Consider the following 49,144-nt stretch of genomic DNA (forward strand, 5'->3'; position numbering starts at 1 on the left):
CGCAAAAATCAAGGCTTTCAGGGCTACTTCAAGAGGCGTTAGAGATACTACCTTTTTCCTCTTCAGACTTGCTAAAATCTATGCTTAATCTTTTCTTCCCCCCAACTTTTCTCCTTGATCCTGCCTTTATTAAGCTCCAGAATGTAAACGTAATACCACATAGGCACCAAAATAAGAAAAGCCCAATGAAAACTAAATTTCATCGGGCTTTTAAATTATAATTCGCCTAACAAGCGAGCCATCCTACGCGATCTACTAGCGGACTTTGTCCGCCGTAGCCCGCTTCGGCGGGCGAAGGCGGAGAGCTAGGGATTCGAACCCCAGGACCTGTTACAGTCAACAGTTTTCAAGACTGCCGCAATCGACCACTCTGCCAGCTCTCCGGGGACAAAAGTACAAATCCGGGCCGAATTGCCAAACCCGATGTTAACTTTTTTTAAATTACTTGTAAACTCCTGTACGCCATTGATTTATTTGCGCGGCGCATTGGTTTTTGCGGGCAAAGGTGCCGTTTTAGGGGCCCGGAAGCTATTGTAACGCGGCTTAACAATGCGGATATTGCGCTTAGAAAGGTCAACACTGGCATTAAGTTCGAAACCGATGAGCAGTATGAGCGAGTTTAGGTACAGATATATCATCACCACGATAAGCGTGCCTATAGAGCCATAAACCTTATTGTACGACGAGAAATTGTTGGTATAATACGTAAACCCTATAGAGGTTAAAACAGCCAGCGAGGTGGCCAGTATTGAGCCTGGGTTCACAAATTTCCAGCGTTGCTTGTTTGAAGGGCCGTAGCGGTACAATATACAGATGCTCACGAAGAATATAGCCAGGATGATTATCCAGCGCGATAGCGCAATAAGGTAAAACCAAAAATGCGACTCGCTGTGCAGTTGATGCTGTAGAAAGGCTATTACGGCCTGTCCTGCTATCATAATAACGATAGCGATCAATAACGCTATACTCATGGTAACTGTCAGCAGAAGCGCTACAGCGCGCCTCTTTAGCCAGGTACGCGTCTCTAATATCAAAGATGATTTATTGAATGCTTGCATCAGGTTGCTTACGCCATTGGTAGCAAAGTAAAGTGCAGTGGCAAAACCAAAAGAAAGCAACTTGCCATTTTGGATGCTTACGATATCTACAATGGTAGACTGGAACGCCAGGTAGGCATTGGTAGGCATAATAACGGCAAACAAACTAAGCAGATACTCCTGGAAATTACTTACAGGTATATAGGCTATCAGCGTAAACAAAAATATGATTGCCGGGAACAGCGCCAGCATAAAATTATAAGCAAGGGCGGCAGCGCGGTTGGTGAGCGACGTTTGCTGTATCTCTTCTATAAAAAAAACAACCACCGTGTAAAGCGGCAAAGGCCTGAAACCCGGTATGTAAACAGATTTCGCCCAATCGGTTATATGGTGGTAAAACTTAAAATGGCTTAAAAAGCGGTGTATCCATTTCATTATGGATAAAATTACTCAAAAAAAGGCTTCAATTTATCAATAAATTCCTGCGATGGCAGGCAGGGCCGGTTTGTTTTCATGTTAATGAAGGCCAGCAAGGTTTCTCCAATGTGTATCAGTTCTTCCTTTTCGTTATACAATTCGTATTTGAAATGGATTTTTACTCCGGGCATTTTGGCCATGGTAACCAAGATAGTGATCTCCTCATCGTACCGGGCGGGTTTAAGATATTTGCAATTGAGCTCCAGCACAGGCATCATAATGCCCGATGCTTCCATGCCTGCATACGTAAGCCCGAGGCTACGCAGCATCTCCACACGGCCCACCTCGAAGAACTCAGCGTAGTTGCCGTAGTACATATAGCCCATCTGGTCGGTCTCGCCGTAGCGTACCCTTAATTTGGTCGTATGGTGAAACATTAGCGAAGGATGTTTCTGTCGTTCAAAGCCTGCTGAAATTTGCGGGCATTAATCCTGTGCTGGGTTTCGTTATCGGCAAAATTGTGGTAGCCCGAAAAGTCCTCTTTTGCGCACATAAACAGGTAGTTATTTTTTTGATAATTAAGCACCGCATCAATGGCATTTATAGACGGCATCATAATGGGCCCCGGCGGCAGCCCTTTATACATGTAAGTATTATAGGGTGAATCTTTCATCAAATCCCTCCTGAGCACGCGCTTAATGGTAAAATCATTTACCGCAAAAATCACCGTCGGGTCCGACTCCAGCTTTATGCTCCCCTTCAACCTGTTCAGGTAAAGGCCGGCAATGGTAGGCATCTCGTCATCGTGCGAGGCTTCAGCGTCTACTATTGATGCCAATACGGTTACCTGCACGGGTGTAAGATTAAGCGCATCGGCTTTTGCCTTACGTTCAGCAGTCCAGAATTTCTGGTAGTTAGCGTACATTTTCGTAAAGAATTTATCCGGCGTAGTGTTCCAGTACGACTGGTACGAATTGGGAATAAACATGGTGAACACGTTATCGGTAGTAAATCCATATTTATCCACAAATGCCGCAGAATCCAATAGGCGCAGGAAACTCACCGAATCCGGCTCCAGCTTTTTGGCCAGGAAACCCGCGAATTGTGCTTTCAGCCTGATATTATGGATGGCCAGCTTTACCGGTTCCTGATTACCGGCCTTCAGCATGTTGATGAAATTGCGGTTGCTCATTCCCGCCGTAAGCTTGTATTTACCCGGCTTTACACGCGTGGTGTAGTTCATGTCGTGGGCTGCCTTAATAAAGGTAGCCGTGTCGTTTACAATGCCTTGCTCGCGTATGGTTTTATATACCTCATCAAAGCCCGCGCCGGTATGTATATACAGGTACTCCTGCTTATCACTTACATTGGGGCCAAAGTAGCGCAGGTAGTAAAATACGCCTGTGCCGGCCAGCGAAACGATGATGATGACCACCAGCGCGATGATGAATTTTTTGAACGTGCCGCCCGAAGATTTTTGTTGATTCGACATGGGATATATGGGGAGATGTGTATCTTTTATTAGTTGTTTATTTTTTGCAAAGCTATCAATCCGCCTTTTAAGTTTACAACATTTTGATAACCCAGCTCGGTTAAAATGCGCTGTGCGTTGTCGCTGCGGATACCCGCGCTACAGATAACGATAATCTCATCGGTTTTGTTGTAAACAAGCGTATCGATTTGGGCTGCAAGCTTTGCTACAGGTATATTTTGCCCGCCCAGGTTGTAGGTTGCGTATTCTATTTTCTCCCGCACATCAAGCAGGTTCAATTTTTCGTTGTTATTTAAACGCTGCTGCAGGGTAGCCGCATCAATTTGGGTCATTGGTTTTTTGCCCTTGTTTAACAGTAAGGTTTATGGGGGTATGCTTGCTCATCTGTGCCGTAGAATCGGTCTTCATGGGCGACTGGGATACCACTATCACGTTGGTAGAATCAGTAATAGAGCCTTCATACGTGATGACGCCAACTCTTATACCGGCACCGCTTAAAGCAAACCGCGCTGCATCAAGGTCAAGATTAATCAATTCTGGGATATCTACCTCGTCCGCACCTCCGCCATTGCCCAGCACCAAATCCAGCCTGGAGCCCTTGGGCAGCTTGGTACCTGGTTTTATTACCTGCCCGTTGAAACGTACCTCTAGTACGCGGTCGCGGGCAATATCATCACGATAGGTGGTATCGCCAACCTTCAGGCCGTAGTTAGAGAGTATAGCTACTGCTTCGCGGTAGATGCTCTCATCGCTAATAATATCGGGCAATGCAACATCCGGTGCTTGTTGGGTAATCATGGTGAGGTATATGGTTCGGCCCTCTTTTACGTTGGTACCGGCATCCGGGTCCTGCTCTACTATAGTGCCGGGCTCCTGATCCGGAACGTAAACAGAATCTATCTTAAAGTTGAAACCCTGCTCTTTAAGCGTGGCCATCGCTTTATCTACGTTAAGCCCTTTAAGTTGCGGTACGGGGATGCCGCTGCCATGCCGGGTATAATAACTCAGGCTGAAAAAGGCAATCAAAACAATCCCAATGATGCTGGATATCACCAGTAATACGGTATTTCTAAATTGCCTTGTTTTTAAATAAGCCCAGAATTTGCTCATGCCTGTTTTAAGATATTATGCTCAAACATAGGGAATAATTTCGGATTTTGAAGTCACATTAGTGTTTTGGCAGTCGGCGGGGCAACTAATTCGCTGCCCATAACCTGTGCTTGGTTCAACTATAATGTCTTCAAATTGTTTTTCCTGTTTATATCCGGCAGTGCGTTATCGGGGTCTACCGTAACGCTTTCTACATCCTGCCCTGTTGGTAGGGTAAACCTGGCTACCTTTTGCTGCAGCCAGGTTTCTACCGGGAAATAGGTGCGCTGCTTGCTGCCGTCCTTAAACTTAACTTCCACCGTAAATGGCATTACCATCAGTTCCTTGTTGGCAACGGTCACTTTGATACCTTTGCTATGGTCCTTGTCGGCATATCTGGCATCTATCAGGGCAATATCAAGCTTGTAATTATTGTAGAACCAGCCTTTCCAAAACCAACCCAAGTCCTCTCCTGCCCCGTTCTCCATCGAACGGAAGAAGTCATCGGGCTGCGGGTGCTTATAGGCCCATTTGTGGATATAGTTGCGGAAGGCGTAGTCGAACCTATCCTTGCCCAATATCTGCTCGCGCAGCAAAATCAAACCAAAAGCAGGCTTGAAGTAGGTAAAAGGGTGGCGGTACTTCTCGGCAATAGCATCCGGCTGCGCCATCAAGGTAGGTGCTTCCGGGTCGCTGATGAAGGGGATGATCTCATCAGCGGGGTTGCCACCGTTCTCGGCATATTCGCTATCGCGTTTAGGCCCGTACTCGCCTTTGTTGAATATATCCGATGCATAAACGTCTATAAAGGTGTTGAACCCTTCGTCCATCCAGGCAAAACGGCGTTCGTCGCTGCCAACGATCATCGGGAACCAGTTATGGCCAATCTCATGAGCGGTAACCCAAAACAGGTCCTTCCCTTTATCGCTAATACCATCAAACACAATGCCGGGGTACTCCATCCCTCCTGCTATGCCTGCTTCGTTTACGGCGACAGGGTAAGGGTACACGAACCATTTTTCGGAGAAGTATTCTATCGAACCCTTCAGGTATTCTGTTGCGCGGCCCCAGGCATCGTTGCCAGTACTCTCCACTGGGTAAACCGACATGGCCAATGATTTTTTTCCGCCCGGCAAATTCACCCGAGCGGCATCCCATATATAAGCTTTGGATGCACCGAAAGCCACATCGCGTGTATTCAGCATTTTGAAATGCCAGGTAAGGTTGCCTTTAACAGCTGGCCTCGAAGCAGGGTCGGCAACTTCCGCTGCGGTACGTATCATTACGGTTTTGTCGCTGTTTTTTGCGGCGGCCAACCTGCTTATTTGCGTGGAGGTCAACACCTGTGATGGATTAACCAGCTCGCCGCTGCCAGCTACGATCATATCTGCAGGCAGGGTTACTTTATAATCGATGTCGCCGTACTCTAAATAAAACTCGCCGCTGCCCAAAAAAGGTGCGGTATCCCAGCCGCGCATATCATCGTACACGCACATGCGGGGGTAAAACTGAGCTATCTCGTATATTTTGCCGTTTTTGGTATCAACGTAATCAGTCCGCCCGCCAAAATTACCGGGGATGGTATAATGGTATTTCACCACGAAGTTGATCTTGCCGCCCTTTGGCGTAACCGCCGATGGCAGGCGTACCTGCATGCGCGTATCGGTAATTACATAAGCCAGTTTAGTAAGTTTGCCGTTTTGCAACATCGATACGGATTCGATTTGGTAGCCCTCGGTATGACCGGGGGCGGCAAAAGCAGTAACCACAAAGTTAGAGCGGGCATCTTTCTTATAAGTGTTCTGATCCAGGTGCAACCACAGGTATTGCAGTGCATCGGGACTGTTATTGGTATAGCTGATATTGGCCGCCCCACTGATGGTTTTGGCAACGGTATCCAGCTTCACATCCAACTGGTAATCAACCCGGTTTTGCCAGTACTTTGGCCCCGGTTCCCCATTGGGCGAATGTACCTCGTTACCATTTTGGGTATAAGGCAGCGTAGAGAAAATCGCTGCCGGTTGGTAGTTGGTGGTAACGGTATCGTAAGGCGATTTTTTTTGCGCTTGTGCGGAAAGTACGGCTAAAGACAGCAAAGCTGCGGAGATGGTAGTGATTTTCATTTGGGGCTGCGTAAAAAGCACAGCAATATACAAAGCGCGGGGAGTAAAATTAATTTTAGTTTGATATTTGGGTAATTGCTACCTTTAGTAAACGCTAAACGTTATCCAATTTGCACTTCCCTGCCAATATCCCCCTCGGTTCCGCTCACATCCCCGTTCATTTTGTATGCGAAACGCTGGCTTATTTCATCGGCTACCGCTACTATGCTTATCTGCGTAAGCACACAATAGACAGCATTACTTCAAATAACCGGCTCATTATTTTCATAGGCGCGGCTTTTGGCGCGTTTTTGGGTAGCCATATCATAGGCGTGCTGGAAAATCCTGCGCTCCTATCACACTTCAACCTCATCTATTTTATGGGCAATAAAACCATCGTAGGCGGCATGCTGGGCGGGTTGATTGGGGTAGAGCTCACCAAAAAGCAAATCGGCGTTACCGTATCCTCCGGCGATTTGATGGTGTATCCGCTCATACTGGCCATGCTCATCGGTCGCACGGGCTGCTTTTTTGCGGGACTGGAAGATGGCACTTACGGCATTGCCAGCCAGTTGCCCTGGGCCATCAACTTTGGCGATGGCATACGCCGACACCCTACCAACTTGTATGAAATATTATTCTGGCTGATGCTTTGGTTGGTATTGCGACTAATTGAGCGTAAGCACCAATTTGCCAATGGCGCGCGCTTCAAAGTGTTCATGGCAAGCTACCTGGTCTTCAGGTTACTGATAGAATTCATTAAACCCGCCTACTTTTTCAGGTTTGGCCTATCGGTAATTCAATTGGCATGTATCGGCGGGATTTTGTATTATTATAAAATATTTCTGCACCCCGCAAAACTGACTGAAACCTATGCCTGAACGCCCGTATATTTATTATGATTTTACGCTGAGCATCTGCTCAACCTGCCTGCGCCGGGTTGATGCCAAGATCGTTTTTGAGGATGCCAATGTTTATATGCTGAAGAATTGCCGGCATCATGGTTTCGAAAAGGTACTGATAGCAACCGACATCGAATACTACAAAAACTGCCGCAATTACGCCAAGCGCAGCGAAATGCCTTTAAAATTCAATGCCGAAACGCATTATGGTTGTCCATACGATTGCGGCCTGTGCCGCGATCACGAGCAGCACTCCTGCCTTACCGTTATTGAAGTTACCGATCGCTGCAACCTCGCCTGCCCTACCTGCTACGCCATGTCGTCGCCACATTATGGCAGGCACCGCACTTTGCAGGAGATTGAGCAGATGCTGGATGTAGTAGTAGCGAACGAGGGCCAGCCCGATGTGGTACAGATAAGCGGTGGCGAGCCAACCGTACACCCGCAATTCTTCGAGATACTGGATATTGCCAAAACCAAGCCCATCAAACACCTGATGCTGAACACCAACGGCATCCGCATAGCTAAAGACGAGGCATTCGTGAAACGGCTGGCCACTTACCAGCCCGATTTTGAGGTTTACCTTCAATTCGATTCCTTCGAGGCAGAAGCTTTGATCAAACTACGGGGCGAGGACTTGCGCGATGTGCGGACGAAAGCTATCGAAAACCTGAATAAACATAACCTGTCTACCACCCTGGTGGTTACTTTACAAAAAGGATTAAACACGCATGAGATTGGCAAAATCATAGAATATGCTTTGCAGCAGCCCTGCATACGTGGCGTTACCTTCCAGCCTACGCAACAGGCCGGCCGCCTGGAGAACTTTAACCCCGCTACCGACCGTTACACCATGACGGAGGTGCGTAGCGCCATACTGGAACAAACCAAGGTTTTTAACGCAAACGATTTGATACCCGTGCCCTGCAACCCCGATGCACTGGTAATGGGTTACGCATTAAAGTTAGGCGAACAGGTCTTCCCGCTCACGCGGATGATAAACCCGGATGATTTGCTGGATAACTCAAAAAACACCATCGTTTACGAGCAGGACGAGCAACTGAAGGGCCATTTGCTCAATATGTTCAGCACGGGCAATTCGGTTGATAAGGCTAAGGAGCACCTGCACTCTATTATGTGCTGCCTGCCCGAGATAGATGCGCCGCAACTGGGTTACGACAACCTCTTTAGGGTGATTATCATGAACTTTATAGATGCGCAGAACTTTGATGTGCGCGCCATCAAAAAATCCTGCGTGCACATCGTAAACAAGGATATGCAGATTATCCCCTTCGAAACCATGAATATTTTTTACCGGGACGATAAGCGCGAATATCTGGAGCAATTAAGGACAGAAATGGCTGCAACTTTTTAAATATATGGAAGAGAAAGACCTTATACCGAAACGGGAATACAACTATAAAGTGGTTGGCATCAACCTGGTCTTATTGGTGGGCTATACGCTGCTTTCGGCAATACCAAGCGACGGTATAATTATTGACGCGTTTTTTTTGTTCTTACATGTATTGGCTTGCATCATATTAAGCATAACCGGACCAAGCCGGCTGCAATGGTTATTGAGCGGGCTTTTGGTATCGGTAATAGGTTTTTCCACATGCACAGGCATTTTAGGTAGGCACGGAGGGATATAAAATGGAAGAAGCAAACATTAAACCACACCGCGAACCCAAATGGGTTGTAGTAGCGATAAATATAGCCATAATGGTTGCCTATACCCTTTACTTTAGGTTTGGCGACCAAGGACAAGAGAATATTATCGCTATTGCCATGCTGATTGTGGCACAGGTAGTACTATGCCTTATACTGGCGATCTTCGTTTTCAGCAAAGAATTTTTATTGAGCGCCGCTATGGTGCTGGTCATCGGGTTCTCTACTTGCTGGCTGGTGTTTGCTGTATAAGCTGTTTTTTTTTAAAATTATTTTATGGAAAAGTAGCTCCTGCTGCATCCTGCATAAAAACCAGCAGATATGCAGCCCATCAAAAGCATCAGTATCCCTACCCCCTGCCACGAAGACTGGCAACAGATGACACCCGTAGCGCAAGGCAGGCATTGCCAAAGCTGCTGTAAAACCGTTATCGATTTTACGGAGATGACTAGCCAGGAAATCATAAGTTACTTCGCATCGCAAAAAAATGTATGCGGTAAAATAGCTAAAAGCCAACTGGCTGCGGTCAACTACCAACTGGAATTACAAAACCAAGGCCATTTTTCGTGGAAAAGGGTAATTGCGGCTGTCTGGTTCAGTACATTATTGTCTATCGGGGCAAATGCTCAATCTAAAACCCATAAGCCGGGCCCTTTATCAAACACTTCTCCCAAGAGCCATCTGCGCTCCGATAAAAGCAAAGTAACTTTAGAAGCGCGCAGCATCAAGAAATTAGAAACGACACCTGCCTTGATTGGCGATGCGGTACTTACCGACACTATGCCTCAACATCCCACAGAAATGAAGATAACCCTTGGAGGAATGGTAGCAGGAGTTAAGATAGAACCCGTTCCTGTTCCGGAGCGTTGGTGGGATGAGCTATTCCGCATATTTTAAAGTCCATGTCAATCATGCAGCCCATTAAAAGCATCAGTATCCCTACGCCCATCCACCAGCTTTGGCATCCGATGAAGCCATTAAACTATGCGGAAAAACATAAATCATTTCAGCGCCTTGTAACAGCTTTATGTATTTGCATATTGTTTCAAGTCGTAAAAGCAGATGCTCAGGCCATAGGTAGTGACCGAAATAACAAATCGACTAATAGCGCATGGGATTCCTTGAGATTCGAAAGGTTAAAGACCAAACTTGCGGCAAAAATGACAACACAAATAGAAATTGCGCCCCCAATTTCTGGCAGCTCAGTTGTTAGCGCCATAAATAATTTGCAAACTCAAGCCCCGTACAGCTTAATTATAGACCCCATAGCACCCAGGCGCGTTTTCTACAAACACTGGTGGTATGCCATAAAAAGAATGTTTTAAGTTATCCAGAAACGCGACTTCATGCAACCCATCAAACACATCAGCATCCCCCAACCCTGCCACGAAGATTGGCAGCAGATGACACCCGTAGCGCAAGGCAGGCATTGCCAAAGCTGCTGCAAAACCGTTGTGGATTTTACCGCCATGAGCAATGCCGAGGTTATCGGCTACCTCGCTACGCACCAAAATACTTGCGGGAGGATTGAAGACACCCAGCTGTTCGGCATAAACTACCAGTTGCAGATTGAAGATAACAGGAAAATTTCATGGAAAGGCTTAGTGGCGGCAGCGTCGCTAAGTATGTTGTTCCCTGCAATGGAAGCGAGTGCGCAAATTCTTCCAAAAACCGCGCAGTCGCCTTACTCCACGTTCCCAACCATTTCAAAGATGGCGGGGAATAAAGTCGGCTCCGTTACCATTGAAGGTAAGGTAACCGCACAGGGCGACGGTCAGCCACTCCCTGGCGTCAGCGTAACGGCTAAAGGAACTTCAAGAGGCACTAAAACTGCTGCCGATGGCAGCTTCAAATTAAAGTCGCTCAACAGCACGGATACGCTCAGGATAACATCTCTGGGCTACAAACCGGTAGAAATGCCCGTAGATCGGAGTTCGACTGCGTTTGATATTAGCATGGAAATAGCACCCACTGTGCTAGACGACATACATATAACTGGCTATCAAGCAGTAAGGAAACAATCCATTACCGGAGGAGCAATTTTTACCATTAATGGCAAAAACATTAACGTTAAGAAAATACCATTTTATCTGCGCTGGTGGTATTGGCTGGTGCATAAAGCCGCGCATATCGTTGCGGCAATCAATCCATTTTAATAGAATCACCAATTATAAATTAAGCCTTATGCAGCCCCTCAAACACATCAGCATCCCTACTCCCTGCCACGAAGATTGGCAGCAGATGTCGCCAGTAGCGCAAGGCAGGCACTGCCAAAGCTGTTGTAAAACCGTTATAGATTTTACGGCCATGAGCAATGCCGATATCATCGGCTACCTCGCTACGCACAGCAATACCTGCGGGCGGATAAGCGGCACTAAGCTTGCCGCAGTAAACAATCAACTTAATGCGCAAAACCGGAAGCAATTCTCGTGGAAAGGATTACTAGCAGCCGCATCGCTGAGCGTTTTGTTCCCGGTTTTAAAAGCAGACGCACAATCGCAACCGAAAACCGAGCAGCTCGCCGAAAGGCAAGTGCCCACTACCGGACTGGTAACAAAGGATACCGTTTCCTATATCACCATTACCGGCGTAGTAAAGGCTAAAGATGATAATTTACCCGTGCCGGGCGCAAACATTGTAGCAAAAGGCACCGGGATAAGTACACAAAGTTTGCTGGATGGTTCATTTACTTTACGTGTGCCTGCATCCACCAAGCGTATTTTGATCAGCTTTTTGGGTTATCAAACAAAAGAGATCAAACTTAAACATATAGAAAAGCTGCGAACGATTACGCTAAATCCTATTCTAGAAAGCGCGATGATGGGTGGCTTTGATGTTTACTGATCTAGATAGCTGTTCAGGATGTTTTTCAATCGCATATTTTAACGCAACATGCCTGCCATTACACCTTCTTTTAAAGAATAGGTAGACATCCACACATCATCCAGCCCCAGTTTCTGCATTACGTAGATGGTGAGCAGGCTGGCGGTTACGATCATATCCACCCGCACCGGGATAATGCCTTTGATAGTAGCGCGTTTGGCATGCGTGGATTTGATGAGCCGTTCTATCAGCCCCAACAAATCGTCGAAATCGAACTCGTAGCTCCTGGTCTTTTTCAGATCGAAGGGATTGCCTTTCTCCAACTCTATCACCTCGGCAAAACTTTCGAAGGAGCCGGAGGATCCGATGAGCAGCGTAGGCTTATGTTCCATCGCCGCAATAAACAGCGGAGCCAGTTGCAGGTTAAGGTAAGCCGTCATGGCTTTGATGGAGATGACGGGTATCGGGTCTGTCTTGTGGAATTTATCCATCAGCCGGGCCGCCCCTATCTCGAAGCTTTGCTTCCAAAGCACCTGAGTTTTATTACCGATGATGAATTCTACACTGCCGCCGCCAATGTCTACAATCAGCGCGTTCTTATCCGTAAGCACGCCACTGGCCTTTATGCCTTCGTATATAAATGCAGCTTCCTGCTCGCCGTCGATGATTTCTATTTCGATACCTGCCTGAGCCTTTACTTCAGCAATAAAATCGTTGCCGTTGGCCGCGTTACGCAATGCCGATGTGGCTATCGCACGTACAGCTGTTGCGCCGTGCGCATCAATATGCTTTTTGAAACCCTGCATGGCTTTTATGCCACGGGTAAAAGCTGCCTGCTGAATGATGCCTTTATTGATACCACCCTCTCCTATTTTCACAGGTTCGGTTTGGTGATGGATAACGTGGAAGCCATCCGCGCCAGCCTCGGCAATGAGCAGGTGGAAGGTATTGGTACCAAGATCCATCACGGCGATGCGTTTGGCCGGGGCGGTAGTTTGTTCGGGCATGGGCAGAAATTAAAAATCCCTGCAAAAGTAGGGCTTTCGCAAGGGATTTTTCAATTTATGATGTGGTTAAGGGATTACTCTTTGTAAAAGAACCATTTAGCCAGTTCTTTAAAGCTGGCTTTTTTGCCATACATCAGCACGCCGACGCGGTAAATGCGGGCGGCAACATAAGTAGTGAACAGGAAGCCTACCACCATCAGCGACATCGAAATAGCCAATTGCCATGGCGGCACGCCGCCGAAAGGCACTCTCACCATCATGGCTACCGGTGCGGTAAAAGGTATCATAGAAAGCCATACCGCCAGCGGGCTATCCGGCGCCTGGAAAAGCACCGTTACCGACAACAAATAAGTAAACAGCAAGGGCAAGGTAATGGGGAACATAAATTGCTGCGTTTCGGTCTCGCTATCTACCGCCGAACCTACCGCTGCAAACAATGCACTATAAAGCAGGTATCCCGTAAGGAAATAAAAGATAAAACAGCCTAAAATATAGCCGAATGGTATGGTGCTCAACACCGCCACTGCCCCGGCTATCGGGCTGCCCGGCCCCGAAAACGCATGCCCTGCGATTTTAGACGACACCACCGAGAGAATTATCCAGGCGCCAAACTGGGTTAAGCCAACCAGCCCCACGCCGATAATTTTGCCCAGCATCAGTTGGAATGGTTTTACCGAGGAGATGATCACTTCGATAATGCGGCTGGTTTTCTCTTCTATAACGCCGCGCATTACTTGTGCGCCGTAAATAAACAAGGATAGATAAATCAATATAGCACAGGCTACGCCCACGCCCATGGTAGTAGCTAAATTGGCATCTTTGGTGCCAGTGGCGGTAACTTCCATGGCATTAACAGTAATCCTGTTTTTATTAAGTGCATTTAAAAGGGCAGTGTCGATGTGATGATCCACCAGGCTTTTTGCCGATGCGATGGCATTCATTTGCCTTTCTACTTCTCCGGTAACCTGATAAGTTGGTTTCTTTTTAGATAATATTTGCACCGGTTTTTTTGTGTAGTCTTTCGGTATCAGTAATAACGATAGGTTTTCGTCCTGCTGCAGGCTGGTTTTAGCGTCTGCAGCGGGCTGTTTCGCGTCTTCGAATTTGATGTGCTTCGCATTATGCAATTTACCAACGAAGGCGCCGCTTTCATCAATTACCTTCACCAGTTGGTCGTTACTGAGTTCCTGGTTGTTTTTTGCCACGAAGCCAATCAAGGCCGACATCCCCAGGATAAGCGCTGGCACCACAAAAATCATCACAATAAAGGCTTTCTTGCGCACACGGGTTACGTATTCGCGCTGTATAATGAGTAATACTTTATTCATGGCTTATTTGATGAGGTTTACTTTTTCGATGAATATCTCGTTCATGCTGGGGATAACCTCCTGTAGCATGTTGATCTTGGTTTTTGGTAGCAGGTATTGCAGCACATCGTTGGCGGTAGTACCGTTCAGCTTCAGTTTGATGGTGTGGCTGTTGTCTTCTCCTGCTACATCGCTGATGAGGTCGAAGGGTTGTGCGCCGTCGAACGCTAAATGCTCGCCGGTGTACTCCACCAGGTAAGTATCGTTTTTGTAGGAATTACGGATGGTTTTCACCCGGCCATCCAATATCTTGCGCGATTTATGAATAAGCGCGATGGCATCGCAAAGCTCCTCTACCGATTCCATGCGGTGAGTGGAGAACAAGATGGTTGCGCCTTTTTTATTCAGCTCCAGTATCTCGTCTTTGATGAGTTCGGCAGCCACCGGGTCGAAACCGCTGAAGGGTTCATCTAAGATAATCAAATCCGGCTCGTGCAGTACTGTGGCCACGAATTGCGCCTTTTGCGACATCCCCTTGGACAGTTCCTCTATCTTCTTCTTCCACCAGGTTTCCATCCCCAGCTTCTCGAACCAGAATTTCAGCTTAGCGGTAGCATCCGCACGGCTCAGGCCCTTCAGGCGGGCCAGATATATCATTTGCTCGCCTATCTCCATTTTTTTGTACAGTCCGCGTTCTTCTGGAAGGTAGCCTATACGGTTGATGTGCGATTGATCGAGCTTGTGCCCGTTGAAGTAGATCTCGCCCGAATCGGGTGCGGTAATTTGGTTGATAATGCGGATGAGGGAAGTTTTACCGGCGCCATTGGGGCCAAGCAGCCCGAATATCTTGCCGCTTTCTACTTCTAAACTCACATCGTCTAACGCGCGGTGGCCGGCGTATTGCTTAACAATGTTGCGTATGCTTAGCATGTGTGGTGGGTTGGTTTTGATTTTAATTTAGATATTGCTGACGTGTGTTTGTTACACCTATAAATTTATATATTAGTTAATTCAAAACCATGTATAAAACCTTACTATCAATCGCCATTATTTGTTGCCTTGCCATATGTGCAAATGCCCAAAACGTTGCCCGGATACCCGAAGCTATTATCTTCGACAGCGATATGGGGCCGGACTACGACGATGTTGGCGCAATTGCTATGCTGCATGCCTTTGCCGATAAGGGTGAAGCCAAAATACTGGCTACTATGGCCAGCACCAATTACCCCGGCGTTGCCGGTGTAATGAGTGTATTCAACACCTATTTTAAACGGCCCGGCATCCCTATCGGCGTACCTAAAGGCAAAGCCTTGGATTTGCGCGACTGGCAACACTGGACCGATACCGTACTGGCTAAATATCCCCACAAAATCAAAACCAATACCAAAGCCTGGGATGCCGTAAAACTTTACCGCAAAATATTAGCCGCCCAGCCGAACGGCAGCGTTACCATTGTTACCATAGGCTTCCTCACCAATATGAGCGACTTACTGAAATCAAGGCCCGATGAATATTCCCAGCTCGATGGCCGCCAATTGGTAGCTAAAAAGGTAAAGCATCTGGTAAGTATGGCTGGGAAGTTCCCGGAAGGTTGGGAATTCAATGTGATGAAAGATGCCGCCGCCAGTCAGAATGCCTTTGATAACTGGCCAACGCCGGTAATTTTAAGCGGCTTTGAGATTGGTGAAAAGATAAAGGTCGGGTTGCCGCTGATCCATAACCCATCCATCAGGAACTCACCGGTGAAAGATGTGTTCCGCATATGCATCCCCATGGCCAAGGAGGATAGTATAGGCCGCAAAAGCTGGGACGAAACGGCCGTTTTAGTGGCCGTACGCGGTTATGAACTGTATTATAGCCTGATGATGGGCCGTATAAAAGTAGCCGATGCCGGCAACAACACCTGGGACGATAACGGCGATGGCCATGCTTATTTGGTAGAGAAGATGCCGGCTAAAGAAGTGGAGGCGATTATTAACGAATTGATTATGCACCAGCCGAAATAATTCCGGTGGGGACACCGGAATTAGGGGGATAAACATTGAAAATCCACAATCGTCATTCTGAACTTGTTTCAGAACCCCATCATAAAAGTAGCCAGTATGCTTAACCACTTTGCATCGCCACGAACTAATCAGATGGGGTACCGAAATAAATTCGGCATGACGTGTAGGGTATCTGTACATCTAAAATCTGCACATCTGCTACCTTGTTTTATGGCTATAGCCATTGATCAAGGCCATCAGTTTATCATGCGGGATCGCGTACGCGGTATTCCCATTAATACCCTTCATATCTTTGGCAGCTACCATGGCATTGATAATGGCTTCTTCAGTGGCATCTACTGTGGCCTGATACACTTTATCCAATTGCTCTTTTGGTAGCACCACCCAGGTTTGCAAGGTGCCTTTTGCGTTATCCTTTGGCGCAACGGTGCTAAACGCTAAAAATATATCTCCAGATCCATTCCGGCCCAACCCGCCACAGCGGGCAACGCCAAGCGACGCGCGTTTGGCAATCATTTTTAACTGCGCAGGCAATAAGGGCGCATCCGTCCCGATGATGATAATGATAGAGCCATCCTTAGGTTTGGCGTTGATGACCGGCATATCGCCTTTCCAATCGCGACCGACCGGCACGCCCGAAACAATCAAATCCTTACGCGTACCGAAATTACCCTGCACAAATACGCCGATGGTGTAATCAGCCGTATCAATCTTGATCACCCTGGACGAAGTACCACTGCCGCCCTTAAAATTAAACAGCATCATACCCGTACCGCCGCCAACGTTGCCTTCTTCTATCTTACCCCCGTGTGCGCTGTTAAGGGCATCAAAAACGTCTTCCTTTTTCACGTGCAGGCCGTTGATATCGTTCAATACACCGTCGAAAGTTTCCGCTACTACAGGCAGGCCGAAAGAGAAATCAACCACCTCACCCTTAGAAAAATTGCGGATATTCCACTCGCCTATGGCATCGCGCACTACGCCCACGCTATTGGTATTGGTGATGCCGATCGGGCCGTAGCTGAGGCCGTACTCTTCTATAACGGTGGTGCCGGTCATCTCGCCATCGCCATTCAAACAAAACCAACCAGCGGGAACCGGGTCGATAGATTTACCGTTGGGCATAATTACGGTAACGCCCGTGCGCACCGGGCCCTTTCCGGTAACCAAAGCGCCATCGCCTTTGATTAGCGTTTTATAGCCCACCAACACGCCCTTAACATCCGTAATGGCGTTATACCTGCCGGGCTTGCCTTCAAACCGGATACCCAAATCGCGGGCGCGTTGCTGGGCGAAGGAGGTTATTGAAATAATGGCTAATAATGTGGTTATATAGGCTGATTTTAACATGGCGGGATATTTTGGGGATAGTCGTTTAAAGATAAGGGTTTGTTGCGATAAGGGTAAATGATTTATCTCGCAAAGTCGCGAAGACGCAAAGAAAAGGGTTTAGGCCTTGGCGGCTTAGCGCCTTTGCGAGAAATTTAATTTCAGGCGGTTTTAGCTAATTTAGCAGCATCGATACCTATCTTTAAAAAATGAACCTGAAACTCGAAACCGAATTTAGCAAAGCGCCGATACTGCAGGAAGTCGATGCCTTAAAAAAGCAAATCGACGATATGCGGCCTTTGCCGGAGGATTTGGAGGGCAGGGTGATGCAGAAATTACGGCTCGACTGGAACTACCACTCCAATGCCATCGAGGGAAACAAGCTCAATTACGGCGAAACAGTAGCATTCCTGATGGAAGGCATAACCGCCAAAGGCAAGCCGCTGAAGGACCATCTAGACATCCGTGGGCATAACGAAGCCATTAATTTCTTGCTCTCGATTGTAAAGGATGCGCGCCCGATTTCCGAATCGGAAATAAGATCATTGCATAAAATGATATTGGTAGAGCCATATGAAGTGGATGCTCAAACTACCGATGGCTTAGCAACAAAAAAACGTATCAATCTGGGCGAGTACAAAACATCTGCAAACCATGTAAAAACCGCCACCGGCGAAATGCACTACTACGCCACGCCGGAAGAAACCCCTGCCAAAATGCAGGAACTGATGGGATGGTACAGTGAAGCAAACGATAACGAAGATATTCATCCAATTGTAGCCGCCGCTCTATTTCACCATAAATTCGTTTCGATACATCCCTTTGATGACGGCAACGGAAGGTTATCGAGGATTTTAATGAATCTGATTTTGATGCAGAAAGGGTATCCGCCGGTTGTGATTAAAATGGATCATAGGATTAATTATTATTCGCTATTGAGCAGGGCGGATAATGGGGATGGTTGGCCGTTTGTGGTATATATTTCTGAGGAAGTTAAAAATTCTTTAGAGCTGTATGTAAAGGCAGCTAAGGGCGAAGATATAAATGACGAAGACGATATAGATAAAGAAATCGCTTTGTTTAAGATGGAACTGTTGACTAATATTGATGTTAAAGATGTACGCTCTTTAAGTATTATAAATAACATCTTAGCGTTGGATGTCATTCCACTCATCAATAAGTTAGCTAAAAAAATTTATCAGTTTGAAGAACTGTTTTTTAACATAGACCAATATGTTTCATTTAATACTTCATCGAGGGGAACAACTGATTTTGAATCTATTGAAGAATTTTATAATTCAGAAAAATTCGAAGTTTCAAGTCAAATGATTGAAGACTTGGAGTATTTACAAATAGTTTTTGAGTGTGAAAAATTTAAAAACTCTTACAACGATTTTAATATAAAAGTATGGTGTACAGTAGAATTTTCGGAAAACTATTACAAAGTAAAATCTGACAATGATACATTAGTGGCAACAAAATTGTATCATGAAAGATTGCATTCCTCCGAACAAAATTTGATTGTCAAGAGTTTAATTACAGATTTAAAGAATAATATCTACAAAAAATTAAACCAAAAAAGCCCGGAGTCAAACTAACCCCGGGCTTTCTTCTATCTTTTCGGACTTTCCGTCTTTACCGACTTCCCGCCTAAATTACTCAAAATACTCCTTCATCCGCTCAAAGAAGCTCTTCTCGTTCTTGCCCGGATTTGGTTTAAAGTTGGGCGAACCTTGCAGTTTTTCCAGCATCTCGCGCTCTTCGCGGCTGAGGGCTTTCGGAGTCCAGATGTTTACATGGATGAGTTGGTCGCCGCGGTGGTAAGAGTTTACTTCCGGTACGCCCTTGCCTTTCAGGCGCAATATTTTGCCGCCCTGTGTGCCCGGCTCCAGTTTTATCTTGGCCTTACCATCAATGGTAGGTACTTCTATACTGGTACCTATGGCTGCATCCACAAAGTTTACATGCAGATCATATATCACGTTATTGCCATCGCGTTTAAGCGTTTCGTGCGGTATCTCTTCAATCAGTATAATCAGGTCGCCCGGCATGCCGCCACGAGGGGCTGCGTTGCCTTTTCCGCTCATGCTCAATTGCATACCTTCACTTACGCCGGCAGGTACGTTTATGGTGATGGTTTCTTCGCCGCGCACTACGCCTTCGCCATGGCAAACGTTACATTTAGAGGTAATGGTAGAGCCTTCGCCGTTACAGGTTGGACAGGTGCTGGTGGTTTGCATCTGGCCCAGTATGGTATTGGTTACCCGGCGAACCGAACCCTGGCCACCGCAGGTTTTACAGGTATTGAAGGATGATTTATCCTTAGCACCACTGCCATCGCAGGTTTTGCAAAGCACCTGTTTGTTTACTTTTATCTTCTTTTCGGCACCGTTGGCAATTTCTTCTAAAGTAAGGCGCACTTTAATGCGCAGGTTGCTGCCACGGGCCACACGACGGCCACCGCTACCCTGCCTGCCGCCACCGCCACCAAAGAAACCTTCGAACGGACTACCGCCGCCGAATATATCGCCAAACTGGCTGAATATGTCGTCCATATTCATGCTGCCGCCGCCGTAACCACCACCATTAGGCGATGACGCATTGGCTGCGTGGCCAAATTGATCGTACCGCTGGCGTTTCTCGGCATTGCTGAGCACTTCATAAGCCTCGGCAGCTTCCTTGAATTTTTCTTCGGCTGCTTTATCACCCTCGTTTTTATCCGGGTGATATTTAATAGCCATTTTACGATATGCCTTCTTTATCTCTTCGGCAGTTGAACCCTTGGTTACGCCAAGCACATCGTAATAATCTCTCTTAGCCATCTGTTAATTAGTGAATTTTGAATGAGCGAATAAGACGCTTTATATATTGTATTTATTTTTGAATCAGTAAGATAGTGAATTTCAAGCAAAAATTAAATCAGTTATTCACCAATTCAATCCTTCACGCATTCACTAATTAGCCTTACGCGCCTACGATAACCTTGGCGAAACGCACTACGCGCTCATTCAGTTCGTAGCCTTTTTCCATTTCATCCACTACTTTGCCTTTCAGGTCGTCTGTTGGGGCGGGGATGCTGGTAATGGCCTCGTGTATATCGGCGTTAAATTCAGCACCGATGGATTGCATTTCTTTAAGGCCTTTTTGCGCCAGGATATTCTTCAGCTTGTTCTGTATCAAAATAACGCCCTCGCGTACGGGGGCTACTTCGGTAGCGTTTTCGGTGGCGCGCAACGCACGTTCAAAATCATCTAATACAGGCAATAAGGCAACAATCAGTTCTTTGCCTTCGGTTTTGCGGGCTTCCTCGCGTTCTTTGATGGTACGGCGGCGGAAGTTGTCGAATTCGGCGTATAAACGCAGGTACTTATCGTTTGCCTGCGAAAGCTCTTCTTTGAATTTATCTTCTGCCGAAACTACTGCTTCGGTAGGCTCTGCCGATTGAGCTTGTTCCTGCTCGTCGGCCGGGTTGGTTTCGTTTGCTATTTCCACGGTATTATCGGGTGTTTCAGAATTTTCCTTCTTTTTTTTCTTCAACATGTCGTTAAAATTCATGAATAGTGCTAATCAAGTATCTTGCCATCGGCATAAAGCCGACAGCATGTCAGTACGATGTTCGTTTCCATGTAAAATTTGTCGTGATTTAGTTGGCAGTTGCCAGTGTGCAGTTGGCAGTTTTTTGTTGGCAGTTGACAGATTTCTGAACTCGAATTTTAGAGGAATTTGCCGAATTAACAGAATGCATTTAATTCAGTCTATTCCCTAATTCGCTTAAAATTCGAGTTCAGACAATAACTGCCCACTGCAAACTGAAAACTGGCTACGCTATCTGCACGTCCTCCAGCACTTTGCCGTTTTCGCATTTGATGATGCGCGATGGGAACGTGCGGATGATATGGTAATCGTGTGTGGCAATTACCACGGCTGTACCCATCTGGCTGATCTGTTTCAGCAGCAATACGATTTCTTCGGAAGTGTCCGGGTCAAGGTTGCCGGTTGGCTCATCGGCCAGTATAATTTCGGGGTTATTGAGCAAGGCACGGGCTATCACCACGCGCTGCTGCTCGCCGCCCGATAGCTCGTGCGGCATTTTCTTTAATTTAGAACGCAGACCTACTTTTTCCAGTACGTCCAGTATACGGTCAGAGATACCTTGCTTGTCTTTCCATCCCGTGGCGCGCATTACAAATTGCAGGTTCTGCTCTACCGACCTATCCGTAAGCAACTGAAAATCCTGGAAAACGATGCCCAGCTTGCGCCGCAGGTAAGGGATATCTTTGCCAGCCAGTTTGCTCAGCTCGTAACCGCAGGCGTGGCCGGTACCGCTGGCAATGCTCAGGTCGCCGTAGATAACCTTCAGCAGGCTGCTCTTTCCCGAACCCGTTTGCCCTATTAGCCAAACGAAATCGCCCTTATCAATATGCAGGTTTACGTTAGATAGCACCAGGTGCTTCTGCTGAAAAATATCAATGTTATTCAGTTTTATAATAGAGTTGCCTATCATCTTTTATAGCTCTAATTTTAATATTTTACCAAAAGGGAGTTCTTGTACAATGCCCATAATATAATCCTGCCTATCGCCCAAGCCAATCTTATCCAGCGATTTATCGGGCCTGTCTACCCTGAAATAAGCCAGCAGCGTAAACTTATCGTCGCGCAGCTGCACGTAGTCGGGTATTTTGGCAACGCCTTTTACTTTTATAATGTACATGTTTTTAACTGAAAGCATATTGACCAAAGCCTAACGCTCTCAAGGCAAATTTATCTTTTTTAGTTGACATTGCTTCAATATGCCCTTAGCTTTCTGCATTCGTGTTATCTTATTTATCACGCTCACAATAAACGCAAGTAGGTCCTAATCCCTATTCAACCAATCACCAGGCGCTAATTATGGCACCCCCTGCGGGCCGGGCTTTCCAGGGCTGCGCTGCGCTCCGGCCACGTCTTCCCCGCTTATGCCCTTCGCGCACGTGGCTTCCCCTTACAATCCCTGGTGCGGTTTATCCGGCATTATAAGTAAATCGGAGTCTAACTAACCTCCAATCAACCAGCCTCTAATCACCGTCGGCGAGCTTCAGCTCAACGACACCAGGAATTCCATCGTATCTACATTATCCGCATAATCCCATAATTGCGGATGCTGACTCTGGCCGAAGCCTACCACCTGGTTTTGGGTTTGCAGCGGTGCGGTGCTTACAATGCATTGCAGCTGTGCGCTCTGCTCCTGTAGCAGCGCTTGTGCCGAAGCGAGGTTGCTGTAGGTATCGTAAAAGAGCACGGCCAGCGGCGATACCAGGCGCTCGTCCTGCTTTAGCAGCAGGAAGCCGTTGTCCAGGTGCTCGTCGCGGTTTACCAGGTAGATGGATTTATTGTAATCGTAATTGTTGTTGTATTTATGGTGATTGATGATGGGGTTGAAATCTTCTATCGCCTCAAAAAACGGCACGAAATTATACCCCTCGGGCACCAGTACTTTAGCTACATTGCGGCAGCCCAATCCATAGTAATCGAAAATATCGTTACCCAGCGCATGCAGTTCTTCGGTACTTTCGTTGCCGGTAAGCAGGGCGATGCTGTTACGGTTTTTGCGGATGATATTGGGCACCTTGCCAAAGTAATACTCAAAATAGCGCGAGGTATTGTTGCTGCCCGTAGCAATAATGGCATCAAAATCTACCAGTCGTTCCACAAAGCTGAACCTGTCGGCGTAGCTACCGTCGATCTCCACCAGTAAATTCAAAACATATTTTATCAATCGTGCATCCTGCGATGAGGCTTTGATGAGCGCCGTATTGCCGCTGGCCAAAACGCAAAGCACATCGTGGAAACCCACCAGCGGGATGTTGCCCGCCAGTACCAGGCCTATCTTTTTGCCTTTTGCTTCGCCAAGGGTATAGGCATCCAGCCATTGGGCTAAATCGCTGCTGTTCAGCATTTCGCCGTTGGCCTTTACGGCTTGCAACACGCTTTCGGGCGTAAACCAGGCATTGTGCTGCCGCTCGGTTGCTATCACCTCCATCAATGCCTCATCGGGCGCGGCGAGGCGTTTGCCCAGTGCAGAAAACGTATTAACGGTGGTATTTATATCTAATTTTGACATATATATGTTAAGCGGAGAAACCCTCAAAGTGTTTTTTTGTTATATTTGCAGTGCCTTCGCAACGCGGGAGCAAAGTTAATTGAGAATATAAGATTATTTTAATGATATGGCGATTATAATCACCGATGAATGCATAAACTGCGGAGCCTGCGAACCTGAGTGCCCGAATAATGCGATTTATGACGCTGGTGCCGCCTGGCGTTTTTCTGACGGCACCGACTTGAAAGGAACGATAGATTTTGGCGATGGCAACACCCTGAATGCTGAAGAAGCGCAGGCTGCCCTGAGCGACGAAATCTATTACATTGTACCCGATAAGTGTACCGAGTGCGTTGGTTTCCACGACGAGCCGCAATGCGCCGCCGTTTGCCCGGTTGATTGCTGTGTAGACGACGAAGACGTGCGCGAAACACAGGAAGAACTGCACGCCAAAAAAGATTGGCTGCACGCTAACGGATAAACGTTACCTGTTTGATATTGAAAGAGGCTGTTCCATTGTTGGGGCAGCCTCTTTTGCGTTGGGGGCGGGCTAAGCAAAACATCTCCACCTTGTCATTCCGAGCGAGCCTGGGCGGGCCATGCGCGCATGGGCGACGAGGAACCTTCTACACAATGCTATGACAGCTCTGCATAGTCACTCAGTATAGCCGCTTTGCAAACCGCATCAGTTTTCTCCCTCGCTATCGCTTGGTCGAAATGACAAAATGGTTAAAATTACCCCCCACCGCCCAGTCAGGCGTCCGCCTGACGTTAAGGTTTGTCAGCGTCCACGCTGACGGGCTAGTAAAGTAATAACACCGACCACAAGCTGAAAAAAGGCTGTTCCATTGTTGGAGCAGCCTCTTTTGCGTTGGGGGGCTTTCTCCCCTACCTTATTTTGCGAGAGAAGCGCCGAAACCGTCAGCAAAAAGAGTGGCTTTGAAATCGGACCGGCAGAGCGCACCAGCCTCCCTGGTATTGCTTCGTACCTCGAAAGCAAGCGCTGGTGGTTACATGTGTGAAACCCTTAACTGGCGGCATTCTATCTTTCCAAATGAACAATCAAATAACTAAATTGCGCATCAGTAACAAACGGAGGTAAAAATGAAGGCTAAAGTTAATTCATCAGCGGGCGGGCTATTCCGAACCCACCAGACTTTTTCTCCCGAAGAGGTATTAGCAGCAGGCGGCGCAACAGTTTTTGGACGAAAATCAGGCAAGGATAATGCCAAACTGATTGAACGGTTAAAAAATGCGCCGGAAGCTGAAGCGTTCACCGATGACGAATGGAATGAAACTCTGCAGCAATTAAGGGACAATAAATAATGAACCTTTTATTTGATAGTAATATCATCCTGGCAATCATCCGGTCTAAGAACTAAGATGAAATCATCAATTTCCTTAATCCTGACAACGAGCCTGTTTATATTTCGGTTGTTTCCGAAGCAGAGATAAAATCAATAGCTATACAAAATAAATGGGGAGCCAACCGGCGTAACAAACTGGAAGACTTCTTGGATTTAGTTAACATTATTGAAGTTAACCAAATCTACATTAATACCTATGCCGAAATAGATAGTTACTCCCAACAAAAAAATCCCGCTTTCATAACATACCCTTTCAAATCTTCCCGCAATATGGGCAAGAACGACCTTTGGATAGCTTCGCTTGCCGCCTTGCTTAGTTTGAAATTGGTGACCACCGATGCAGACTTCGACCATTTACACGATGTGTTTTTTGAGGTGGAACGTATAGCGCCGGAAAAATTCAGCCCGTATTTTTAGTTAATCCCCGCCGCTTGATTGCTGCGTAGACGACGAAGACGTGCGCGAAACCCAGGAAGAACTACACGCCAAAAAAGACTGGTTGCACGCTAACGGATAAACGTTACCTGTTTGATACTAAAAGAGGCTGCTCCATTGTTGGGGCAGCCTCTTTTGCGTTTGGGAGCGGGCTAAGCAAAACATCTCCACCTTGTCATTCCGAGCGAGCCAGGGCGGGCCATGCGCGCATGGGGCGACGAGGAATCTTCTACACAATGCTATGACAGCTCTGCATGGTCACTCAGTATAGCCGCTCTGCAAACCGCATAAGTTTTCTCCCTCGCTATCGCTTGGTCGAAATGACAAAATGGTTAAAATCCCATCACCACCGCCCTGTCAGTCCTCCGCGCCCGAAGTAAACGTTTGTCACCGTCCACGCTGACGGGCTAATGAACAACCTTTGCGAGCGAAGCGTGGCAAATTCACCCAACTTCATTGCGAGCGATAGCGCGGCAATCCCCCGGTATACAGGTCCGATAAACAAGTCCGTCAGGCAGAGTCGATAAGCAAGTCCGCTCTGCCTGCCGATGGTTGCCGCGCTTAGCTTATATTAACGCGGCGGTTAATCTGTTTAAACCCCTACCCATTCCGAATATTTGGTTTCTTCCTTTACATCGGTTGGGCTTTCAAACTCAATACGGTAACCATCCGGATCTTTTAAGCCAACTACCCATAAGCCATTGCCTACAAAGGGTTCCTGTACGGTGAGGCCTGCTGCGGTAAACTCATGGTACAGCGCCAGCGCGTCGGCACATTGGTAGCTTATGGTTAGGCCGCCGCCAAGCGGACCGCGTTGTTCGTCATTGCGAGTGCGCGGCTGCTGCAACATTACCGATACGGCATCACGTTCCAGCCAGCACCATTCTATCTTTTCGCGAGGCGTCCACTGGTTAGTCATTTTAAAGCCGAGCCCTTCCGTATAAAAGCGAAGAGACACTTCCATATCCGTAACCATAAAAAATGGTACGGCTAGTTTAATATTGGGTGGTTTTGTTTCCATATTCCCAGTTAAAATATTAACAATCGCGGCAAATAAACGCCGGTGAAGGCGCTGTGGATTATGGGATTAAATATCGGAAAAAATCTGCAAAGTACCGTCAGCGTGGACGCTGACAAATGTTTACATCCAGGCGTGGACGCCTGGATGGGCGGGGGGGCGTTTAATGATTTTTGCAAAAAGCCCACTTCACATGTTTTTCCAAGCGAAAAAACCGATGGGCACTTAAAAGATCCAAAGAAAGCCGTCAAGCGTATCAAAACGCACATGGGGGTTTTGGACCTTCGGATTCATGACCTTCGTAGAACACTTGGCAGCTACACGGCTATAAATGGCACCAGCCTGCTGATTATTGGTAAGGCACTTAACCACAAATCGCAGGTATCGACAACTATTTATGCGAGGCTTTCCCAAGACCCTGTATTAAGTGCTATTAATATTGCTTCGGACTTTATAAAATCGAATTCGTAATATTTTCATAAGTTTTACTGCAATAGTTCAATTTATTGCTTGACTCCCGAATTAACTGTGCCATTTTTCAACTCGACTATAAACTGAGTAACCTGAAATAAGTACCCTACAATGGCTCATCCTTTTTATCTCCGTCAGTATCCTGATTCGGTTTGATCGGGTTATTGGCGTTTAACGCCGGGACACCTGAGCGAATAAAATCGTCCACGTTTTCCTGGACTTTTTTAATCATTTTGTTTTTCCAAATCCTGATAGCTACGCGTGCGATTTCCCCCTGAGAGTTTGCAATTTCGGTTAACAATTCGGCATTTAAAGCATCTTGTGTCTGTTGCTTCTTAGTGTTAATAGAATCGATAGCTTTATTTTCGGCCTCGTATAAAATTTTTATTTCCTTGAGTTTTTGGCGTTGGTGCTTTTTTTCAGCTTCATCTTTTGCATTTAAAATTTCATCGTAAGCGCCCGATGGCGTAAAATATTTGACCATAACAGGAGCTGTTTCAAAGGCTATTAATAATGCCCAAAACAACCAGTAAGCTAATCCGACCCATTCGTTACGAACCATTTGCCGGTGCAAAGCGGTCAGTTCTGCCGCAAGGCCTGACGGAACCACACGCGCCGCTGAATCGGGCTTTTGAGCATTCATCTCTTTATCCACCTGCTTCAATTCAGCCTGATATTGAAGATAAAGAGAGTCATGCTCAAGTTGAAAACGGCGTAATGTGTCACGATATAAATTCCGTAGCATCTCTTGGTGTATAGGACCATCGCCACGCTTTTTTGTACGGCCTACACCGGAGCTCTCATCTTCAGCTGCCTTCCTTTGTTTATCTATGGCAGTATTCAAATTATTTATGGGGAGCGATTTTCGGTCAAATAAGGCTTGCAAAGTATCTTTCCTATTATTCAGAACAGTTTGGTTTCGCGTAAATAAACTATCCAGCAAATGTTGGTGGCTTCCGCGGTCTTCGTCCGCCATCACACCCAATTCAGTTTTCACTTCGGGCGCGAATACCTTGAGCTCTAATGGAATCGAAATGGTCCATCCTATTATCAGGGCGAGAATAAGGCGTGGCAATAACATCTTAAATTCAGCGAACCAGCCGCCCTTCTTTTTATAACTGGCCACAATATAACTGTCCAGGATAAATATGGCAACTCCCCAAACTCCTCCGCAAAGTAAACAATAATTAGTATTGCCCGTGACTTTGTAAATGGCAAAACCCATCGAAACAGACGCAAGTAAGGCCGTTAGAATAACGATTGCACCCACCCGGGCGTGACGGACGATTTCATGTTTGCATTGCGCTAATATCGAAAGATCGCAGCCAGCTATCCTGCAAAGAAACCGGTTGACTATATTGAGTTTCGGCTCGTGCTTTTTTTGAATTGTTTTCTTAGTTTTTTCTTCCATATATTTCTTGTGATAAGGATAAGTTCACGTTGTTTTTTTGCGATTAAGCGAAAAATATTGTTTGAAAATAAGAAGGTATTAACCGCCTCACTTTCGATTATAACCGGATGCTTCATTTCAGATGCCGCAGGCCCCGCGAAGCCTTCGAATGTTGCGACCAGCTTCGGATCAATCAATCCGTTATATTCGACCGCAAGGTGAATTGCGATACCTGTCTGCAATTCAATCGGAAAGCTAAACGTCGGTTGTTCATGCGCCAGGGCCTCTATCTTAATTTCGGGATTAGGGAGTGACAAACGCTCAATGACCGGCACTGGAAATACTACTATACTTAACTCTACCTCCCGACTACCAATGTCATTTGAAACCTGTAGGCCAAATCGTTTTACCTCGATCTGGGTTGGCGCATACAGTTTGCATTCGTAAGAGTTGCCTTCTTGTGAAAGCGTATGCTTTCGTTCATCTATTAAGTTTACTTTGTCAGCGTCCGCAGTTTTCCAGCTCAATTTGATTTCATAACCCGACATAGAATATTCGCGGTCACTCTTAAAGCTTATAATACGAGGAAAACCTGCGCTGTCTTCTTTTTCGTAATCCAGAATATCAGCTATGGGTTGGCGTTCATTTCTATAAAGGTTGGCGTTATCCGGGTCAAGATAAACCAGCCAGGAAAGAACTTTGAGTACATCTTCATAGTCGCGCTGACGCTTGAATCTATTTTTTAGGGCCTCCAACTGGGTCAATAAGGTCTTTTTCAAATCCTCTAGAAACTTGCCCTTGCCGTAAGCGCGTACTAATGCAAAATATATATCGAGCAGGGCGATGATTTCCCGTTCATTATTAACCATTTCAAAAAGCTCCTCCAGGCTCATCAAACACAGAGCTCACTATTTTCTCCGTCAATGCGGTAATTTTAAGGGCATGGACTTGTAACTCATGCTTTGTATAACTGCTAATAAGTTCTTTTAACAAGTGCATCCCTTCAAGTCTTATTTCAGGGTCGTCGCTGCCTATCTTTTCTTCCGCAACCGATAACCTAAAAAGTACGTTTTTAAAAAGAGGAAATTCCAGCAACTCGCCATCGCTCCGGACGTCTGGATTTTGACGCTCACTTTTTCGGAAATTCGCGCGGAGGTATTGGCCAATGTCGCCGATATTGATAAAACGATTTAAGGGTTGCCGGATACCTTGTTCAATCATATTAAAAAACACAGCCGTAAAATCGGTATATTTCGGGTGGTCGCTAAAGTAAGATTGTTGGTGTTTACGGGCCGAACGAATTACGCAGTAATCTGGCCTGATGTCAAGGTTAATCGTATCATTACCGCCTTGAGCGGCCCCCGAATAGCAGCTATCGATGATAAAAATAATTCGTTTTAGGTTGGTCTGTAGTAAATGTTCGAGTAGCCTTTTAAACGGTATGCCTAAATCACTTAATGTTTCCATGCTCGTATTCCTGGCAAAAAGCACTAAATTTTCATCTTTATCTTTTTCTCCATGACCGGAATAAAAAAAAATCAGGTTATCGATTCGGTCTAACTGATAAGTGTGGGGATTGTTTATGCGACTACTGACGGAATAAATAAATTTCACCATATTATCTCGCAAGCTTTCCCCATCTGCGGAATTGAGCCGACGGATGTTATGTTCGGGAAGGCCTATATAACGATTGTCCAAAAGAAGTTCATGAAATTTTTCCGCACTTTTCTCACAGTGGGGTACATCCGGCATATGGTCAAATTTACTGATACCGATAATAGCGGCATAAGTATGTTTAGGCTCCAGTTTGATCATCCCCGGTGGCTTGTTTTATCTTTTCAAGGAATTTTCTTTTCTCTGCATCATCTAAAGCGTCAAACTTCTCGGCAACCTCATCAACTTTTACTTCAATAGACTCGCGTCCATGTAGGTATTCGCCGAGTTTTTGCTTATTTTCAAAATAGAACTTGAAGCAATCAAAAATGATTTTGAAATCTGCCAATGCCACCCCGAAATCTTTGAAAACGATTTTGAAGACCTCGTAAAAATCGTGCATGCCCAATGATTTTGCATCTTTAGGGGGCTGTACCCTGATCCTTTCGATCGTTGCCTCATGATATTGCTGTGCTTTTAACAGTTGTTCCAACCTATCAAAGTCAGCTTTGCGGTTTCTGGAGTTCAGTTTGATTTCAACATAAGTTACTTGTTCTGCCATAAGTTTAGGTATTATAGGGATGGTAAGTTCAATTTATTACATGATAGAGTTAGGTGAAGTCCGCTGCATACGCTGCCGCTGATGCTAATATAATAATAACTATTAAATATTCACTAATAAACTGTCTAAAAACTATTCAACATAATTCTTATAGCGGATAAATGCACCATAGCGACACTTGTATTGTTGAGCCGTTCGAAATTTTTCGAGTTTCGTCTATTGGTGTCAATCCAAGCAAAAGTCCGTTCTACAATCCATCCATCCCAGCCTGGCGCAATGACCAGGTAGGCTAGCGGGAAACGCTTCTCATGCCTAACCAGCCAAAATTAATTAAATAACGTAATCATTTAACCAAACCGGTATTTGCGGTAGGGATACCACGGCACGTCGGCCTCGAGCGAAGGAAACGGGCCAGCCTGACGGCAGGCAGGGCCGGAGCGATCCCGACAGTGGTTGCGACTGCATAGCCCGGCCTGCCTGACGGTAGGCAGGGCCGGAGGCACCGCCATTCCACGCAAATTTCACCCCTTTTATGCCTGCCCATAAAAAACTATAAAACACCGAAAAAAGCAGGTTTTGGTGGCATTTTGGTAGTAACTACTAACTATTTCAGCTTCGCCAGCACCAATTTTTTATACTTTTCTGATACGGGTATCAGCCTGTCGGCAATACGGATAAAATCCTTTTCGAGGGAGTCGATTTTATCAAGCACCATTTGCCCCGGATATAACCAGGAGCGTCGGTTTAGTGTAGTCCATGTATTACTCTTACCCTGGCTGCTTCAGTTTCAGCAACCACTCGTACGATTTTTGATTTTAATGCGGAGCCTTCTTCGTAAACCTCCTGAACTTCCATTTTACCGTTCGCGTATTCGCGGTAAGCCTGGCCTTCCGGCAGTTCGTCGGATAGGATCAGGAAAGGCAGACCCTGCTCGAATTTTTTAGCACGGAGGCCTTCAAATGCAGCGGCGACTTTCTTTTCCTGTAAAGTTATTTCCGATTCTAAGGCTGTCATATTCTATCAGGTTTATAATGTTACACAACACTTAATTAAATTTAAATATACAAAAATTGTCAAATATAAACAAGACATAACGGCCTTCAAGGCGTGCAAAAAGACTTATCCTGCCCTGCTGACGATCTTTTTAGCCCACAATAAGTTATCACACAGCATTAACGGATTACACGCTCCCCCAGCCTGCCGCGAGAATGACTGGGTGGGACAGCGGGCAAACGCTTCTCGTGCCTAACCAGCCAAAATTCAGTTAGTTAACATCACCATTCAACTAAACCGATACTTGCGGTAGGGATAATAAGGGGCAGACACGGCGCGTCGGCCTTGAGCGAAGGAAACGGGCCTGCCTGACGGTAGGCTGGGCCGTAGCGCAGCGAAGCGCTGCATAGCCCGGCCTGGCTGCCGGTAGGCTGGGCAGAAGGCACCGCCATTACATGCAAATTTCGCCCCTTTTATGCCTGCACAGAAAAAACTATAAACACCGGAAAAAAAGCAGATTTCAAAGACATTTTGGGGTTAAATACAGTTTACTTCAGCTTCGCCAGTACCATTTTTTTATACTTTTCTGATACGGGTATCAACCTGTCGGCAATACGGATAAAATCCTTTTCGAGGGATTCTATTTTATCCAGCGCCACCAGGTAAGATTTATGCACGCGGATGAAACGTGCCTGCGGCAAATCTTTTTCCAGTTCACCAAAGGTCTGTAAGGTCATCAGTACCTGTTTAGTGGTGTGGATGCGGCGATAATCTCTTGCACCCTCTATATAAAGCAATTCGCCCAGCATCACTTTTTCTAATCGGTACTGCGTTTTTACGAATATGAAGGCTTTTTCGAGCTCGGGTTTTGGCTGCAGGCTGCGCGCCCGCTCTACCGCCTGGTAAAAACGCTCGAAGGTGAAGGGTTTAAGCAGGTAATCGGTCACCTGCATTTCGAAGCCCTGCAAAGCATAGTCCTGGTAGGCCGACAGGATGATGACGGCGCAATCGGGCCGGGCAATCTCCAGGAACCGGATGCCCGATATTTCGCCGATGTTGATATCCAGGAAAATCAAATCGACCTGGTTGCTGCGCAGGTATTCCATAGCGGTAACGGCTTTTTCGAAAACGGCACCAAATTGCAGGTAGGGCAGCTTGCCGGCAAACTGCTTTACACGGCCCGCCGCTAAGGGCTCGTCTTCGATGATGATATACTTCATAGCGAGAGCTCAAGTTTCACACGGTAAAGCGATGCCTCGCCGGTTATGGTTAAGTTGTGCGCACCGGGGTAAAGCAGTTGCAGCCGTTTGCGGATAAGCGAGTTGCCCAGGCCACCGGTATGCGCGCCGGTTTCGGCCTTGCTGTGCAAGGTATTGATGCAGGTAAAAACCAATTGGTTCTTACGCGATTGCAGGTGTATGTTTATGCTGCTGTCGGCCTTGTGGTCTTCCGTGTGTTTGAAGGCGTTCTCGATAAAGGGCAGCAAAATCATCGGTGCAATCATTTGGCCGGAAAACTCGCCTTCAAGTTCTAAGTCAACATAGCTGGCGTTGCTGGTACGGATGCGCTGCAGGTCGATGTATTGTTGCAGGTACTCCAGTTCCCGTTCCAGGGCTATGCGGTCGCGTTTGGTTTCATACAGCAAAAACCGCATGATTGCGGATAATTTATTGAGGTAGGCCGACGCTGCGGCGGTATCGAGGTTGATGAGGATATCGATATTATTGAGCGTATTGAACAGGAAATGCGGATCTATCTGGGCTTTCACCAGCGCCAGTTCCGTTTCTACGTTTTTGCGGTGCAGCTCTTCTTTCAGGCGGATGTCGCGGTACCAGGTAAGGCAACCCTTGATAATGGCACCCATCATGCCATTAACCCAGGCGATGGCCGCCATCAGCAACAGAATGAACAGTGCCGAAGCGTAGCCATCGCCAAACAGGAACATCGGCCCGAACAAGAATGGCAGCGAAGCCAAAGCGGCCCCGATGATGGATGATAAGCATGCCGCCAAGATGCTGGCGGCCAAAAATAGCAGGAAGCGTTGCCGGCTGAGGAAATTATCGAACAGGTAGGTATAGCAGGCGTAAAACGATAGCACGCCGGGCAGTACAGCGAAACCCGCCATCAACCGCAACCACCAAGCCAGGCTGTTAAGCGGATGCGTACCGGCCGGCACATGTGCCGGCACGAAGACGGCAAAAAAGAAGAAGGCGAGCAACAGCACTGCAAAAAGCAGCCAGTAACCTGTATGCACCAGCCATATCGCACCCCGTTTCATCATCAGCCTTTCTCTTTTTGATGAAGGTATAAAATATATGCGATTACCGCGAACAGGGTAAAATAGCCTAAAGCAAAAGGTATCGGCGGGAACTGCTGGTGGTGTTTGGCCTGGTCCTTCAGGTAATTGAAGCCACAATAGGTATAGGGTATCCAGTGCCCATAAGGCCAGTGGAGCACCGCTATGGATAATATCCAAATTACCAGCCCCACCCCCACGGGCACCAGGAAGTTTTTAAACCTGAGGCTGATAAGGTATTGCAACGCAATGATGGGAAGACAGGCGATAAAATATCGCCCGTTTTCTGCCAGGAAATGCAGGTACGGGATTGGTTGGCGCGGGTAAGGCACCCCGAACAACAAGCCGGGCAATACGCCGGAAAAATATATGCCAATATTGAACAACACCAGGAACTGCAGCATCATCACCAAAATAACCGATAGCTTCGCCAGGAAAATAACCCGGTAGCTTTGCGGGGTGGTGTGCAGCAGCTTCCAGCTGTTGTTCTTGTATTCCAGCTGGGTAATTAAACTGCTGGCCAGTATGGCCCCCAGCGGCAACAGGAATACCGCCATCGACTCCCATGAAATCTTCCAAAGATTCTCCCAGTACTGTGGAGAACGACCGGCCGAAGCAAGCATGCTGTGCCTCACTATTTTTGAGGTGGTAATAATTAGCGGGGTAAAAAAAGCGCCGCAGATAACGAGCCATGATGCCAGGCTCCGTTTCCGTTTAAGCCATTCGCTTTGAAAACTGTGTATATATTGGTTCATAAAATGCAGGTTTAATTGGTAATCATGTCCATAAAAATGGCTTCAAGGTCGTTTTTGATGGGGCTTAGTTCATAAACGTCTACCCCCTGCCCCACCAGTTGCCTAATGAGCAATGCGGTGGCTTCTGGCCCGGGCATCGGCAAAGAGAAAGCATCCTGGCTAAAGGTGGCCTGCATTCCTTGCGCTTGCATGATGGCCATTGTTTTTTGCCGGTCGCTGGTTTTTAGGATCATCCGGGCACCGGCAGCCCGCTCTTGTTGCAAGTCGGCCAGGCTGCCCTGAAAGAGCAGGCTGCCGTGGTGGATGATGCCTACATGGCTCACCATTTTCTCGATCTCGCCCAGCAGGTGGCTGGATATAGCGATGGTGATGCCATGCTGCCGGTTCAAATGCAGCAGCAACTCCCTTACTTCGATCATCCCGTTCGGGTCGAGGCCGTTGGTTGGCTCATCCAGTATCAGCAGGTCGGGTTCGTGCAGCAGGGCCATGGCAATACTTAGCCTTTGTTTCATCCCCAAAGAAAAGCGGGCGGCCTTCTTGTTCCCGGTGGCCGCTAAGCCAACCATTTCCAGCACCTGCGCAATGCGGGCTTCCGGGCAGCGGTAAACCTTTTGCAATACCTGCAGGTTTTCTGCAGCGGTGAGGTGCCCGTACAATGATGGGGACTCGATCATTGCACCTATCCTGCTAAGGGCTTGCAGGCGGTTGCTTTCGAGCGGCCTGCCAAACAGCAGTATTTCTCCGCGTTGCTTTTTGAGCAGGCCAAGCACTAACCGCAGCGTGGTGGTTTTACCCGCGCCGTTGGCCCCCAGGAAACCGTACACGGCGCCTGCCGGTACTTGTAGGTTAATGTTGTTTAAAACCGCGGCCCCATCTGCAAAGCGGTGGCTCAGCGACCGGGTTTCCAATAAAAAAGGTTGTTCCATGCAACAAAGAAAGCCCGTATAAACTATCCGCGCTGTAGTTTTAGACCAGCAAGCCTTGTTTGCCTGCAAAACAAGCCTTTTTGCCTGCATGTTGGTGAGCAGGAAAACGATGCTTGCTACTCTTTTGATGCTAGTGGACTTTGGGCCTCACAGAACCCATGAAACCCGAAATCCCGCCAGTGTGTTGCTACGAACATTTGCCCAAAAACCAGCTGGGATTTCCTGGAAAACCACAACTAAAAAAGGTGCAAAAGCTAGAAAAAGCTGGAATTTTTTTTGTGCTCCCTCCGCGATGTATTTGGCCAAAAACCGCCATTCCATGCAAATTTTGCGGTTTTTAAGCTTACATAGAAAAAACAATAAAAAACAACTAAAAACACCGAAAAACCTCCGAAAAACACAGATCTTTGATGGCATTTTGGCAAATTTAAGCAAGTACCAGAGGCAGCAAACCGGATCCTATACTGTTACCATGCCGGCCCGATTCTACCCGGTTATTCCAACATTCCTATAAATTAAAACTGGACAAAAAAGTGCCGCGGGGCAGGGATGCTATGGCAATAATCAGGTACGCACCCCAACCAAAAAAGCTTGGATTCCTCCGGGCTTTTCATATTAATATCAGGCTCGTACTTAAGGATCGGGTGTTGTTTCCATATAAAAATCGTCGCATTTTTTGGCATCTGCGCCGGGCACGGGGGCTTGCGCAATGATGTCTGATTGCCTGGTGATCCGCTTGATGATATGGTCGAGTTCCTGCGAGGATATGTTTAAATAGTTGAGTATGTCTGCTTTCTCTTCATCATTTACGGGATTGTTTAGCATGCTGGTGAGCCCCATAATACGGGCCAGTGGTGCTCTTACCAAATGCGACTGCATCCACGAGATTTCCCTGAGTGTCTTATTTTGATGCTCAATTGTATCTACGTATAGTTTGCGCGCCGTGATATCGCGGCCACATATACAGGCTCCTTGTATGGTATCGCCTTCGTAAACCGGGGTTATGGTAAAGCGTATCCACACCGGTCCTTTGCTTACGTCTTTATACATCCTGTCGTATTCAATGGCTTCGCCGGCATATACCTTTTGTATCAATTCCTTAAAATACGGCAGCTTTGATGGTTCCACAAAATCAAAAATACTCTTACCAATTTCAAATTGCTTTGGTGTAGCACCCAGTTTAACGTAATTGATGGCCTTGGAATTAAACTGCTTTATACAAAAAAGTGCATTCAGTAACACAAAGCCATCGTTTGTACTATTAAAAATAGCCCTTAAGTTTAGTTCCGATTCCTTTATTTTCAAATTAGCATTTAATGCTTCAACTTCGTTATTAAGTAGTTCTGTTATATCGGTAGCCTGCACCAACCTGGCCTGCTTACCATCCAGCAGTAATAAATTACTTTCAATATTAACAAATATGGTTTGCCCGCTTTTGGTGATATGTTGCGCCTTGCCGGTATAAAAAACTCCCGACATCCGGTTTTTCTCCACCACTTCTTCCAGCGCATGCGAAGCTGCAGCGGGCCGTATGGCTTTAATGGTCATCAATAAAAATTCCTCTTTGGTGTATCCATAGTGCCTTACAGCAGCTTCGTTTACATCCAAAAAAGCCAGGGTTTGGGTATCAAAAAGCCACATGGGCAAAGGACTACGATCGAAAATGCTTTTATAGCGTTCCTGCAACATCTCCTTATTCAAAAGCGTTGCTTCCAGGCTCCTGAAAATATGGTGTATCATCATAACCAGCACAATACTCAAAAAGGTAAGGTTGGCGCTGAATGCGATCCATCCCCCGGGGGTATAAATATGGTTAAGTGCGCTCTCAAAAAAATGGAATTGAATATTTAGGGCGTAAGCCAGCAGTAATAGCGTATTGGCCGCGATGCTCCAGTAGGCGTATTTAATTCGGAAGATTAAAGCAGCCAGTATAGTGATTACAAACAAATAAAACACGCCGGGACCAAAATAGCCCAGCTTATCAACAAGAAATAGTGCCAGGAAGTAACACACAACAACAATGCTCAGCTTACGCAGCCGCAGTGGCAGCCGGTTTGCAAAGGTTACCACAGCAACAACAAACACGCAGGCAACATCAACAACTGCAATATTAATGTAGCCACTAACAAGTGCCATGTAAACGCCCGGAATTGCAGCAATGAAACAAAAGGGAAGACAATACAACAAGAAACTAAAAAAAAGCTGGTTCTTCCAGTAAACAAGGGGTCCTTCGGCATTTGCGTAAGAAAGCGCTTGCTCCCCTTGTATTGCTTTTTCGTATTTCCTTAACCAAATCTTCATTCCGTGTACCAGGGTTGCTGCCAATTGTTTCTACGTAACTAAACAATTTAGGTTAACTATTTTATTAAAATTAATATTAAATAATAAAACGATTTAATGATTAATTAAACCAGAGGCTCATCCCCCACCCTGTTGGGCCACTACGCCCGACTGCAATTCCTTGTTATCGTCTACGCTGACGAAACATATAAACTAAAAAAGCCGGAAGTTCCCTTCCGGCTTTCAAATAAAAGATGATAATATTTAGATATACCTGTTGATCAAGTTCTCCAGGAATTCCTGTCTTCCGCTTTTGGCAGCAGGTTCGCCGTTGGTGGCGGCGTAGTTGCGCAGGTCTTCTAAAGACAAGATGCCGTTTTCGTAATCTTTACCGGCACCACTGTCGAAGGAGGCGTAGCGGTCGCTGCGTATTTTCTTGTAATCAGATTTTTGAAGGATGTTGTCAGCTATCACCAAGGCACGTGCAAATAAGTCCATACCGCCTACGTGTGCGTAGAACAGGTCGGCTGGGTCGGTTGAGTTACGGCGTATCTTGGCGTCGAAGTTGATACCGCCACCTGCGAAACCACCGGCTTCGAGGATGATGAGCATATACTCGGCAACTTCGTTGATATCGTTCGGGAACTGGTCGGTATCCCAGCCGTTTTGTGTATCGCCACGGTTGGCATCTATAGAACCCAGCAGGCCACTATCGGCAGCTACCTGCAATTCGTGCTGGAAGGTGTGGCCAGCCAAAGTAGCGTGGTTTACTTCCAGGTTCAGCTTAAAGTCGCCCAGCAAATCGTATTTCTGCAAAAAGCCGAATACGGTAGCCGCATCAAAATCGTACTGGTGCTTGGTTGGCTCGCATGGTTTCGGCTCTATGAAGAAAGTACCTGTAAAGCCCTGTGCACGGGCGTAATCTTTAGCCGTATGCAGGAATTTGGCCAAATGCTCCTGCTCGCGTTTCATATCGGTGTTCAGCAGGCTCATGTAACCTTCACGGCCACCCCAAAACACGTAGTTCTCGCCGCCCAGAGCAATGGTTGCATCAATAGCACCCTTTACCTGCGCTCCGGCATGCGCCAGCACGTGAAAATCGGGGTTGGTAGAGGCGCCGTTCATATAGCGCGAGTGGCTGAACACGTTGGCAGTGCCCCAAAGTAATTTAACGCCGCTTGCGGCTTGTTTTTGCTTGGCGTATTCTACCAGTGCCTGCAGGCGTTTTTCGTTGTCGGCAACATCGTTGGTATAATCAACCACGTCGATATCGTGGAAGCAATAGTAAGGCAAATTCATCTTGGTGATGAACTCGAAGGCAGCATCCATTTTATCCTTGGCGCGCTCAACGGCATCGGCCTTTGCATCCCATGGGAAAATATGCGTTGCGCCGCCAAACGGATCGGCACCGCTACCGCAGAACGAGTGCCAGTAAGCACAGGCAAAGCGCAGGTGATCCTTCATGGTTTTTCCGGCCACTACCCTATCCGCATCGTACCAGCGGAACGCCAGCGGGTTATCAGATTCTGGGCCTTCGTACTTTATCTGGCCTAACCCTTTAAAAAATTCTTTTTCTCCGGTTACAATTGACATAGCTTATGATTTTATATTTTATTGGTTTGATGATATACTTGCTAAATGCTGGTCGAGGATGCCCCTCCAGCTTTGATAAATTTCCTCGAAAGCAGCGTTTACCGGCTCGATGCGTTGGATAGGCTTCGCGTTGCTGAAGGCTTCCTCTGGCGAAAATATCTCCGCCCCGATACCTGCGCCAAGGGCCGCGCCCATACTGCCATCGTTATTATAAAGTTCTACCGGCACACCTGTGGCATCCACAAAGTTCTGCGCAAACAAGCCACTCAGGAACAGGTTGCTTTTGCCGGCACGTATTACTGTGGGATTCATACCGTTCTCGCGCATAATATCTAGGCCGTATCTAAAGGCACAGGCTATACCCTCCTGCGCTGCACGGAAGATATGGGCAGGTGTATGCAAGTTAAGGTCGATACCGTGCAGGTGTGCGCCTACCTGCTTGTTGCTCAGCATGCGCTCGGCACCGTTGCCAAAAGGCATAATACGCAGGCCGCCGCTACCCAAAGGTGCGTTTTCTGCTTCCTGGTTTATGGCCTGGTAACTTAAAGTTGGCGCTACGGCGCTACGTATCCAGCGGTAAAGGCTACCGGTACCGTTTATGCAGAGCAGTACGCCAAGGCGTTTGCTATCGTTGGCGTAGTTCACGTGCGCAAAGGTGTTCACCCGCGATTGCGGATCGTAGGCCAGCTGGTCGCTCACTCCGTAAATAACGCCCGATGTACCTGCTGTTGCGGCCACCTCGCCGGGTTTTAATACATTCAAGGAGAGGGCGTTATTCGGCTGATCGCCAGCCTTATAGGTTACAGGAACGCCGGCATTTAGCTGCAGGGCTTGTGCAACGCTTGCGCTCACCCGGCCATGCGCCGAAAACACTGGCTTTACCACCGGAAACAGGCTATCGCTGAAGCCAAAATATTCGATGATATCCTTAGAAAGTCCGTTGAACTGGAAGTCGAAGAAAATCCCTTCGGATAGTGCCGAGGCCGAGGTGGTGATTTCGCCAGTCAGCTTCATGGCGATGTAATCTCCCGGAAGCATGATCTTATCTATCCGGCTATATATCTCCGGCTCGTTTTGCTTTACCCAGGCCAGTTTGGATGCGGTAAAATTGCCGGGAGAATTGAGCATGTGCGATAAGCAGGCCTCGTGACCAATATCGTCAAATGCTTTATCGCCGATGGCTACTGCCCGGCTATCGCACCAGATGATGCTGTTGCGCAGCACGTTCTGGTCCTTATCTACCAATACCAGGCCGTGCATCTGGTAGGCTATGCCTATAGCGGCGATGTCCTTTGGATTGTAGCCTCCTTTTTGGTGGCAGATGGCAATGGCACGCTGGGTTTGCTCCCACCAGTCGGCAGGCGATTGCTCGGCCCAGCCGGTTTGCAATGAAATAATGGGGGCTTCCTGCTCGGGATAATGGGCCGATGCAAGCATCTGTTGCGTGTCCACATCAACAATGCTCACCTTAACCGACGAGGTTCCCAAATCGATACCTAACAATAGCATAAATAATAGCTGTTTTTGGTTATAATTGTAAAAACGAAATTAAGTTAAATTCTGCTAATTGCAATCGATTGTTTAATTTATTTCACAATTTTATTATCCAGTATGAAATCAAGGAAAAGGACTACTATTTACGATATTGCCGAGAAGCTCAACCTCAACCCTTCATCTGTGTCGCGGGCGCTCAATAATAGCAGTTCTGTCAATGATGCTACCAAGAAACTCATCCTTAAAACAGCCAAAGACCTTAACTATACCCGCAATACCCTTGCATCGAATCTGCGCAAGGGACATTCGAAAACCATAGGGGTGGTAGTACCGCGTATCAATCAAAACTTTTTCTCTAACGTGATTGCCGGCATTGAAGAAGCCACCTATAAACAAGGATATAACCTCATCATCTGCCAAAGTAACGAACTGTACGAGAAAGAGGTGCAATGTGTAAACACGCTCATCAACCAGCATGTAGACTGCATCGTAATATCCATCTCTGTGGAGACTACCGACCATAAGCACCTGCAGAACATTATCGACCATGGCATACAGCTGATACAGTTCGACCGTGTGGCTGATGAGCTGGAAACCCTTAAAGTGACTAATGACAACGAGCAATCGTCCTTCGAGGCGGTGGATCATATGATAAAACAGGGCTATAAGCGTATTGCCCTGCTGGAGGGTCCGCAAAAGCTGAGTATCTTTAAGCAGCGGAAAAACGGCTACCTGCGCGCCCTGGCCGAAAACGGCCTGCCCGTGCTTGCCGAACTGATGGTGGAAAACGCCTGGACCAAAGAACTCAGCGCCACCGCCACCCGCAACCTACTTAGCCTGCCCCACCCACCGGATGCGATATTTGCCTCCACGTCGGATTTTTCGGCGCTTGGCGTATTGGAAGTAGCCACGGCCATGCATATCAAAGTACCCGCAGAGCTGGGCATTTGTGGCTACTCGAATGAAGATTTTACGGAGATCACCAGTCCGTCCATTACTACCATAGACCAGTTTAGCTTTTACATGGGCAAAACGGTAGCCAACCTGTACTTCCAGGAAATGGAGAATACGGATACCGTTATGGTGCCAAAAGTAATCAGCATTAAACCAAAAGTAATCGCAAGATCGTCGACACAGAAAGGGTAACCCATGCCGTTATCCGGCCCCAGCCACTTGCTTAAATTTCCTTGAATTTGCTAAAATGCGTTAAAAAAGGGACGGTTTTTCTTGGCTTTTCCGAGGTTTTTCGGTGCTTTTCTTTGGTTTTTTGCCGAAAATCAAAGGCCAGATTTGCATCGACCGGCAAGCTAGGCCCGCCTTGATTATCCGAAATCAGTAAAACGGCGTAAAATATATTTTATTTTAGCAATCGATTGCATTAATAAAATAAATATTTCACATTTGTTATTCGTATTTGAGCAATACACTAATAGCTATTCTTGTGAGATTGGATAGTTGATTAATAGAGGCTGTATCATACCCATGGGACAGCCTCTTTTTATTTCGCATACTGCTACCCACATTTTTTAAAAAAAATCCTCTTCAAACTAAAAACGGCCAGCGTTTGCACGCCGACCGTTGTCTTTAAATAGCACACGCTTTATTACCTCAGCGAATTAATGTAACCCGCAATCTTGTACGCGTCTTCTTTTGTTACCTGCGGCATTGGCGGCATCTCGGTTGAGTAACCCGGCCAGTGCTGCGGCTGCGGGTTATGTATCAGCGAGTATATCGTTGCGGCAGAATACTTGCGCTTGGCAATCTCTGCAAACGGAGGGCCAATTTGCCTTTTGGTTGGGTTGTGGCAGGATAAGCAGGTATTTTTGGTAAGCAGTCCTTCCACCTCTTTATAAGTTGGCGCTTTGGCACTGGTGGTTTTTGGTGCAACAGGCGTGCCCTTTACGGGGGTTGCAGCCTTTTTAGTTGTTGGTGCCGAAGCGGGTGCCAAAGCAGAGTTTTTGGTGCTTACATCGCTCATGGATAGCTTATCACCATCGGGTATCTGGTTAAGCGTATAGTAAGCAACCGGATGTACCAGCGAGTAAAATCCGGTTGCCGACCTGATGCCATCCAGCGTTAGGGTGTGGATGTAGTACTGGCGCAGATTCTGTACGATCATACGTGCCTTTAGGCCATCCGCAGAAACTTTTACGCCTGCTATCTTCAGTTTTTCGGTATTTACCGGTGGCGAACCATAAACCGGGTGGTATTTATAAATGAAGCTTTCGACATTGTACGATGCCAGGTCCTCGGCCGATTTACGGTCAACAGGCGAGGTGAATTCCACCTCGAAACCATCAGGCATGGCCCTTACAGCTTTCATCTCGAAAGGTGTTTTGTTGTTGTACACCAATCGCTCCAGGCCCTCGTTGGCATCGCCTGCCGAACCCCAGCCACGGTTGGTTTCGCCTACGAACAGCGACCCATCGGTACCCCATTCCAGCCTTAATACGCCCGAACGGAAACCCTTGCGGAACAGGAAGGCTGCGCCTTGCTCCTGCCCTTTTACGGTTTCCAGGAATATACGCGAGATGATGCTCATCCCCTGGTCGCCTGCCAAAATCTGACCGGCAAATGGGCCGAAGGTGTTGGCAGGTATCTTCACCGGTTCTGACGAGGAGATACCCAAAATACCGTACGGTAACCAAACTGAAGGCAACTTTAGCTCTGGAAACACTTTCTTCATATCGAACAGTGTTTTGAACTCTTCGTTCACCCTGTTCTCTGGTTTGATATAATGCCCCTGGCTATCTTTTAGCCTGCGCTCATCTATTTTGGAGTAAAAGAAATCAGACTGCAGCTTAACCGGCGAGTTAGGCAGGCTGGTCCACCTTAAGCTGGCGGGGTGGCCCATAAAATCGCCTTTGTTTATTTTCCATAAACCACCCGATCCTACCCAGTCGCCCTGGTTCTCGGTGTAATATAAAGTACTGTCGATAGCACCAATACCCGCAGGCGAGCGGAAACCCGCAGCCCACGGCGTCATTTTACCACCTTCGGTAATGTTCATGGCCCAGCCGCGCATCGGTACGCGACTCTCGGCACGCCACCACTCCTCATCGCCAAAGGCTACGTTGGCGGTAACCATAAAGGTACCGTCTTTCATAATCTTAGGGCCAAAGCTGTACTCGTGGTAGTGCCCGCTCAAAGGCCAGGCGTAAACAGTTTCGTACAAATCAGCCTTACCGTCCTGGTCCTTATCAACCAGTTTGGTCAGTTCGCCGCGCTGCGCCACGTATAGTGCGCCGTTTTTATAGGCTATGCCCAATATCTCGTGTAAACCGTAAGCAAACCTGCGCCAGTAAGGTTTTGCGCTGGTGGGGTTCTCTACTACATACACCTCGCCCCTGCGGGTGCTCAGCGCCAAATCGCCATTGGGCAGCGTAACCAGGCCGCCTACTTCCAGTATCGGGCCTTCGGGTACACGTACCTTACTTATCTTGAAAAAATCTTCTTCTTTGGGCGTTTCCTGGGCAAATGCTGTGGTAATGCTTAAGCTTAGTGCCAGTGCCAGTATCGTTTTAAATGTATATTTCATTGCAAAAGGCTTAAAATAAGATGGTATAATTCAACTTGCCAGCTATGGCGACGATCAATTCTTTCTTGCCATCGGCATCCCTTATTACAGGTTTCGCACTGCCATCGGCAAGCTGCAGGTAGTAGGCTTTATCGCCCACCAAAAACAGCCCGTTGCCCAGGTCTTCTATACGATTATCCTTAGCCAGCAGGAAGTATAGGCCTTCGGCAGGTGTTTCCAGCGTAACTGCCCTGCTGATCCCTTTTCCATCTGCCGATATCTTCACATCATCGGTAACCAGGTTACCGTAGATACGGTATTTGAATGCAGGCCTTTCCTGGCTATCCAAAACATAACCTTTGGTAAAGAAGCCAGTGCCTGCGGTATCGGCCACCCATTTATCCTGTGCGTTTGCCAGCCTGGCTATGGCCAATGCAGGTTTTGCGGTAAAATGCGTAACGCTGCCTAAAGCCAGCGACGTGCCGTTGCCACGGCCATCGAACATCGGCGTAGCATCAATGAAATCGCCATGCCATCCCTGTAAAAGCGTGCCATTGTCCAGATCGTAGCTGTAAGCAGTATTTTCCGGCCCGCCTACCGATATGGCGTGTACCGAACGCACGTTGCCGATATCTACAAAGCTGCGGAGCATGTTGTTGCTTGTGGCGTGGATATATATCGGGTCGGGGTTGTCGTCCTGACCAATTTTCGGAATTTCTGTTAGCGGCGTGATAGCGATATTCCTGAAGGCAACAGCGCCGTGGTCGCCCTGCAAGCGCAGCGGGCCTACCGCTTTTTCCGCACCGGCAGCGCCGCGGGTAGCGCCAAACAGCTCCACGTTTTCGTGTATGGCCACGCCGTTAAGCACAATACTGATGATTTTTGCATTCGCAATCTTTTTCCCGGCAGCATCAAACTTTGGTGCCTGAAAAATGATTTTGATATGTTGCCACAAGCCGGGGGCTTTGCTGGCATTTTGGCGTGGGGCTACGCCGCCGTAGCCTTTATCAGCTTCGGGTTTGCGATCATCCCACCGTTGGTAAATTCCACCGTTGTTATGCGATGTGGCGTTGCGCAGGCCCCAGGCATCGTCTATCTGTATTTCGTAGTTACCCTGCAGGTAAATGCCCGAATTCGCGCCTTTGGCGGTGAGGTAATCCAGTTCAACCACTACGTCGCCATACTCGTTGATGGTGTAGAGGTCGGCACCGGCTTTTTTTTCGGAGGATTGATTAACCAATATGCCGTCGCCTTTAGCGGTTTTCAAAACGTTTTCGGCATTCAGATCGGCAAATACGTTGCCCGCTACCGACCAGGAGGCCGCCGGGTTTTTAAAGGCAGATAAATCTTTAAGACTTACCTGCTGGCCTTTGCACAGCAACGTGCCGCAAAGCCAGAACGTGGCCGCGAGGCCCGCCTTCGAGAAGTTAAGGTTCATGTATATTTATTAAATTGTGTTTCTCTTTTGATGCCCGCCGGGATAGATGCCGCGCGGCACTGGTAACATGGCGAAGATATAAATACTACCTGAAAATATAATGTCGTCGATGGTATTATTTTAACATTGCTAAAACGATTTTTTAAGCGTACGGCTACATTGTTGTAAATCTGCTGTCAATACGACATTTACTAACCAAAATCAAACCACAGCGTACCGCTTAAATCGCCGCGTAGCCGTGACCGCGTCGCGAGTCGACTCACCCCCCGCCCCCTCTCTACTTCGTAAAGAGGGGGAGACATTGGGGTTATGTTTTAACTTTTTTTTCTTCCTCACCCCCCGCCGGTTCAAGCGTCCCGATTACAGCAACTCTTTTGCAATTCAGGAAACATTCACATATTACTATGCAGCGCCACACCTTGACGATGTTAGCAGGATGCCGGTTGGTATGTGGATGCGACACGAGATTGATAATTAAGCAGCCGGGAGACTGAAAACCCCACTAAAGATCAATTCGTTACGTCAGCGGGACGTGGTTGGTTAAACTTCCAACTGCCACTGCCAACTGAATTATGGCAGCCCCGCTGGTAGAAGCGGGCCGGGCTTTATCGGGCTACGCTGCGCTTCGGCCGCCCTGCCTGCCACGCAAGACCCGCGCGGGCGGCTTCCCCTTTCAATCCCTGCTGCGGGTATGGGATAAAGCTAAATATACGTTCTTTAACTATACGGCACTCTGCATATTTAAGCACGAGGTACCCCAGCGCGCCACCGTGCACTGCATACCCGGGTCAGCTGCGGAGGACACCTGCCTGGGCGGATAATGGAATGTTGCTATTTAACATAATCTATATTCTTGTAATACAAAAGAATTTTATAAGTTAGCTCGACATTTGAATTGCTAAAATAATTAGTATTTTAGTGCCTTTATGAACGACGTATTAAAATATAGTTTAGCGCAATTGGAAATGTTGAATGATGACAATCACTCGACGGGATTAGTGCGTGTTCAAAATGCTAAAGATGCCGACCCTGAATTTTTCAGTATAGAGGAAATAATTGCGCTGGAAAATGCAGCCGCATATAAAGCGGATTACATTTACTTACGAAGATTTACAGACCGACCGTCTATACCGCAAGTTTACATCTATGATTTCACAGAGCGGGTGGATGTTGCTGATAATGATATCATTCTTTTACACCAACGCCTTTATAGCTCTGGGTCAGTACCCATGTTCTTTGTTATTACCAGTAAGGATATTAGAATATTCAATTGTTTTGAGAAGCCTGCTAGAGGCAATCAGTTGATATACAAGCCACTAACTACAATTGGTCTGGCGGCGCGTGTTAGCGATACGCTAAATAAAGTACATGCTCAAGACTTGGAGAAGTTTCAGGCATTTTCCGGGCGATCAATTGACAATGGCTCCTTTTGGGAAAACTCATCTTTTCGTTCGGAATTTGAATTTAGTAACAGCGCGTATGAGAAGTTGTTATCCGAACTTAAACAAGCTCTTAAAGATATTATAGACCGCGATATATTGCCAGAAGCTTTTGCAAAAAAGTTAATGGTGATGTCTATCCTTATTAAGTACTTGGAAGAACGAACTGATGAATACAGTAACTCAGTTTTCCCCAAGCGGGATGAGGAAAGAATATCTATAGTCAATGGGCGGAAGATAAAAGTGAAATACACTGCCAATTTTTTTGAAAAATTTGCGCCCGGAGCTTCATGCTTTTCTGATATATTAAAAGTTACTGGTGCGGGCTTAGAGCTCTTTGATTATTTGTCCGGACACTTTCATGGTGGGGTTTTTAGCTTGACCGAGGACGAGCGGACTGCGCTTAAAAATACAGATCTTTCACGCTTTTCTTTGTTTCTTGAAGGAAAATTACAAGGCGTACAATTTGTGTTTTGGCGACTTTATTCTTTTAATGATCTTCCGGTAGAACTGATAAGCAATATTTATGAAGAGTTTTTGGAAAAGAAGGCTGGGGTAGTTTATACTCCGCCTTACTTAGTCAATTTCCTTTTGGATGAGTCCATGCCATTTTCAGACCTGAATACCAATTTCAAGATACTCGACCCGGCTTGCGGATCGGGCGTTTTTTTAGTCGGCGCCTACAGGCGGTTGATTTACCGTTGGCGTAAAGCGAACAACTGGGTACGCCCAAGTTTAACAAAATTGAAAGAGTTGTTGAAAGACAATATTTTTGGTTGTGATAAGGATAAAGATGCTGTGAATTTATCGATTTTTAGCTTGAGTTTGGCCTTATGCGATGAACTGACCCCACTACAGATTTGGGATAATCTTGAATTTGACAGTTTAGATAAAGATAATCTAATTCATGATGACTTTTTTAACTTGTTATTGGATAAAAGGATTGTTGAACATCAATTTGATCTCGTTATTGGCAATCCGCCTTTTGAAGCTAAATTGACTGATCAAGCAAAATCTATCGAGAAACTCCAAGTAAAAGAACGGGGAGCCTATCTAAACGGCAGCAATAAACGCGTTCCCATAAAACTTCCGGATAATCAGATTGCTTTGCTTTTTCTTGAACAAGCTGTCAAGATATGCAAGCCAGGGAAATTGGTCTGTCTTATAGAGCCATCAGGACCATTGTTGTATAATAATACTTCTTTTCAATTTAGAAGGCGCCTACTGGCTACATACCATATTCCTCAGATTATAGACTTTACACATATTAGCAGGGTCTTATTTGGTAAGAACGGCGATGTTGCAACAGCGGCAGTTTTTGTGAAAAATGAAAAGCCAACAGAAAAAGGGCTGTTACATATAACCGTCAGACGCACTAAAACCAACAAAGAAAAAATTTATTTTGAACTGGACACATATGATTTTCATTACATCTCGCGAAAGCTTGCTCTAAATGATCCGTTGATATGGAAAGCCAACTTTTTAGGCGGCAGTAGGGTTCATCAACTAATCACCAGGCTATCTTCATTAGACACTCTATCAGATTTCATCAAAAAGCGCAAATGGAATTTTGAAGAAGGATTTATGGTCGGGGGCAAAAAAGCACATACGCCAGCCGATTATATTACAGGTACCAAAAGTCTTCCTGCAACTGCCTTTACGGAAACTGGTATTGACGATTCGAAATTATACACGGTGACAAACCATCTGTTTTATTATTTGCCAAACCCGCTTATATTTCAGCCGCCGCATCTCCTGATAAAGGAAATAATATCTAAAGATCAAATACCTGTTCAACTTCGAATTGATGAACTTACCTTTCAAAGCAGGATTGTCGGCATACATGCGCCGGCAGCCGAAGTTGATGAATTGCAAAAGGTGGAAACAAACATCCGGAACAGCAAAATCTATCCATTTTACATTGCCGGAACAAGCGGCCAATATTTGGTAAATAAATCATCAGCAATTTTGAAGTCCGATATAGATAATCTTCCGTATCCTGAGAATCAAGATGACCTGCAATTAGACGAATATGAGCAATTGATTCTGGATGATTTTTGGTCTTACCAATTGGAGTTTAGGCGGAACGGGGAAAAAGCTGAAATTGCAATTAAAGATGCCGGCGAGGCAGAATTAAAAACCTGAGTTCGATTAATAATTGAGAATAGATTTGCCAATCAAAGGAAATGTAAGTATATTTAAGTGTCTGAAATTCAAATATTTAAATACATTTCCACATGATTGACTTCAATAAAATTA

At 46.7% G+C, this 49,144-nt stretch carries 49 protein-coding genes, 1 tRNA gene and 1 pseudogene; 20 read left to right on the forward strand and 31 right to left on the reverse strand.

Going from position 1 to position 49,144, the window contains the following annotated elements:
- The coding region (locus E2R66_RS28865) for a hypothetical protein (RefSeq protein WP_204985987.1) at positions 1-221 on the forward strand (221 nt) is incomplete at its 5' end.
- 77 nt (positions 222-298) lie between these two features.
- Here the strand turns inward: E2R66_RS28865 and E2R66_RS28560 are convergent.
- From E2R66_RS28560 to E2R66_RS24870, 7 genes are all read right to left on the reverse strand, one after another.
- Positions 299-383, reverse strand: a tRNA-Ser gene (locus E2R66_RS28560).
- Positions 384-470: 87 nt separating this feature from the next.
- Positions 471-1,472, reverse strand: a complete 1,002-nt coding sequence (locus E2R66_RS24845; RefSeq protein WP_133236027.1) for a YihY/virulence factor BrkB family protein — start codon at positions 1,470-1,472, stop codon at positions 471-473.
- 11 nt (positions 1,473-1,483) lie between these two features.
- Positions 1,484-1,891, reverse strand: coding sequence for an acyl-CoA thioesterase (locus E2R66_RS24850; protein WP_133236029.1), 408 nt, complete (start codon positions 1,889-1,891; stop codon positions 1,484-1,486).
- The gene (gene mltG / locus E2R66_RS24855) at positions 1,891-2,946 is read right to left on the reverse strand and encodes an endolytic transglycosylase MltG (protein ID WP_133236031.1); all 1,056 of its coding nucleotides are present in this window, start codon (positions 2,944-2,946) and stop codon (positions 1,891-1,893) included. The genes E2R66_RS24850 and mltG overlap by 1 nt, the downstream gene beginning before the upstream one ends.
- 29 nt (positions 2,947-2,975) lie before the next feature.
- Positions 2,976-3,278: a rhodanese-like domain-containing protein gene (locus E2R66_RS24860; protein WP_133236033.1), complete on the reverse strand. Its 303-nt coding sequence runs from the start codon at positions 3,276-3,278 to the stop codon at positions 2,976-2,978.
- The gene (locus tag E2R66_RS24865) at positions 3,265-4,056 is read right to left on the reverse strand and encodes a PASTA domain-containing protein (RefSeq protein ID WP_133236035.1); all 792 of its coding nucleotides are present in this window, start codon (positions 4,054-4,056) and stop codon (positions 3,265-3,267) included. Before E2R66_RS24865 ends, E2R66_RS24860 begins: the two co-directional genes overlap by 14 nt.
- A 119-nt stretch (positions 4,057-4,175) precedes the next feature.
- Positions 4,176-6,158, reverse strand: a complete 1,983-nt coding sequence (locus E2R66_RS24870; protein ID WP_133236037.1) for a M1 family metallopeptidase — start codon at positions 6,156-6,158, stop codon at positions 4,176-4,178.
- A gap of 110 nt (positions 6,159-6,268) precedes the next feature.
- Here E2R66_RS24870 and E2R66_RS24875 point away from each other — a divergent pair, with 110 nt between their 5' ends.
- The 8 genes from E2R66_RS24875 (at position 6,269) to E2R66_RS24910 (ending at position 11,551) form a co-directional block, all read left to right on the forward strand.
- A complete protein-coding gene (locus E2R66_RS24875; RefSeq protein WP_133236039.1) occupies positions 6,269-7,018 on the forward strand; it encodes a prolipoprotein diacylglyceryl transferase in 750 nt (249 codons plus the stop codon).
- A complete protein-coding gene (locus tag E2R66_RS24880) occupies positions 7,011-8,414 on the forward strand; it encodes a radical SAM protein (RefSeq protein ID WP_133236041.1) in 1,404 nt (467 codons plus the stop codon). Before E2R66_RS24875 ends, E2R66_RS24880 begins: the two co-directional genes overlap by 8 nt.
- Positions 8,415-8,418: 4 nt before the next feature.
- On the forward strand, positions 8,419-8,691 hold the full coding sequence (locus tag E2R66_RS24885) for a hypothetical protein (RefSeq protein ID WP_133236043.1): 273 nt from the start codon (positions 8,419-8,421) through the stop codon (positions 8,689-8,691).
- A gap of 1 nt (position 8,692) precedes the next feature.
- On the forward strand, positions 8,693-8,959 hold the full coding sequence (locus tag E2R66_RS24890) for a hypothetical protein (RefSeq protein ID WP_133236046.1): 267 nt from the start codon (positions 8,693-8,695) through the stop codon (positions 8,957-8,959).
- 69 nt (positions 8,960-9,028) lie between these two features.
- Positions 9,029-9,604, forward strand: a complete 576-nt coding sequence (locus tag E2R66_RS24895; RefSeq protein WP_133236048.1) for a hypothetical protein — start codon at positions 9,029-9,031, stop codon at positions 9,602-9,604.
- A gap of 14 nt (positions 9,605-9,618) precedes the next feature.
- Positions 9,619-10,032: a hypothetical protein gene (locus E2R66_RS24900; RefSeq protein WP_133236050.1), complete on the forward strand. Its 414-nt coding sequence runs from the start codon at positions 9,619-9,621 to the stop codon at positions 10,030-10,032.
- 21 nt (positions 10,033-10,053) lie between these two features.
- Positions 10,054-10,863 carry a carboxypeptidase-like regulatory domain-containing protein gene (locus tag E2R66_RS24905; RefSeq protein ID WP_133236053.1) on the forward strand — a complete coding sequence of 270 codons (810 nt, stop codon included), beginning with the start codon at positions 10,054-10,056 and terminating at the stop codon, positions 10,861-10,863.
- A gap of 28 nt (positions 10,864-10,891) precedes the next feature.
- Positions 10,892-11,551, forward strand: coding sequence for a carboxypeptidase-like regulatory domain-containing protein (locus tag E2R66_RS24910; RefSeq protein WP_158288503.1), 660 nt, complete (start codon positions 10,892-10,894; stop codon positions 11,549-11,551).
- 38 nt (positions 11,552-11,589) lie between these two features.
- On the opposite strand, the gene E2R66_RS24915 is transcribed toward E2R66_RS24910, so the two are convergent.
- The 3 genes from E2R66_RS24915 to E2R66_RS24925 all read right to left on the reverse strand — a co-directional run bounded on the left by E2R66_RS24915 (position 11,590) and on the right by E2R66_RS24925 (position 14,774).
- Positions 11,590-12,537, reverse strand: coding sequence for a Ppx/GppA phosphatase family protein (locus E2R66_RS24915; RefSeq protein WP_133236057.1), 948 nt, complete (start codon positions 12,535-12,537; stop codon positions 11,590-11,592).
- A 74-nt stretch (positions 12,538-12,611) separates the two neighbouring features.
- Complete coding sequence (locus E2R66_RS24920) at positions 12,612-13,865, reverse strand: ABC transporter permease (RefSeq protein ID WP_133236059.1); 1,254 nt, start codon at positions 13,863-13,865, stop codon at positions 12,612-12,614.
- Between the two features lie 3 nt (positions 13,866-13,868).
- Entirely contained in the window at positions 13,869-14,774 is a 906-nt protein-coding gene (locus E2R66_RS24925; protein WP_133236062.1) for an ABC transporter ATP-binding protein, read from the reverse strand.
- A gap of 89 nt (positions 14,775-14,863) precedes the next feature.
- Here E2R66_RS24925 and E2R66_RS24930 point away from each other — a divergent pair, with 89 nt between their 5' ends.
- Positions 14,864-15,850 (forward strand): nucleoside hydrolase, encoded by a 987-nt coding sequence (locus E2R66_RS24930; RefSeq protein WP_133236065.1) that lies wholly within the window; start codon positions 14,864-14,866, stop codon positions 15,848-15,850.
- Between the two features lie 198 nt (positions 15,851-16,048).
- Here E2R66_RS24930 and E2R66_RS24935 read toward each other — a convergent pair whose 3' ends face one another.
- Complete coding sequence (locus E2R66_RS24935) at positions 16,049-17,200, reverse strand: DmpA family aminopeptidase (protein ID WP_133236067.1); 1,152 nt, start codon at positions 17,198-17,200, stop codon at positions 16,049-16,051.
- 188 nt (positions 17,201-17,388) lie between these two features.
- Here E2R66_RS24935 and E2R66_RS24940 point away from each other — a divergent pair, with 188 nt between their 5' ends.
- Positions 17,389-18,777, forward strand: a complete 1,389-nt coding sequence (locus E2R66_RS24940) for a Fic family protein (RefSeq protein WP_133236069.1) — start codon at positions 17,389-17,391, stop codon at positions 18,775-18,777.
- Between the two features lie 57 nt (positions 18,778-18,834).
- Here E2R66_RS24940 and dnaJ read toward each other — a convergent pair whose 3' ends face one another.
- The 5 genes from dnaJ to E2R66_RS24965 form a co-directional block, all read right to left on the reverse strand.
- A complete protein-coding gene (gene dnaJ / locus E2R66_RS24945) occupies positions 18,835-20,001 on the reverse strand; it encodes a molecular chaperone DnaJ (protein WP_133236071.1) in 1,167 nt (388 codons plus the stop codon).
- 142 nt (positions 20,002-20,143) lie between these two features.
- Positions 20,144-20,734, reverse strand: coding sequence for a nucleotide exchange factor GrpE (locus tag E2R66_RS24950; RefSeq protein ID WP_240049527.1), 591 nt, complete (start codon positions 20,732-20,734; stop codon positions 20,144-20,146).
- Between the two features lie 265 nt (positions 20,735-20,999).
- The gene (locus E2R66_RS24955; protein ID WP_133236073.1) at positions 21,000-21,683 is read right to left on the reverse strand and encodes a cell division ATP-binding protein FtsE; all 684 of its coding nucleotides are present in this window, start codon (positions 21,681-21,683) and stop codon (positions 21,000-21,002) included.
- Between the two features lie 3 nt (positions 21,684-21,686).
- Positions 21,687-21,890 (reverse strand): fructose-6-phosphate aldolase, encoded by a 204-nt coding sequence (locus E2R66_RS24960; protein ID WP_133236075.1) that lies wholly within the window; start codon positions 21,888-21,890, stop codon positions 21,687-21,689.
- Positions 21,891-22,253: 363 nt separating this feature from the next.
- A complete protein-coding gene (locus E2R66_RS24965; protein WP_133236077.1) occupies positions 22,254-23,279 on the reverse strand; it encodes an acyl-CoA reductase in 1,026 nt (341 codons plus the stop codon).
- Between the two features lie 106 nt (positions 23,280-23,385).
- Between E2R66_RS24965 and E2R66_RS24970 the strand changes: the two genes are divergently transcribed.
- The 4 genes and pseudogenes from E2R66_RS24970 to E2R66_RS29040 all read left to right on the forward strand — a co-directional run.
- Positions 23,386-23,739, forward strand: a complete 354-nt coding sequence (locus E2R66_RS24970) for a 4Fe-4S dicluster domain-containing protein (RefSeq protein WP_133236079.1) — start codon at positions 23,386-23,388, stop codon at positions 23,737-23,739.
- A gap of 623 nt (positions 23,740-24,362) precedes the next feature.
- Entirely contained in the window at positions 24,363-24,584 is a 222-nt protein-coding gene (locus E2R66_RS24975; protein WP_133236081.1) for a hypothetical protein, read from the forward strand.
- A gap of 65 nt (positions 24,585-24,649) precedes the next feature.
- Positions 24,650-25,042, forward strand: coding sequence for a PIN domain-containing protein (locus E2R66_RS24980; RefSeq protein WP_394347205.1), 393 nt, complete (start codon positions 24,650-24,652; stop codon positions 25,040-25,042).
- 10 nt (positions 25,043-25,052) lie between these two features.
- Positions 25,053-25,142: pseudogene (locus E2R66_RS29040) on the forward strand (ferredoxin); the annotation flags it as partial.
- 510 nt (positions 25,143-25,652) lie between these two features.
- Here E2R66_RS29040 and E2R66_RS24990 read toward each other — a convergent pair.
- Positions 25,653-26,081 (reverse strand): VOC family protein, encoded by a 429-nt coding sequence (locus E2R66_RS24990; RefSeq protein ID WP_133236083.1) that lies wholly within the window; start codon positions 26,079-26,081, stop codon positions 25,653-25,655.
- Positions 26,082-26,123: 42 nt separating this feature from the next.
- Between E2R66_RS24990 and E2R66_RS24995 the strand changes: the two genes are divergently transcribed.
- A complete protein-coding gene (locus tag E2R66_RS24995) occupies positions 26,124-26,549 on the forward strand; it encodes a tyrosine-type recombinase/integrase (RefSeq protein ID WP_204985988.1) in 426 nt (141 codons plus the stop codon).
- 106 nt (positions 26,550-26,655) lie between these two features.
- Here the strand turns inward: E2R66_RS24995 and E2R66_RS25000 are convergent, their stop codons facing one another.
- The 9 genes from E2R66_RS25000 to E2R66_RS25045 form a co-directional block, all read right to left on the reverse strand.
- Positions 26,656-27,960 carry a DUF4407 domain-containing protein gene (locus E2R66_RS25000; RefSeq protein WP_133236085.1) on the reverse strand — a complete coding sequence of 435 codons (1,305 nt, stop codon included), beginning with the start codon at positions 27,958-27,960 and terminating at the stop codon, positions 26,656-26,658.
- Positions 27,903-28,832 (reverse strand): hypothetical protein, encoded by a 930-nt coding sequence (locus E2R66_RS25005; RefSeq protein WP_133236087.1) that lies wholly within the window; start codon positions 28,830-28,832, stop codon positions 27,903-27,905. Before E2R66_RS25005 ends, E2R66_RS25000 begins: the two co-directional genes overlap by 58 nt.
- Entirely contained in the window at positions 28,810-29,754 is a 945-nt protein-coding gene (locus E2R66_RS25010; protein ID WP_133236089.1) for a caspase family protein, read from the reverse strand. Before E2R66_RS25010 ends, E2R66_RS25005 begins: the two co-directional genes overlap by 23 nt.
- Positions 29,735-30,154: a hypothetical protein gene (locus E2R66_RS25015; RefSeq protein WP_133236091.1), complete on the reverse strand. Its 420-nt coding sequence runs from the start codon at positions 30,152-30,154 to the stop codon at positions 29,735-29,737. The genes E2R66_RS25010 and E2R66_RS25015 overlap by 20 nt, the downstream gene beginning before the upstream one ends.
- Before the next feature lie 744 nt (positions 30,155-30,898).
- Positions 30,899-31,168, reverse strand: a complete 270-nt coding sequence (locus E2R66_RS25025; RefSeq protein WP_133236093.1) for a hypothetical protein — start codon at positions 31,166-31,168, stop codon at positions 30,899-30,901.
- Between the two features lie 527 nt (positions 31,169-31,695).
- Complete coding sequence (locus E2R66_RS25030) at positions 31,696-32,367, reverse strand: LytR/AlgR family response regulator transcription factor (protein ID WP_133236095.1); 672 nt, start codon at positions 32,365-32,367, stop codon at positions 31,696-31,698.
- Positions 32,364-33,428, reverse strand: a complete 1,065-nt coding sequence (locus E2R66_RS25035) for a sensor histidine kinase (protein WP_133236097.1) — start codon at positions 33,426-33,428, stop codon at positions 32,364-32,366. The genes E2R66_RS25030 and E2R66_RS25035 overlap by 4 nt, the downstream gene beginning before the upstream one ends.
- Positions 33,428-34,198, reverse strand: coding sequence for an ABC transporter permease (locus E2R66_RS25040; protein WP_133236099.1), 771 nt, complete (start codon positions 34,196-34,198; stop codon positions 33,428-33,430). Before E2R66_RS25040 ends, E2R66_RS25035 begins: the two co-directional genes overlap by 1 nt.
- An 11-nt stretch (positions 34,199-34,209) precedes the next feature.
- Positions 34,210-35,124, reverse strand: coding sequence for an ABC transporter ATP-binding protein (locus E2R66_RS25045; protein WP_133236101.1), 915 nt, complete (start codon positions 35,122-35,124; stop codon positions 34,210-34,212).
- A gap of 55 nt (positions 35,125-35,179) precedes the next feature.
- On the opposite strand from E2R66_RS25045, the gene E2R66_RS25050 reads away from it, so the two are divergent.
- Entirely contained in the window at positions 35,180-35,638 is a 459-nt protein-coding gene (locus tag E2R66_RS25050) for a hypothetical protein (RefSeq protein ID WP_134737962.1), read from the forward strand.
- Between the two features lie 119 nt (positions 35,639-35,757).
- Here the strand turns inward: E2R66_RS25050 and E2R66_RS25055 are convergent, their stop codons facing one another.
- From E2R66_RS25055 to E2R66_RS25065, 3 genes are all read right to left on the reverse strand, one after another.
- Positions 35,758-37,425: a PAS domain-containing protein gene (locus E2R66_RS25055; RefSeq protein ID WP_133236105.1), complete on the reverse strand. Its 1,668-nt coding sequence runs from the start codon at positions 37,423-37,425 to the stop codon at positions 35,758-35,760.
- A gap of 243 nt (positions 37,426-37,668) precedes the next feature.
- The gene (gene xylA, locus E2R66_RS25060) at positions 37,669-38,997 is read right to left on the reverse strand and encodes a xylose isomerase (RefSeq protein WP_133236107.1); all 1,329 of its coding nucleotides are present in this window, start codon (positions 38,995-38,997) and stop codon (positions 37,669-37,671) included.
- A gap of 18 nt (positions 38,998-39,015) precedes the next feature.
- Positions 39,016-40,506 (reverse strand): xylulokinase, encoded by a 1,491-nt coding sequence (locus E2R66_RS25065; RefSeq protein WP_133236109.1) that lies wholly within the window; start codon positions 40,504-40,506, stop codon positions 39,016-39,018.
- Between the two features lie 102 nt (positions 40,507-40,608).
- On the opposite strand from E2R66_RS25065, the gene E2R66_RS25070 reads away from it, so the two are divergent.
- Positions 40,609-41,637: a LacI family DNA-binding transcriptional regulator gene (locus E2R66_RS25070; protein ID WP_133236111.1), complete on the forward strand. Its 1,029-nt coding sequence runs from the start codon at positions 40,609-40,611 to the stop codon at positions 41,635-41,637.
- A gap of 457 nt (positions 41,638-42,094) precedes the next feature.
- Here the strand turns inward: E2R66_RS25070 and E2R66_RS25075 are convergent, their stop codons facing one another.
- Entirely contained in the window at positions 42,095-44,029 is a 1,935-nt protein-coding gene (locus tag E2R66_RS25075) for a c-type cytochrome (protein ID WP_133236113.1), read from the reverse strand.
- A 10-nt stretch (positions 44,030-44,039) separates the two neighbouring features.
- A complete protein-coding gene (locus E2R66_RS25080) occupies positions 44,040-45,446 on the reverse strand; it encodes a 3-keto-disaccharide hydrolase (RefSeq protein WP_133236115.1) in 1,407 nt (468 codons plus the stop codon).
- Positions 45,447-46,018: 572 nt separating this feature from the next.
- Between E2R66_RS25080 and E2R66_RS25085 the strand changes: the two genes are divergently transcribed.
- Complete coding sequence (locus E2R66_RS25085) at positions 46,019-46,267, forward strand: hypothetical protein (RefSeq protein ID WP_133236117.1); 249 nt, start codon at positions 46,019-46,021, stop codon at positions 46,265-46,267.
- Positions 46,268-46,372: 105 nt separating this feature from the next.
- A complete protein-coding gene (locus tag E2R66_RS25090; RefSeq protein ID WP_133236119.1) occupies positions 46,373-49,030 on the forward strand; it encodes an HsdM family class I SAM-dependent methyltransferase in 2,658 nt (885 codons plus the stop codon).
- Positions 49,031-49,144 lie beyond the last annotated feature (114 nt).

It is taken from the genome of Mucilaginibacter psychrotolerans (genome assembly GCF_004519315.1).
Taxonomy (GTDB): Bacteria; Bacteroidota; Bacteroidia; order Sphingobacteriales; family Sphingobacteriaceae; genus Mucilaginibacter; species Mucilaginibacter psychrotolerans.

What these genes read in the sequence shown, in the direction of transcription:
- E2R66_RS24845 (WP_133236027.1), bottom strand. Translation starts at nt 1,472, where the DNA reads ATGAAATGGATACACCGCTTTTTAAGCCATTTTAAGTTTTACCACCAT.
- E2R66_RS24850 (WP_133236029.1), bottom strand. Translation starts at nt 1,891, where the DNA reads ATGTTTCACCATACGACCAAATTAAGGGTACGCTACGGCGAGACCGAC.
- mltG (WP_133236031.1), bottom strand. Translation starts at nt 2,946, where the DNA reads ATGTCGAATCAACAAAAATCTTCGGGCGGCACGTTCAAAAAATTCATC.
- E2R66_RS24860 (WP_133236033.1), bottom strand. Translation starts at nt 3,278, where the DNA reads ATGACCCAAATTGATGCGGCTACCCTGCAGCAGCGTTTAAATAACAAC.
- E2R66_RS24865 (WP_133236035.1), bottom strand. Translation starts at nt 4,056, where the DNA reads ATGAGCAAATTCTGGGCTTATTTAAAAACAAGGCAATTTAGAAATACC.
- E2R66_RS24870 (WP_133236037.1), bottom strand. Translation starts at nt 6,158, where the DNA reads ATGAAAATCACTACCATCTCCGCAGCTTTGCTGTCTTTAGCCGTACTT.
- E2R66_RS24880 (WP_133236041.1), top strand. Translation starts at nt 7,011, where the DNA reads ATGCCTGAACGCCCGTATATTTATTATGATTTTACGCTGAGCATCTGC.
- E2R66_RS24885 (WP_133236043.1), top strand. Translation starts at nt 8,419, where the DNA reads ATGGAAGAGAAAGACCTTATACCGAAACGGGAATACAACTATAAAGTG.
- E2R66_RS24890 (WP_133236046.1), top strand. Translation starts at nt 8,693, where the DNA reads ATGGAAGAAGCAAACATTAAACCACACCGCGAACCCAAATGGGTTGTA.
- E2R66_RS24895 (WP_133236048.1), top strand. Translation starts at nt 9,029, where the DNA reads ATGCAGCCCATCAAAAGCATCAGTATCCCTACCCCCTGCCACGAAGAC.
- E2R66_RS24900 (WP_133236050.1), top strand. Translation starts at nt 9,619, where the DNA reads ATGCAGCCCATTAAAAGCATCAGTATCCCTACGCCCATCCACCAGCTT.
- E2R66_RS24905 (WP_133236053.1), top strand. Translation starts at nt 10,054, where the DNA reads ATGCAACCCATCAAACACATCAGCATCCCCCAACCCTGCCACGAAGAT.
- E2R66_RS24910 (WP_158288503.1), top strand. Translation starts at nt 10,892, where the DNA reads ATGCAGCCCCTCAAACACATCAGCATCCCTACTCCCTGCCACGAAGAT.
- E2R66_RS24915 (WP_133236057.1), bottom strand. Translation starts at nt 12,537, where the DNA reads ATGCCCGAACAAACTACCGCCCCGGCCAAACGCATCGCCGTGATGGAT.
- E2R66_RS24920 (WP_133236059.1), bottom strand. Translation starts at nt 13,865, where the DNA reads ATGAATAAAGTATTACTCATTATACAGCGCGAATACGTAACCCGTGTG.
- E2R66_RS24925 (WP_133236062.1), bottom strand. Translation starts at nt 14,774, where the DNA reads ATGCTAAGCATACGCAACATTGTTAAGCAATACGCCGGCCACCGCGCG.
- E2R66_RS24930 (WP_133236065.1), top strand. Translation starts at nt 14,864, where the DNA reads ATGTATAAAACCTTACTATCAATCGCCATTATTTGTTGCCTTGCCATA.
- E2R66_RS24935 (WP_133236067.1), bottom strand. Translation starts at nt 17,200, where the DNA reads ATGTTAAAATCAGCCTATATAACCACATTATTAGCCATTATTTCAATA.
- E2R66_RS24940 (WP_133236069.1), top strand. Translation starts at nt 17,389, where the DNA reads ATGAACCTGAAACTCGAAACCGAATTTAGCAAAGCGCCGATACTGCAG.
- dnaJ (WP_133236071.1), bottom strand. Translation starts at nt 20,001, where the DNA reads ATGGCTAAGAGAGATTATTACGATGTGCTTGGCGTAACCAAGGGTTCA.
- E2R66_RS24950 (WP_240049527.1), bottom strand. Translation starts at nt 20,734, where the DNA reads ATGAATTTTAACGACATGTTGAAGAAAAAAAAGAAGGAAAATTCTGAA.
- E2R66_RS24955 (WP_133236073.1), bottom strand. Translation starts at nt 21,683, where the DNA reads ATGATAGGCAACTCTATTATAAAACTGAATAACATTGATATTTTTCAG.
- E2R66_RS24960 (WP_133236075.1), bottom strand. Translation starts at nt 21,890, where the DNA reads ATGTACATTATAAAAGTAAAAGGCGTTGCCAAAATACCCGACTACGTG.
- E2R66_RS24965 (WP_133236077.1), bottom strand. Translation starts at nt 23,279, where the DNA reads ATGTCAAAATTAGATATAAATACCACCGTTAATACGTTTTCTGCACTG.
- E2R66_RS24970 (WP_133236079.1), top strand. Translation starts at nt 23,386, where the DNA reads ATGGCGATTATAATCACCGATGAATGCATAAACTGCGGAGCCTGCGAA.
- E2R66_RS24975 (WP_133236081.1), top strand. Translation starts at nt 24,363, where the DNA reads ATGAAGGCTAAAGTTAATTCATCAGCGGGCGGGCTATTCCGAACCCAC.
- E2R66_RS24990 (WP_133236083.1), bottom strand. Translation starts at nt 26,081, where the DNA reads ATGGAAACAAAACCACCCAATATTAAACTAGCCGTACCATTTTTTATG.
- E2R66_RS25000 (WP_133236085.1), bottom strand. Translation starts at nt 27,960, where the DNA reads ATGGAAGAAAAAACTAAGAAAACAATTCAAAAAAAGCACGAGCCGAAA.
- E2R66_RS25005 (WP_133236087.1), bottom strand. Translation starts at nt 28,832, where the DNA reads ATGAGCCTGGAGGAGCTTTTTGAAATGGTTAATAATGAACGGGAAATC.
- E2R66_RS25010 (WP_133236089.1), bottom strand. Translation starts at nt 29,754, where the DNA reads ATGATCAAACTGGAGCCTAAACATACTTATGCCGCTATTATCGGTATC.
- E2R66_RS25015 (WP_133236091.1), bottom strand. Translation starts at nt 30,154, where the DNA reads ATGGCAGAACAAGTAACTTATGTTGAAATCAAACTGAACTCCAGAAAC.
- E2R66_RS25025 (WP_133236093.1), bottom strand. Translation starts at nt 31,168, where the DNA reads ATGACAGCCTTAGAATCGGAAATAACTTTACAGGAAAAGAAAGTCGCC.
- E2R66_RS25030 (WP_133236095.1), bottom strand. Translation starts at nt 32,367, where the DNA reads ATGAAGTATATCATCATCGAAGACGAGCCCTTAGCGGCGGGCCGTGTA.
- E2R66_RS25035 (WP_133236097.1), bottom strand. Translation starts at nt 33,428, where the DNA reads ATGATGAAACGGGGTGCGATATGGCTGGTGCATACAGGTTACTGGCTG.
- E2R66_RS25040 (WP_133236099.1), bottom strand. Translation starts at nt 34,198, where the DNA reads ATGAACCAATATATACACAGTTTTCAAAGCGAATGGCTTAAACGGAAA.
- E2R66_RS25045 (WP_133236101.1), bottom strand. Translation starts at nt 35,124, where the DNA reads ATGGAACAACCTTTTTTATTGGAAACCCGGTCGCTGAGCCACCGCTTT.
- E2R66_RS25055 (WP_133236105.1), bottom strand. Translation starts at nt 37,425, where the DNA reads ATGAAGATTTGGTTAAGGAAATACGAAAAAGCAATACAAGGGGAGCAA.
- xylA (WP_133236107.1), bottom strand. Translation starts at nt 38,997, where the DNA reads ATGTCAATTGTAACCGGAGAAAAAGAATTTTTTAAAGGGTTAGGCCAG.
- E2R66_RS25065 (WP_133236109.1), bottom strand. Translation starts at nt 40,506, where the DNA reads ATGCTATTGTTAGGTATCGATTTGGGAACCTCGTCGGTTAAGGTGAGC.
- E2R66_RS25070 (WP_133236111.1), top strand. Translation starts at nt 40,609, where the DNA reads ATGAAATCAAGGAAAAGGACTACTATTTACGATATTGCCGAGAAGCTC.
- E2R66_RS25075 (WP_133236113.1), bottom strand. Translation starts at nt 44,029, where the DNA reads ATGAAATATACATTTAAAACGATACTGGCACTGGCACTAAGCTTAAGC.
- E2R66_RS25080 (WP_133236115.1), bottom strand. Translation starts at nt 45,446, where the DNA reads ATGAACCTTAACTTCTCGAAGGCGGGCCTCGCGGCCACGTTCTGGCTT.
- E2R66_RS25085 (WP_133236117.1), top strand. Translation starts at nt 46,019, where the DNA reads ATGGCAGCCCCGCTGGTAGAAGCGGGCCGGGCTTTATCGGGCTACGCT.
- E2R66_RS25090 (WP_133236119.1), top strand. Translation starts at nt 46,373, where the DNA reads ATGAACGACGTATTAAAATATAGTTTAGCGCAATTGGAAATGTTGAAT.